46 protein-coding genes (2 of these 46 running past the window's edge) are annotated in these 57671 nt (G+C 61.6%); 20 read left to right on the top strand and 26 right to left on the bottom strand.

The features are described from left to right. Both DOM54_RS10445 and DOM54_RS10450 read left to right on the top strand, forming a co-directional pair. Nucleotides 1–951, top strand: the 3' portion of a protein-coding gene (locus DOM54_RS10445) for an acyl-CoA dehydrogenase (RefSeq protein WP_110716262.1). The gene continues 228 nt to the left of window position 1, outside the view; only the last 951 of its 1179 coding nucleotides appear in the window; its start codon lies beyond the left edge, outside the window; its stop codon occupies nucleotides 949–951. Nucleotides 952–956: 5 nt separating this feature from the next. Beyond that, the gene (locus DOM54_RS10450) at nucleotides 957–2216 is read left to right on the top strand and encodes a CaiB/BaiF CoA transferase family protein (RefSeq protein WP_110716653.1); all 1260 of its coding nucleotides are present in this window, start codon (nucleotides 957–959) and stop codon (nucleotides 2214–2216) included. Between the two features lie 185 nt (nucleotides 2217–2401). On the opposite strand, the gene csiR is transcribed toward DOM54_RS10450, so the two are convergent. Then, a complete protein-coding gene (gene csiR / locus DOM54_RS10455; protein ID WP_110716263.1) occupies nucleotides 2402–3091 on the bottom strand; it encodes a DNA-binding transcriptional regulator CsiR in 690 nt (229 codons plus the stop codon). Between the two features lie 230 nt (nucleotides 3092–3321). Between csiR and DOM54_RS10460 the strand changes: the two genes are divergently transcribed. Then, a complete protein-coding gene (locus tag DOM54_RS10460; protein WP_110716264.1) occupies nucleotides 3322–4530 on the top strand; it encodes an AGE family epimerase/isomerase in 1209 nt (402 codons plus the stop codon). On the opposite strand, the gene DOM54_RS10465 is transcribed toward DOM54_RS10460, so the two are convergent. The 4 genes from DOM54_RS10465 to DOM54_RS20610 all read right to left on the bottom strand — a co-directional run bounded on the left by DOM54_RS10465 (nucleotide 4525) and on the right by DOM54_RS20610 (nucleotide 8638). Then, nucleotides 4525–6399 carry a SulP family inorganic anion transporter gene (locus tag DOM54_RS10465; protein WP_110716265.1) on the bottom strand — a complete coding sequence of 625 codons (1875 nt, stop codon included), beginning with the start codon at nucleotides 6397–6399 and terminating at the stop codon, nucleotides 4525–4527. The two genes, DOM54_RS10460 and DOM54_RS10465, sit on opposite strands and share 6 nt — an antisense overlap. A 160-nt stretch (nucleotides 6400–6559) precedes the next feature. After that, entirely contained in the window at nucleotides 6560–7489 is a 930-nt protein-coding gene (locus DOM54_RS10470; protein WP_206019072.1) for an alpha/beta hydrolase, read from the bottom strand. Nucleotides 7490–7581: 92 nt separating this feature from the next. Next, nucleotides 7582–7956, bottom strand: a complete 375-nt coding sequence (locus tag DOM54_RS10475) for a flagellar protein FlaG (RefSeq protein WP_240613853.1) — start codon at nucleotides 7954–7956, stop codon at nucleotides 7582–7584. A gap of 55 nt (nucleotides 7957–8011) precedes the next feature. Next, nucleotides 8012–8638: a bactofilin family protein gene (locus DOM54_RS20610; RefSeq protein WP_110716267.1), complete on the bottom strand. Its 627-nt coding sequence runs from the start codon at nucleotides 8636–8638 to the stop codon at nucleotides 8012–8014. A gap of 200 nt (nucleotides 8639–8838) precedes the next feature. Between DOM54_RS20610 and DOM54_RS10485 the strand changes: the two genes are divergently transcribed. Further along, entirely contained in the window at nucleotides 8839–9405 is a 567-nt protein-coding gene (locus tag DOM54_RS10485) for a bactofilin family protein (RefSeq protein ID WP_110716268.1), read from the top strand. A gap of 211 nt (nucleotides 9406–9616) precedes the next feature. Here the strand turns inward: DOM54_RS10485 and DOM54_RS10490 are convergent, their stop codons facing one another. Continuing rightward, nucleotides 9617–14119, bottom strand: a complete 4503-nt coding sequence (locus DOM54_RS10490; protein WP_110716269.1) for an O-linked N-acetylglucosamine transferase family protein — start codon at nucleotides 14117–14119, stop codon at nucleotides 9617–9619. A gap of 163 nt (nucleotides 14120–14282) precedes the next feature. Then, nucleotides 14283–15179, bottom strand: a complete 897-nt coding sequence (locus DOM54_RS10495; RefSeq protein WP_110716270.1) for a flagellin N-terminal helical domain-containing protein — start codon at nucleotides 15177–15179, stop codon at nucleotides 14283–14285. Nucleotides 15180–15698: 519 nt separating this feature from the next. On the opposite strand from DOM54_RS10495, the gene DOM54_RS20265 reads away from it, so the two are divergent. The 12 genes from DOM54_RS20265 (at nucleotide 15699) to DOM54_RS10555 (ending at nucleotide 29901) form a co-directional block, all read left to right on the top strand. Continuing rightward, complete coding sequence (locus tag DOM54_RS20265; RefSeq protein WP_206019073.1) at nucleotides 15699–15962, top strand: hypothetical protein; 264 nt, start codon at nucleotides 15699–15701, stop codon at nucleotides 15960–15962. A 140-nt stretch (nucleotides 15963–16102) separates the two neighbouring features. Further along, nucleotides 16103–16342, top strand: coding sequence for a hypothetical protein (locus DOM54_RS10505; protein WP_338067021.1), 240 nt, complete (start codon nucleotides 16103–16105; stop codon nucleotides 16340–16342). Nucleotides 16343–16482: 140 nt separating this feature from the next. After that, nucleotides 16483–17853, top strand: a complete 1371-nt coding sequence (locus DOM54_RS10510) for an O-antigen ligase family protein (protein WP_110716271.1) — start codon at nucleotides 16483–16485, stop codon at nucleotides 17851–17853. Between the two features lie 25 nt (nucleotides 17854–17878). Continuing rightward, nucleotides 17879–18991, top strand: a complete 1113-nt coding sequence (locus DOM54_RS10515) for a glycosyltransferase (protein ID WP_162619830.1) — start codon at nucleotides 17879–17881, stop codon at nucleotides 18989–18991. Nucleotides 18992–19052: 61 nt separating this feature from the next. Further along, nucleotides 19053–20219 carry a glycosyltransferase family 4 protein gene (locus DOM54_RS10520; RefSeq protein WP_110716273.1) on the top strand — a complete coding sequence of 389 codons (1167 nt, stop codon included), beginning with the start codon at nucleotides 19053–19055 and terminating at the stop codon, nucleotides 20217–20219. A gap of 60 nt (nucleotides 20220–20279) precedes the next feature. Continuing rightward, nucleotides 20280–21764, top strand: a complete 1485-nt coding sequence (gene murJ / locus DOM54_RS10525; RefSeq protein ID WP_110716274.1) for a murein biosynthesis integral membrane protein MurJ — start codon at nucleotides 20280–20282, stop codon at nucleotides 21762–21764. Nucleotides 21765–21770: 6 nt separating this feature from the next. Next, nucleotides 21771–22961: a glycosyltransferase gene (locus tag DOM54_RS10530; RefSeq protein WP_110716275.1), complete on the top strand. Its 1191-nt coding sequence runs from the start codon at nucleotides 21771–21773 to the stop codon at nucleotides 22959–22961. Next, on the top strand, nucleotides 22958–24082 hold the full coding sequence (locus DOM54_RS10535; RefSeq protein ID WP_110716276.1) for a glycosyltransferase family 4 protein: 1125 nt from the start codon (nucleotides 22958–22960) through the stop codon (nucleotides 24080–24082). Before DOM54_RS10530 ends, DOM54_RS10535 begins: the two co-directional genes overlap by 4 nt. Before the next feature lie 143 nt (nucleotides 24083–24225). Next, nucleotides 24226–25575, top strand: coding sequence for an undecaprenyl-phosphate glucose phosphotransferase (locus DOM54_RS10540; RefSeq protein ID WP_110716277.1), 1350 nt, complete (start codon nucleotides 24226–24228; stop codon nucleotides 25573–25575). A 109-nt stretch (nucleotides 25576–25684) separates the two neighbouring features. Then, nucleotides 25685–26998, top strand: a complete 1314-nt coding sequence (locus tag DOM54_RS10545) for an O-antigen ligase family protein (RefSeq protein WP_240613855.1) — start codon at nucleotides 25685–25687, stop codon at nucleotides 26996–26998. 91 nt (nucleotides 26999–27089) lie between these two features. Beyond that, complete coding sequence (locus tag DOM54_RS10550; RefSeq protein WP_110716278.1) at nucleotides 27090–28445, top strand: UDP-glucose dehydrogenase family protein; 1356 nt, start codon at nucleotides 27090–27092, stop codon at nucleotides 28443–28445. 49 nt (nucleotides 28446–28494) lie between these two features. Further along, nucleotides 28495–29901, top strand: a complete 1407-nt coding sequence (locus tag DOM54_RS10555; protein ID WP_110716279.1) for a mannose-1-phosphate guanylyltransferase/mannose-6-phosphate isomerase — start codon at nucleotides 28495–28497, stop codon at nucleotides 29899–29901. Here DOM54_RS10555 and DOM54_RS10560 read toward each other — a convergent pair whose 3' ends face one another. The 3 genes from DOM54_RS10560 to DOM54_RS10570 all read right to left on the bottom strand — a co-directional run bounded on the left by DOM54_RS10560 (nucleotide 29902) and on the right by DOM54_RS10570 (nucleotide 33552). Beyond that, on the bottom strand, nucleotides 29902–31287 hold the full coding sequence (locus tag DOM54_RS10560) for a mechanosensitive ion channel family protein (RefSeq protein ID WP_240613856.1): 1386 nt from the start codon (nucleotides 31285–31287) through the stop codon (nucleotides 29902–29904). Between the two features lie 163 nt (nucleotides 31288–31450). After that, entirely contained in the window at nucleotides 31451–32437 is a 987-nt protein-coding gene (locus tag DOM54_RS10565) for a Bug family tripartite tricarboxylate transporter substrate binding protein (RefSeq protein ID WP_110716280.1), read from the bottom strand. Between the two features lie 167 nt (nucleotides 32438–32604). Continuing rightward, nucleotides 32605–33552, bottom strand: coding sequence for a LysR family transcriptional regulator (locus DOM54_RS10570; protein WP_110716281.1), 948 nt, complete (start codon nucleotides 33550–33552; stop codon nucleotides 32605–32607). A gap of 186 nt (nucleotides 33553–33738) precedes the next feature. Between DOM54_RS10570 and DOM54_RS10575 the strand changes: the two genes are divergently transcribed. Both DOM54_RS10575 and DOM54_RS10580 read left to right on the top strand, forming a co-directional pair. Further along, entirely contained in the window at nucleotides 33739–34956 is a 1218-nt protein-coding gene (locus DOM54_RS10575; RefSeq protein ID WP_110716658.1) for a CaiB/BaiF CoA transferase family protein, read from the top strand. Further along, the gene (locus DOM54_RS10580; RefSeq protein WP_110716282.1) at nucleotides 34956–35897 is read left to right on the top strand and encodes a hydroxymethylglutaryl-CoA lyase; all 942 of its coding nucleotides are present in this window, start codon (nucleotides 34956–34958) and stop codon (nucleotides 35895–35897) included. Before DOM54_RS10575 ends, DOM54_RS10580 begins: the two co-directional genes overlap by 1 nt. A 6-nt stretch (nucleotides 35898–35903) precedes the next feature. Here DOM54_RS10580 and guaD read toward each other — a convergent pair whose 3' ends face one another. The 4 genes from guaD to xdhA are packed head-to-tail and all read right to left on the bottom strand — an operon-like array spanning nucleotide 35904 to nucleotide 42115. After that, entirely contained in the window at nucleotides 35904–37229 is a 1326-nt protein-coding gene (gene guaD, locus DOM54_RS10585; protein WP_420852742.1) for a guanine deaminase, read from the bottom strand. A 2-nt stretch (nucleotides 37230–37231) separates the two neighbouring features. After that, on the bottom strand, nucleotides 37232–38188 hold the full coding sequence (gene xdhC, locus DOM54_RS10590) for a xanthine dehydrogenase accessory protein XdhC (RefSeq protein WP_110716284.1): 957 nt from the start codon (nucleotides 38186–38188) through the stop codon (nucleotides 37232–37234). After that, complete coding sequence (gene xdhB, locus DOM54_RS10595) at nucleotides 38185–40668, bottom strand: xanthine dehydrogenase molybdopterin binding subunit (protein WP_110716285.1); 2484 nt, start codon at nucleotides 40666–40668, stop codon at nucleotides 38185–38187. Before xdhB ends, xdhC begins: the two co-directional genes overlap by 4 nt. Further along, a complete protein-coding gene (gene xdhA / locus DOM54_RS10600; RefSeq protein ID WP_110716659.1) occupies nucleotides 40652–42115 on the bottom strand; it encodes a xanthine dehydrogenase small subunit in 1464 nt (487 codons plus the stop codon). Before xdhA ends, xdhB begins: the two co-directional genes overlap by 17 nt. 260 nt (nucleotides 42116–42375) lie before the next feature. Here xdhA and DOM54_RS10605 point away from each other — a divergent pair, with 260 nt between their 5' ends. Continuing rightward, complete coding sequence (locus DOM54_RS10605) at nucleotides 42376–43020, top strand: TetR family transcriptional regulator C-terminal domain-containing protein (protein ID WP_110716286.1); 645 nt, start codon at nucleotides 42376–42378, stop codon at nucleotides 43018–43020. A gap of 373 nt (nucleotides 43021–43393) precedes the next feature. Here DOM54_RS10605 and modC read toward each other — a convergent pair whose 3' ends face one another. The 7 genes from modC to DOM54_RS10640 form a co-directional block, all read right to left on the bottom strand. Next, the gene (modC, locus tag DOM54_RS10610; RefSeq protein ID WP_240613857.1) at nucleotides 43394–44527 is read right to left on the bottom strand and encodes a molybdenum ABC transporter ATP-binding protein; all 1134 of its coding nucleotides are present in this window, start codon (nucleotides 44525–44527) and stop codon (nucleotides 43394–43396) included. Beyond that, nucleotides 44524–45234: a molybdate ABC transporter permease subunit gene (gene modB, locus DOM54_RS10615; RefSeq protein ID WP_110599477.1), complete on the bottom strand. Its 711-nt coding sequence runs from the start codon at nucleotides 45232–45234 to the stop codon at nucleotides 44524–44526. The genes modC and modB overlap by 4 nt, the downstream gene beginning before the upstream one ends. Nucleotides 45235–45241: 7 nt before the next feature. Next, nucleotides 45242–46033: a molybdate ABC transporter substrate-binding protein gene (gene modA / locus DOM54_RS10620; RefSeq protein ID WP_240613858.1), complete on the bottom strand. Its 792-nt coding sequence runs from the start codon at nucleotides 46031–46033 to the stop codon at nucleotides 45242–45244. Between the two features lie 94 nt (nucleotides 46034–46127). Next, nucleotides 46128–46544: a winged helix-turn-helix domain-containing protein gene (locus DOM54_RS10625; RefSeq protein WP_110716288.1), complete on the bottom strand. Its 417-nt coding sequence runs from the start codon at nucleotides 46542–46544 to the stop codon at nucleotides 46128–46130. 61 nt (nucleotides 46545–46605) lie between these two features. Then, nucleotides 46606–47985 (bottom strand): PepSY-associated TM helix domain-containing protein, encoded by a 1380-nt coding sequence (locus tag DOM54_RS10630; protein ID WP_110716289.1) that lies wholly within the window; start codon nucleotides 47983–47985, stop codon nucleotides 46606–46608. 114 nt (nucleotides 47986–48099) lie between these two features. Further along, nucleotides 48100–48498 carry a DUF2946 domain-containing protein gene (locus tag DOM54_RS10635; RefSeq protein ID WP_110716290.1) on the bottom strand — a complete coding sequence of 133 codons (399 nt, stop codon included), beginning with the start codon at nucleotides 48496–48498 and terminating at the stop codon, nucleotides 48100–48102. A gap of 111 nt (nucleotides 48499–48609) precedes the next feature. After that, entirely contained in the window at nucleotides 48610–49302 is a 693-nt protein-coding gene (locus DOM54_RS10640; protein ID WP_110716291.1) for a response regulator transcription factor, read from the bottom strand. Nucleotides 49303–49629: 327 nt separating this feature from the next. On the opposite strand from DOM54_RS10640, the gene DOM54_RS10645 reads away from it, so the two are divergent. Then, a complete protein-coding gene (locus DOM54_RS10645) occupies nucleotides 49630–51900 on the top strand; it encodes an ATP-binding protein (RefSeq protein WP_162619831.1) in 2271 nt (756 codons plus the stop codon). Here the strand turns inward: DOM54_RS10645 and DOM54_RS10650 are convergent. The 5 genes from DOM54_RS10650 to DOM54_RS10670 form a co-directional block, all read right to left on the bottom strand. Continuing rightward, nucleotides 51895–53058: an EAL domain-containing response regulator gene (locus tag DOM54_RS10650; RefSeq protein ID WP_110716293.1), complete on the bottom strand. Its 1164-nt coding sequence runs from the start codon at nucleotides 53056–53058 to the stop codon at nucleotides 51895–51897. The two genes, DOM54_RS10645 and DOM54_RS10650, sit on opposite strands and share 6 nt — an antisense overlap. Before the next feature lie 72 nt (nucleotides 53059–53130). Further along, nucleotides 53131–54813, bottom strand: a complete 1683-nt coding sequence (locus DOM54_RS10655; protein ID WP_110716294.1) for a methyl-accepting chemotaxis protein — start codon at nucleotides 54811–54813, stop codon at nucleotides 53131–53133. Between the two features lie 215 nt (nucleotides 54814–55028). Continuing rightward, nucleotides 55029–55553: a methylated-DNA--[protein]-cysteine S-methyltransferase gene (locus tag DOM54_RS10660; RefSeq protein WP_110716295.1), complete on the bottom strand. Its 525-nt coding sequence runs from the start codon at nucleotides 55551–55553 to the stop codon at nucleotides 55029–55031. After that, nucleotides 55550–56914, bottom strand: coding sequence for a DNA-3-methyladenine glycosylase 2 family protein (locus DOM54_RS10665; protein WP_110716296.1), 1365 nt, complete (start codon nucleotides 56912–56914; stop codon nucleotides 55550–55552). Before DOM54_RS10665 ends, DOM54_RS10660 begins: the two co-directional genes overlap by 4 nt. Before the next feature lie 174 nt (nucleotides 56915–57088). Further along, nucleotides 57089–57671 carry the end of a YjbH domain-containing protein gene (locus DOM54_RS10670; protein ID WP_240613860.1) on the bottom strand. 1553 nt of this gene lie beyond the right edge of the window, so 583 of the gene's 2136 nt are visible here — the last part of the coding sequence; the start codon falls outside the window, past its right edge — the gene reads right to left on this strand; the stop codon is at nucleotides 57089–57091.

Below are 57671 nucleotides of genomic sequence, written 5' to 3' on the forward strand. Positions count from 1 at the left end.
CACGTGGCCTACGGCCTGATCGCGCGCGAGGTCGAGCGGGTCGATTCCGGCTATCGTTCCGCCATGAGCGTGCAGTCGTCGCTGGTGATGCACCCGATCGAGGCCTATGGCAGCGAAGCGCAGAAGCAGCGTTATCTGCCCGAACTCGCGAGCGGCGAGATGGTGGGCTGTTTCGGTCTGACCGAGCCCAATGCGGGCTCTGACCCCGGCAGCATGCAGACTCGGGCCAGGAAGGTCGATGGCGGCTATCGCCTCAGTGGCCAGAAGACCTGGATCACCAACAGCCCCATCGCCGACGTCGCCGTGGTATGGGCCAAGTCCGATGCTCACGAAGGCAAGATCAAGGGGTTTCTGGTCGACCGTGGCGCCGCTGGTTTCTCCACGCCCACCATTCAGGCCAAGGCGTCGTTGCGGGCCTCGGTCACCGGCGAGATCGTGCTCGATGATGTCTTCGTCGACGAGGAGGCGCTGCTGCCCGGCGCTGCCGGGCTGAGCGGTCCATTCGGCTGTCTCAACAAGGCCCGTTACGGGATCGGTTGGGGCACCATGGGGGCGGCGGAATTCTGCTGGCACGCCGCCCGCCAGTACACCCTGGATCGGGAGCAGTTCGGCCGGCCCCTTGCCGCCACTCAACTGGTCCAGGTCAAGCTGGCCAACATGCAGACGGAGATTGCGCTGGGCCTCCAGGCGTGTCTGCGGGTCGGGCGGCTGCTGGACGCCGGCCAGGCGACCCCGGAAATGATCTCGCTGATCAAGCGCAATCACTGCGGCAAGGCTCTCGACATTGCCCGCGTATCCCGAGACATGCATGGCGGCAACGGCATTTCGCTGGAATTCGGCGTGATCCGCCACATGATCAACCTGGAGACGGTCAACACCTACGAGGGGACGCACGACGTCCACGCGCTGATCCTGGGGCGCGCCCAGACCGGCATCCAGGCGTTCGGTTGAAGACGATGCGTGAGCTATCCAAACCGTTGGCCGGCCTCAAGGTGCTGGACCTCTCGAGGGTGCTCGCCGGTCCCTGGTGCACGCAGCAACTGGCGGATCTCGGCGCCGAGGTGATCAAGATCGAGAGACCGGGGCGGGGCGACGATACCCGGGCCTGGGGCCCGCCGTGGCTCGACGGCGTCGGCACGGCGTCGGGCACCAGCCCGGAATCGGGTGCCGGGATGAAAGAGTCCGCCTACTTCCTGAGTGCCAACCGCGGCAAGCGCTCGGTCGCCATCGACCTGTCGACTGCGAGGGGGCAGGAGCTGGTTCGGCGTATGGCGGCGAAGGCCGATGTCTTGATCGAGAACTTCAAGGTCGGCGGGCTGGCCGCCTATGGTCTCGACTACGCCAGCCTCCAGCGACTCAAACCGGACCTGATCTACTGCTCGATCACCGGGTTCGGCCAGGACGGGCCCTACGCCGGCCGCGCCGGCTACGACTTCCTGATCCAGGGCATGGGCGGGCTGATGAGCCTGACCGGTGCGCCCGACGCGCAGGGCGGCGAGCCGATGAAGGTCGGCGTCGCGATCACCGACATCTTCACCGGACTCTATGCCGCCAACGCGATCCTGGCGGCGCTGCGCCGCCGGGATGCCACCGGCGAGGGCGGCTACATCGACATGGCGCTGCTGGATGTCCAGGTCGGCGTACTTGCCAATCAGGCGCTCAACTACCTCACCAGCGGGCAGACGCCACAGCGCATGGGCAATGCGCATCCCAACATCGTGCCCTACCAGGCGTTTGCCGCTGCCGATGGGCATCTCATCGTCACCGTGGGCAACGACAGTCAGTTTCGCCATCTGTGCGAGGCGCTGGGCGAGCCAGCGTGGGCGGTAGACCCGCGTTTCGCCACCAATGCCCAGCGGGTGGCCCATCGCGAGGTGCTGGTCGCCCTGCTGGAGGCGCGGTTGATCGCCAGGCCGCGCGACGAATGGCTGGCGCTGCTGGAGGCCCATGGCGTGCCCTGCGGGCCCATCAACACGCTCGACCAGGTCTTCGACGATCCCCAGGTACGTCATCGTGGCATGTCCCACGAGAGCGCCATGGAGGATGGACGCCGTGCCAGATTGGTGGGCAACCCGATCACGCTGGATGGCTGTCGGATGACGTCGCCCCAGTCGCCGCCACGTCTGGGGGAGCATACGGCATGCGTACTGCGCGAGTGGTTGGCGCTGGACGCCGAGGCGCTGGCGGATCTGCGTCGCGACGGGGCGATTGCCTGATCGATGGCCCGGTTGCCGGTCCTCCAGCGTGATGGCCCGCGACTTACGTGAAGCCGCATCGGGGAGGCGATGGTGCCAGGCAAGCCGCGACGCGGGGTGATGCTGGACGACGTGGTGGGGTCTAGCGATGCGGTCCGGCGGCACCCGGCGGCGATATCACGCAATGGCCCCGGCGAGACACCCCACTAGACCCAGCCCCGTTCCTCGAGCCGCTCGCGGATGATCGGCACCGGCGTCATCAGGTGCTCGCGCATCATTCGGCTGGCGGCTGTGGCATCGCGTGACAGAATCGTGTCCACCAGCGTCTGATGCTCGTGGTGCTTGTCGGCCAACGCCTGATCGGAGAATACGGTTCGGCGTAGCCATAGATGGCGGTAGCGCTGGGCCTGATCGAACAGGGCCGCCCGCGACTGCAGCAGCGGCAGGCAGTCGCAGCCGGCGACCATGGCATCGTGAAGCGCCTGGTGTCGCCGGTCCCAGCGCTCGAGCATCTCCTCGCCGTCGTTGATACGGTCGACCTTGGCCAGGGTATGGACCCGGGCCAGGATCGAGGCCTCCCAGTCATCGTCGCCGCGCTCGATGGCCAGGCGGATCAGAAGGCCCTCGAGTTCGGCGCGGGCGTCGTAGATCGCGGCCAGTTCGGCCACCGACATCGGCGCCACGCGATAGCCACGCTGGCTGATACCGGTGACCAGACGTTCGCCGATCAGTCGGGTCAAGGCCTCCCGTAATGGGCCGACGCCGGTCGCGTAGCCCGCCTTCAGCCGGCTCATCAGCAGCTTTTCCTGCGGTGCATAGGCGCCGCGGATGATATCCGCTTTCAGGCGCCGGTAGACGTCGAGCGCGGTAGGGGATCGTTCGGAAGTTGCGGTCATCGCCAGGCCCTGTCGGGGTCGATCGGTGTCGGTTGGTCAATTTTGTCGATGTTGAGGAAAAATATCGACACCTGTGTTGCCCGACCGGTATCCGACGAGAGGCGCATTGTGGCCGTCGGCGATGCCGACCAGAATGAATTCGAAACCCTCGGCGCTATCCGGCATCCGTCCGGTGTCGCCATGTACCGGATCCTTCGTGCATCGGCATCCGTCATGAAGCGAGGTTCGCCATGCCGCTCACCACGCCGCACCAGATCGAACAGCACATCGCCCGGACCATGGCGTTCTATCACCCGCGCTGCATCGACCCCCAGGCGGGTTTCTACCACTATCTCACCGACGACGGGCATCGCTACAACCGCCATCATCGACATCTCGTCTCCAGCGCCGGCTACGTGATCATCTACGCCCGCTCCGCGATGCACACCGGCGCCCCCGAAGCCCTAAAATGGGCACGCCACGGCTTGAAGTTCATCGAGGAGAAACACTACCAGACCCGTACCCAGGGGTTCGCCTGGACGCTGGACCATGGCAAGGCGGAAGACGCCAACCATCACTGCTACGGGCTGGCTTGGGTCATGCTGGCCTATGCGACGGCGCTGAAGGCCGGGGTTGCCGAGGCGCGAATCGGGCTCGATCGGGTCCGTGCCTTGATGGACCGACGGTTCCTGGAGTCCCATTCGCAGCTCTACGCCGCCGAAGCGGACGCGAACTGGCACCTGACCGGCTATCGTGGCCAGAGCGTCAACCAGCGGAGCTGCGAAGCGCTGATCGCGGCGTTCGATGCCAGCGGCGAGAATGCCTTTCTCGACCGTGCGCTGGGTATCGCCCGGACGCTATGGCATCGGCTCGCCCCCATGGGCGATGGCTGGCTGTGGGAGAACTACGACCGCGACTGGCATATCGATTTCGATTATCACCGCGACCGTCCCGATGACCAGTTCCGACCCTGGGGGTTCCAGATCGGTCATCAGACCGGGTGGGTCAGGTTGCTGCTGCGGCTCCATCACCATCGTCCGGTTGAGGCCTGGCTGCTCCCGACGGCGCGCCGGCTGTTCATCGAGGCAGTGGAAAAGGGGTGGGACGACAAGTATGGCGGCTTGATCGGCGGGGTGGATTTCAACCGCCTGCCCCTCAATCGGGACAAGATCTACTGGGTTCAGGCCGAGAGCCTGGCGGCCGCCGCGATGCTCGGCGATCTGACCGGGGAGGCGCGCTACTGGCGCTGGTACGACAAGATCGCCAACTACTGCTGGCAGCACATGATCGATCACGAGCACGGCGGCTGGTATCGCATCCTGACCCCGGACAACCGACGCTATTCGCGGGAGAAAAGCCCGGCGCCCAAGACCGACTGCCACAATCTTTCCGCCTGCTACGACATCCTGCCGATCATGCGGCGCCAGCACGGCGAGCGCGGAGTGACGGCATCGCTATGACTTCCCGCCTGTTGACGGCGTTTCGGCCGGATCCGGATCGGGTTCTTCGGCAGGGTCGTCGCTCGCTGCCTCTTTTGCCGCCAGCAGCGCCGCACGTTCGTCGTCGAGGCGATGACGGATATCGGTCCAGGCCGCGAAGGTGCTGAGATAGGCCTCGCCGGTCAAGTGATCGAGGAAGTCGCTGTTGCCGAGCATGTCCATCACTGGCCCTTTTACCTCGGCCAGGTGCAGGGTGACCTGCGAATCCTTCAGGCGGGCGTTAATCGCCTCCAGGCTCTCCAGGGCCGAGGCGTCGATCAGGTTGACCGCGGAGCAGATCAGCACCAGGTGTCGCATGTTCTCACGGTCGGCGAGCAGCCCGTAGACGGTATCCTCCAGATAGCGCGCATTGGCGAAATAGAGGCTCTCGTCCACCCGCAGCAGGGCGATCTCGTCATCGACTTCCGCTTCATGACGCCGGATGTTGCGAAAGTGCTCGGTGCCCGGAAGGCGCCCGACTTCCGCGGTATGGGGACGGCTGGTGCGGTAGAGGTAGAGCGCCAGCGAGACGCCCACGCCGGCCATCACACCGGCCTCCACCCCTTCGACGAAGGTCAGCACGATGGTGATCAGCATCGCGGCGAAATCGCTTCGGGAGTAGTGCCAGGTTCGCTTGAGGCCGGGAAGGTCGACCAGCGTCATCGCCGAGACGATGATGCTGGCGGCCAGTGTGGCGATCGGCAGGTAGGCGATCAGCGACGTCAGGAACAGGATCACCAGGCCGACGCCCAGTGCGGCGAATGCCCCGGCAGCCGGGGTGCGGGCGCCGGCGTCGAAATTGATCACCGTGCGTGACAGGCTGCCGGTCACCGGCATGCCGGAAGTAAAGGCCGCCGCCAGGTTGGCGGTGCCGAGGCCGACCAGCTCCTGATCCGGGGAGATGCGCTCACGTCGCCGTGCGGCCAGCATCTGTGCCAGCGACACCGACTCGATGAACCCGACCACGCTGATCAGGAACGCCGGCAGCAGCAGGTCGCGCAGCAGGCCCGGCTCGAACGACGGCAGGCTCAATGGTGGCAGGTGTGCGGGGATGTCGCCGACCACGTTGACACCATGAGTGGGGAGCTGTAACGCCCATGAGACCAGCGTAGTGATGGCGACGGCCATGACCGGGCCCAGGCGTACGATGAAGGTTGCCTTCCCGGCGCTCAGCCCCATCTTCTGCAGCACCGGCCCGGCTCGACGCATCACCAGCAGAAAAGCCAGTGCCGACGCGCCCAGCGCCAGCGTCGGCCAGTGGAGGCTGCCGAGATGGCTCAGCAGATGGCCGATCTGGTCGATCAGCGTGAATCCCGAGCCGCCGATACCGATCAGGCTGGCGAACTGGCTGGCGGCGATCAGCACGCCAGAAGCGGTCAGCAGCCCGGAAACCACCGGATGACTGAGGAAATTGGCGAAGAACCCCAGCCGCAGCAGGCCCATGACGGCCAGAATCAGGCCCGAGAGCATGGCAAGCGTCATTGCAGCCTGGCTGTAGGCCGGGGTGCCACTGACGAACAGGGGCGAGAGGGCGGCGGCGGTCATCAGCGAGACGATCGCCATCGGGCCCACTGCCAGCGTGCGGCTGGTGCCGAAGATCGAATAGAGAATCAGCGGCAGCATGCTGGCATAGAGCCCGGTGATCGCCGGCAGCCCGGCGAGGATGGCGTAGGCCAGGGCCTGGGGGATCACCATCAGGGTGACGATGATGGACGCTACCAGGTCCTCGCTGAACAGGTGACGGTTGTAGTAGGGCGCCCAACTAATGATCGGGAAATAGCGTGCCAGACGGGCACGGAAGTGGATCTGTTCTCGCGTATCGGTTCCCGTCAATCGGCGCCAAAGGCTCATCGTCTCGTCAGGCTCCCGGTAATAAGCTTATCGTCAAAAAGGATAATCAGGGCGGTAAATGGTGCGCGCACTCCGGATCGTGTGCAAGCCGACGAGCGTTCCGACGTATCCCCGCGTGCGACGATGGGGCACGCGTGATGGCCTGGCTGTCGGTGTGCCTTCAGGCGTTCGGCGCCGGCATCTCCCGCGCCAGGAAATCCAGCGCTGCGGACTCGGCGCTGCCGCGAAACAGGAAGGTCGTGATGTGGCCGCGGCCATTCATCCAGAGCAGTTCCACGTGGTTGCCCTTCGCTTCCAACGCCTGCATGAAGGTTTCGGCCTGCTCGGGGGGCACGAGATCGTCCCAGCTGCCGTGAAACAGAAAGAAGGGCGGCGAATCGGGGTGAACGTGGAAGACCGGCGAGGCCTCGGCATAGGCCGTCGGACGCTCCGCCTCGGTCCCGTCCATCAACTGGATCAGCAGGCGACCGCTGTCCCAAAGCCGCAGGTCTGCCGGCGTGCCGCCGGAAACGACCGCCGCGAAGCCGGTGTCGCTTCCGCCGTAGGGGGCGTCCAGGCTGCTGCTCGTGCCAGCCACCAGCGCCAGCAGGCTGACGAGATGGGCCCCGGAGGAGTAGCCGAGACCGGCGATGCGCTGCGAATCGATACGCCATTCGCCGGCGTGGTCATCGATCCAGTGGCGGGCGACCTGCAGATCGTTCAATTGGGCCGGGAAACGATACTCCGGCGCGAAACGATAGCTTACGTTGACCACCACATAACCCCGACGCACGAACCGCTTGGCGATCGGGGTCATGTCATCCCGCGAACGGCCTTCCCAGCCGCCGCCGTGGACCATCATCACGGCAGGGCGCCGCGCCGCGCCGGCGGTTGCCGGCAGGTAGATATCCGCCTGCAGCGGCTGGGGCCAATCCGGTGGCGTATAGGTTCGATTCTTGACCACGCGATAATCGAGGTCGCGGGGCTGTTGCTGTGCCGGGGGAAGATCGCTCTCGGGGGCGTTGACGTAGGTGGTGCAGCCGGCAAAGAGAGCGCAGGAGAGGACCGCCGGCAGCCAGTGCCCCAGCGGTTTCATGACTCGGATTGGCATTCACGCGCATCCCTGATTCGTGTCTGGTGAGTTCAGCGTACGAGGTCACTGCCCATTGCGCGAATCGTGGCTGAAGGAGGCGCGATGGTGAATCAGACGGAAGCGTCGACCAGCCGCCCCTGATTTTCCGCGAACGCCTCGGCGATTCTTACCATCTCTTCGGCGGGAATCTGGCGGATAACTTCTCCCGTCGTCCGATCGACGACTTGCGTAATGACTCGACTATCGAATTCGCTCAACTCGAAACGCAGTCCGTACTGGGACATGACGCCGTTGAGCGAGTGAAGCCGATCGCTCAGATAACCGACTCCCGGGGTCGAATCGTCTGCTGTCGGTGAGGGAGGCGCCACGATGGGGGGCGGCGGAACCAACCCCGCCTGGCTCAGCAACATTTCCAGTCTTTGACGGGGGGAGCCGTCGGCGCTTGAGCTGAGAGAGAGCGAAGCCAGATCGATGGGGGTAGGCATGACCATCTTCCTCGAACAGTCAACACGGAGAGTAAACGTCCAGGTTTCGTCATCGCTATCTGGACTCGGAGTCAATACAGGGTGAAGCAAGGCAGGGAGAGGTGGGATGAGAAGGGACAGTTCGTCTGCCGCCGATATCGAAATTTCCCTGGAGCCATGCACCCTCGTGGCAGTGCAGGCTCGCCGTGGAGAGCTGACCTTCCAGCCGCGCCCCCATCTCGACGACGACATGCTCCGATACTTCCTGCCGGCCCAGAGAGGTTCCCGCCAGACGGAGTTCGCGAGCCGCGAGCCACGGCGCTACCCAGGCACCCGTGCCGACCATGACCCGTTGACCATAGGCCGCGACGTCTCCCTCTACCTTCCCTTCGATCCAAAGCGTCTCGCGCGCCTCGAGACGACCCCGCACGTTGACCGTTCGGCCGATCAGGCTGCCTTCAGTGAAAGTGGGCGTCTGCCCTGGTCGTGACTCACATGCGCATGGGGTGGGAGTCGCATGACCGAGCAATGACCCGTTATCTGGAAGGGCGGCGTCAACCGGCGTTCCTGCGGGCAGGCGTTGCCGCCTTGTTACCCGGCGATACCCATCCAGCAGCAGCAGGGCGCAGCAGATGAGTCCGCCGAGCAGAAGCCATTCTGCCGAGTCCATAGATTTCATTCCCAAAGCGGCTCCAACCCCCATGCCGAATAGATCGTTCGGCGATGGTTGGGCGATACATATCGATAGCTATCGGCGCTGCGGAAAATATCTGAAGGTGAGAATTGCCGGCGGTTATCGAGGGGAGATAAAGATGCCTCGTTCCTTGCCGATCTATCATCACACAGGGTGACCCAGCTTCAGGCTGAACCCGCCATCTTCCGACAGCGACAGAGAACTGCGATATGTTTCAAAAATCCAACCACAATAATCGGCAGCCGGTGGCTCCATCCCGTGACAGCGACAGCCCGGCGTCATCTGGCGGCAACCCCGTTCCCACTCACGGCCTCTCTCGAATCGGGGGCAAGACGACCCTACAAGGCGATATCAGTGGCGAAGAGGACCTCCTTATCGAGGGTCGGATCCTGGGCGACGTCCTGTTTCGGAAGCACGCCGTCACCGTCGGCGCCGAGGGCGTGGTGGAAGGCCGGATGGTAGCCAGGGAGCTTACGGTGAAAGGACGAGTGGATGGCACCCTGATCGCCGCCGAGAAGATCACGCTGAAAGCAGGGGCCGTCGTCAATGGCCAACTTCACTCTCCCGGCCTGGTACTGGAAGATGGCGCGGCATTTCACGGCAACATCGACATGGAGCCGGAACAGAATGAGCTCAGGGATGCCTTCGAGACCGGGACGGCACGCGCCGAATCAACGGCCCCGGAGTCGGCTCGCCTCGGCGCGGAGCCGTCTCCGGTTGCAGAAGCCGGTACCTCCCCGGCGGATGACCGGAGCGCGCCAGCCTCAGGGGCCTGAAGTGAAAAATAGTGGATGCGCCAAATATAAGCGAGCGGTATGAATCGTCATTCTTTGATATTTAGCTATAGCCTGAGATTTATTAAATTTAGCGGTTTATGAATAATAATGGACGCCGTTTTTATAAATAGAACCCGGCCGGCTGCACGGAGCCGGCTTTGGGTTATTGAACTGACATCAAATCAGCATGCTAGAAACGTCTTTATCGTTACTATGATCTTTCATGCGCAACTTTGTTGTAATTTTCCAATATCCATGCCAAATGTTTTCTCGGTAGCGAGTTAGGCTCCAGATCAAAGCGTGCCATTCTACCCACGGTCTCGGTTGGCTCTGCCAATCTTTCTATCTCATGGTAGTAGTGCCGATCTGTATAATCATCGAAAAGCACGATGGTGGGCTTCTCGATCATCAAGAAGGTCGTTATAAAGCACGCTCGCCGAAATCTACCATCTATCAGAACCACATCTGGGTGCACGAAGTCATCGCGATGCCATGCTTGAGTCGGATATCGATGGAAATTGCGCCACTTTGCGTCATTCTTGAGTTTTGCCCAAAGACCAGTCTCGCCGACATCGACATGCATAATTTTTGGGCGCGACAAGAGATCGGTGGATTCGATATAGCGGTCCATGTTACGGGCCCAAGCAGCATCATTTTCCACTGAAGTAATGTGCTTGTTGGACATTTTAGCAGCGATGATCGTAGAGCCCCCACTCCCGTATTCGAGAATGACAGAGCTTTTCTGATATAGGTCGGTAATGTAACTTTCTACCTCTGGAGGTAAGGTGACCTTAGGTTCTACCAGTGCATTCCGGCTGTCATTTTGCTGTTCTGGAATCTTTCTATCGATTTTCGGAGAAAAGCGACTATCTTCTCCGTATGATTCACGGGCAGCAGGGTCCCGACTGATGAGTCCCTGGTTCTTGGCCTCCTGGAGAAGAGAAAAATGCCTTGATATTTGGGAGTGAAAAGCGTTCAGCAACACCAATGAGTCGGCCTGCTTGCGAAACTTTTCTCTGGCGTGATCCTGGCCACGAATATATTCGTGGATCAACACCGGGCCAGGGTCGTAAGCCTGTTTGCGGGCAGAATATCCCGCTTGAATTAGTCTATGCGAGATATCCACACCGCCATGGCCGAACAGTATGTAGTCTCCCCATCCTCCTATTTCGAAGAATGGCTTTGCTGCAAATGAGGCATTACCCTCCAGCTCCGGAGGAGCCGGGAACGGCTTGTCGGAGGGATAATAGTGGCTGGGTCCAGTCGACCCTGACGGCTGACGATAAACGCCCCGCAGTGAAATAATATCCCATTTTTTATGGGCCACAATGTGGCTGCTAATGAAACCCGGTTCAGGAATACCATCATCATCTACGAATAAAAGGAGAGGAGCGTCGCTGTATAGCGCGCCAATATTGCGTGCCAGATATGCACCCGCGTTTCCAGAAGTTTTTAGCCAAGTGTCTACCCAAGGCTCTATGGCTTTGAATTCCTCGTTTGGGCAACCGTTGTTGACAAAAACGATCTGTAAGCTTTTTCCGCCCTCCTCGCGAAGTTTTGAGAGGTTTTTCACGATTTCTGGTTTGAATCGATTTGCTATAACAATAGCCGATATATCGAAATCATCCCGATGGTTTTTCACGATTTCTTGAGATAGCCAGTAATCGTAGAGCGGCCTTTTGTGCTCCCAGTTTACCCTTGCTAACCGACTTTTTAGATGTTCTGTTTTTTCACTGGTCGCTAAGCTCTCTTTTTGTTCTAGTAGCGCATGAGTGAGAATGAAAAATGCGGCGTTATTGCTCTGTTGCCACTCGAGTAGGTCTTTGCAGCTTTCAACCAAACCATCGATTGCGCTTTTATCGAATCGATTCAGGTTGTCTGTCAGGCCGACTATGACAGCACCATTTTCTTGATCCAGGGGGCTTTCTTTACTTATCAACGAAATAATATCGTTGTAAGTGAGAAGATCTCCTTTACTGTCCTTCAGCGCATCGAGGCTGGAGTTCTCATTGCTTTCTTCGTTAAGTGAAGCTGATAGCGCCTTGAAATCTTCAATGCCGTAAAGGCTGTATGCAAGAAACGCCAGCTTCTTTTTCTGAGTCTCGCTTAAGGTAGATAGGCGGGCGTCATTTGGTATTAATAGTGCGTCGGCACTGATCAGTTGAGACGCTCGAAAGTCGGCTTTCGAGGCTGTGTCCTGTGCACTGGCGGCATATGAGGCCGAATGAAAACGATAGAATTGAAATCCGTTTTCATCGGCCCACCGAATCAAATCGCCTAGTTCTGCTTGTTTTTTATAGATTGGGTTGAATCTTATCTTAATCTGTAGGACAAGCGTATTTGCCAACGCCTGAGAACCATGGTCAAGAATTTTTAGATTGTCGTGCCGGTCATCGAGCGCCAGCAAATCGATGCTCTCCAGCCCTTCGATACCGTTCAAGGAAACGCTGGCGATATCGAATGTCTCAAGGTTGATGGCATCAGGTCTTTTCAATGGCTCAAGGGTGACAGGTTCTTCTCCCGTATCACTGAGTATCACGGGGGTCGGACGTCCATCTCCAAGGGTGACCTGGGGTAGGTGCTGCAGTTCGCCATATTGAGAAAGCTCACTCGCATTATCGAGCCCACAGGCGGGATCGAAGACCAGCATTGCCACGTGGCCGGTACCGAGCAGGCTCTTGATGTCGCCACGGTTGACGATATTGCAGCCATTTTCCAGAATCGTGATTGGGCTCTCCAGACCCCAATCGAACTCCCTTAGAAGCGTCGCGGGTATTTTGACGGGCTTGACTTCATCTTCGAACCAAGCTTGGCCGCCTTTGTTGAAAGTCAGGGCTGCCGGTGCCTTGTCTTCACAGTGGCGTTGCCAGATAGCTCGTATCGCTTTGTGCAGATTCCGGGCAAAGCGTGGGGCATCGCAGATGGGTGACTGTTCCAGATAAGTTCGTAGCGCAGCTCGGATCACTGCCAGACTCGGTAGGTCCGAAGCGAGGTCGAGAACACGCTTGCGGTAGTCGTCCCAGTTATCCGTCACCAATTCCGGCATGCCGGCGTTACACAGGTGGGTCGCGCTATGGCGGCCGGCAAAAGTAGGGCCGGTGTGAGTGACAACGGGAACGCCCATTAGCAGGGCTTCACATGTCGTCAGGCCGCCGGAGTACGGCCAGGTATCCAGCGCGATATCGACACGGTTGTAGCTCTCCAGTAGCTCCTTGTGCTGCGATGGACCTTCCAGTAGGACTCTCGACCGCTCGACGCCGTGTTTTTCCAGCGTCGTGAGTACGCGCTCGCACACCTCATCACTGCTGTACTGACCGCCTTTCAGGAATAGGCGGCTACCCGGCAGCTGTTGCAGGAGAATTGCCCACTCGGCCAGCAGAGTGTCGTTGACCTTGGCGGGATTGTTGAAGCAGCCGAAGGTGATGTAGCCATTGCTAAGAGAGGGGAGAGCGGTAATGGCCGGTTTGTAGCTCGGTGGCTGATAACAGATATAGTCGTCCGGCAGGCGGATGAGCTTTTCGGTATAGAGGTGGTCGACGCCCGCCGGGGTTTCATAGCTGTCACTCAGGAAGTAGTCGAATGCATCAATACCCATGCTGCTGATCTGCATGCCGACCCATTTGACAACAACGGGGGCCGGTTTCGTATCGACGGTCGGCAATCGGTTGAGACCGCCATGTCCGGCAAGCTCGATCAGAATATCGATATCGTCCTCAAAGATCCTCTCGGCGAGTTGGCGATGATTCAAGTGATAGACGGGCTTCCACTCGCAGGCCTGCTTGATGCGTTTGGCAATAGGATCATTGTCTCCGGCGTCGGTATCGGAATAAGCATGAATTTCGATATCGTCCGGGAGCTGCTCGAGGGCGCTACTGATCATCCAGCCAACCGGATGGGCGCGCAGGTTCCCCGACAGCAGGCCCACCCTTAACCGGCGATTCGGGGACGTATCCTTCTCACCGTGATCGAAGACTTGGGGCGGCTTGAAACGCGCGCTCCATTTTTTCGACTTCTGAAGGATGCTCTCTGCCGAGGCTTCTGGATCATAGTGCTTGGTCAGAATCTCATTGGAGTAGGCACCCGAATAGTCGGGTCTCAAGCGCAGGGCTTCTCGATAATGCCACTCGGCCTTTTTAAAGTCCGCCATATCCTTGTGGTAGTTGCCGAGGGTGTTGTGCACGGTAGGGTCTTTAGGTCTCAACGTATAAAGACGATTCAGGGCCTCCAGCCCTTCCTTGAACTTGAAATGGAGCGAGAGGATCACGCTGCGCATGGCCAGGACTTCTGCAGGAGAGTGACCTAGCTCCTCGGCTTTCGACAGAAACTTTTCTGCCTCCGAATAGGAGCCCATCTGGTAAAGCATATGACCCATGTTGAAATGGGCTTGGGCGTTGCCGGAATCGAGTTCGATACTACGGGCCTGCAATGTCTGGGCCCGCTGCTTCTCTCCCGACATGAAACAGGCTCGTGCCAGTGCCGTCAGCGTCAAGGGATCATCGGGATCGAGCGAGTAAGCTCTTTCCAGTGTCTCTTTGGCCTCATCGGGGACAATCTGCAGCTGACAGTTGCCCAAGGCTTTCCAGCCGAAAGCATCCTCGGGATAGTTCTGGACCAGTTTCTCGGCTTCCGTCATGGCGAGTTTGTGCTTGCCCTGCCGATAGAGGTCCATGAATTGTTTCTGACGGGAGGCGGGGGCTTGAAGACTCTGGCTCATAAGAATCCGTATTCCGATGTGGTGCTGACGAGGATTGGATCAGCTTCCCACACTCGAAGAGATTCGAAGCGACGAAGTGATGTCACTCCAAGCCTTTTATCGTCGCGAACCGAAACGTAAAAAGGCCGGCATATTGCCGGCCTCCTTTACTGCCTTGGCGTGCTTACTGGAGCAGTGACAGAACGCTCTGCGGAGACTGGTTGGCCTGGGCCAGGACCGAGGTGCCGGCCTGCTGCAGGATGTTGGCGCGTGTCATGTTGGAGACTTCGACCGCATAGTCGGCGTCTTCGATGCGCGAACGTGCGGCGGACAGGTTGGTCGAGGTCGTGGTGATGTTGTCGATAGCAGTCTCGAAACGGTTCTGGACCGCACCGAGGTTGCTACGCTCGTTGTCGACGTTGTTGAGCTTGTTGTCCAGAATGGCGAGTGCACTGCTGGCGAGCACGTCGAAGCCGTTGGTGCTGACAGCGCGGCTTTCGCCGTTGACAGAGGCTGCGGCCGCAGTAGCGGTGCTGGTGTACATGTTCCAGCCGGAGGTGCCAGTGCTGGAGGTACCGGAAGCGCTGGCGCCGCCGATGGTGATGCTGATGGTCTCGCCGTCTTTGGAACCGACCTGGATGCTGAAGGAAGAATCGCTGGCGTTGGTCTTGAACACGTTGGTCCCGTTGAAGGACGTTTGAGTCGTAACGCGGTTGATCTCTTCCAGGCGCTGGTTGACTTCCTTCTGGATGGAGTCGATGTCCTGGGCACTGTTGGTACCGTTCTGGGCCTGTACGGTCAGTTCACGGATACGCTGAAGGTTGTCGTTGATCTGATCCAGCGAGCCTTCGGCAGTCTGGGCCAGAGAGATGCCGTCGTTGGCGTTACGGCTGGCTTGGGTCAGGCCGGTGACGGTAGAGGTCATGCGGTTGGCGATGGCCTGGCCGGCAGCATCGTCCTTGGCGCTGTTGATGCGCAGACCGGAGGAGAGACGCTCCATCGCAGTCTGAAGTTGGCCCTGAGACTTGTTCAGGTTGTTCTGACCGATCAGGGAGGTGATGTTGGTATTGATAACTGCCATTGTCGTATTCCTTTCTCACTTGAGAGGGCAATTTGGGCCTGATCCGCTGCGCTCATGGCAGGTGTTGCCGGATCTTGCTGCAACGGCTCCGTCGCCGTTGTTCCAGTTATCGGCGCTCCCCGATGTCGCTTTAGCCTCGTTTGAGAAATTTTTGACGTACGTGGTTCGGGACTGGCAAGAGCGCCACCATGTGAGGCCGCATGGTTGTGGGGAATATGGTGACTGTATGAGACCTGACGGCAAAAAGCCGAGAAACAAAAGTCTTCTATAAGTTACCTGTTGTTACCTTTTTGGGCTTCCTCATCGAGTTTGTTGGATTCGGGCAAGCGAGGTCGCAACGGGCTCCAGGCCGTGGAGTGAGTGCCGGTCCAATACGAGCGTGTGATATTTACCTACGCATCCTGAGCGAAACGGGCGAACCTGCTCGTCGCGCGCTGCGCGGGCCCCGGCGTCGTTACGCCATCGTTTCCTATCCATCGGGGAGCGCATTGACCTGGCATCTGGATTATGTGGCGATCGATGTTCGAGACGCCCTCGGTAGGGTCGAATCGGGTGCGGGTGCGGGTGCGGGTGCGGGTGCGGGTGCGGGTGCGGGTGCGGGTGCTGGTCGTGGTGGGACTGGCCACGACGATGCCGGAGCCATTCTTGGCGACGCTGGACACGATCATTCCAGGTCACTATCGAACACCACTATTGATTCGGTCGTTCCCACGCTCACCCGCTTTTCCGGTCCCTGGCCTGGTCAAGCGCGGGCATGGTGATTTTTCGGGTGTCTTTCGCTAGACTGAGCCAGTCCGTGTCAATGGCAAAATGCTGAATCTCCTGTCGGCAAACAGTGACTCTTTCCGTGCTGACCAGAAGGCAGCACCGCTGACGATGCGTGGATTTCTCTTTTTCTTGATAGGGTTCCTTGATAAATCACTATGTCACGCACCATGAATGAACGTGAGAAGCTTCGTAAGTTTCGTGAACTTGATGATGCCTTTGCCGAAGCCCTGCGCGAGCTGGATGGCAGGCCCCGGCGAGCCGAGAAAGTATCGGTAGGTCAAAAAGATTCCGATTTCAAGGATCGCTTGCAACATCTGATGCAAGAATATGCTTTGAGTCAGCGCTGCGTGCATAAAATGTTGAGCACGCTGATGGAATATAAAAAAATATCGTGAGAATGGACGTCTGAATGACGCTGTCGTAGTTTTTTTGTGTTTTTAAAATTACCTGTCTTTGTATGGCATGAGCGGTAGCTGGAAGTTAGGCCGGTTGCTTCTAACCTCAATTCAACCCCGTAGTGGAAAGGATTCCGCTCATGACGCCCTCGATTAGCCTCGAAAGCCGGCTGGGTTTTGTTTTACTGTTGTCATTACCTCAATTTTTCGTCATTAAAGTGATGGGGATGTGGCTTCCTCTGGCTCTCGTAGCCGTTGTTCTGCTATTTCCTGAGTTAATAATTCGATACAAGAAACTGGCCAGAGATAGAACAGTTCTACTATTGATAGCGCTGATGGCGACACAATGCCTTGCTCTTGCATGGTCAGTTGATAAAGCACTGGGGATAAAATTCATTGTTTATGAGGCGATCTTTATCGTCGTGTTCTCAGCGGCAAAGCATAGTGATTGGGAAAAGCTTAGAAGGCAACCAGCCACATGGGCTTTTGCCCTAGGGTGCTATCTGTTAGCGGGATTCATTGTCGTTTGTCGTATCTTCCCGGAATTGGAGAACGCCTTCCTGTTATCCGAGTGGAGTGGTATTTTCATCAACCCCAATGTTCAGCAGGGGTTGGCCGATGGCAGCATCCGTAACAATGTTTTCGACCCAGTGAAAGCTGGCGGCATATTCGTCAACGCCAACGTGGCAAGCTGCTACCTGGGTATGCTTTCACTCTGTGCGTTGGCTTGTATCAAGCGCCCTCGGCTGGCTTGGGGCATCAGCCTTCCACTGCTCGTCGCCGTTTTTTCGACGGGATCGAAGACGGCGACGGTTATCTTGATCGGCCTGACCATTGTTTATCTGGCAGCTGCTTTCGTTCTGAAAAACCTCCAGGCCGCCAGAATGGCCCTGGTACTGGGAGCGATCACGGCGTCGATGATGATATTGTTCTACAGCTCGATTCCACAACAGTTCTTTGAGACGATCGCGAGTCAAGATATCGGCCAGGTTTCCGCGCCAACCGCGATTTCTGACGAACGGAACCCGCGAGGTGCGGCACTGGATAATGCTGAAGATTCGCTGAGCAGTCGACTGCTGATATGGCAATACGGCCTAGAGGCATTCGAAGAAAAGCCTATTGTCGGGCAAGGGTACGGGGGATGGCAGGAAGGGTTTTCCGGTTATGTCAAGAGACTGGGCGAGGAGGGGGTCGAGTTGCGCGATGGCTTTCCTCCGCATAATACCTTTATCTATCTCTGGAGCCAGAGCGGGGCACTGTCGGTTGTTTTTGCGATCCTGTTGTTATGGCATTGGAGCGGGATCTCTCTTTCAGCGATCGGCAAAAATCGTGAAAAAGAACATGGCCTTAGGATGGCGATGGCGTTGACGGGGGCGTGGGTCTGGTTGACCGTGCATGGCATGGGGGATAATACCGGGCTCCTTGGCGATGCTCATCAGGTGACACTGCTGGCGCTCGTCATTGCCGGGATCGACAATCTATCAGAAAGGAAGCGCGCTAGTGCAGCTTAAGCGAGTGGGCATATTTCGGAATCAATTGTTTAAGTTTTCCGAACCTTTCATAACTCAGCAGGCACAGGCGTTAACCCATTTCGAACCGGTTTATATCGGCAGGAAGCTGCTGGGTAGAGCGCCGGAGGGCGCAAGGTATCTATCGCTGGATCGTTCGCAGGGAACCGTCGCGCGGGGGAATCAAACGGTCAATGCACTGACTCGCCACCCCGGTGAGTACGTTCGACTTCTGAGGGATGAGCCGGTCGACATCATTCATGCCCACTTCGGCGTGGATGCCGTCTACGCGCTACCACTGACTAGAAGACTTGGCGTCCCGCTAGTCACCACGTTTCATGGGTTTGATGCCACGACCAGCAGAAGAGGGCTCCTGACATCCGGCTCTCCCGCTTGGTACCACTATTTGCTGTTTCGAAAGCAGCTGGCCCGAGATGGCGACGTCTTTCTTTGTGTATCGAACTATATCCGAGAGCGCGTGCTGGAACTGGGCTTTCCCGAAGAGAAGACCTTCGTCCACTACACGGGGATCGACTCTGCCATGATACCGCCCAGGGCGCCCGCCGCCGGAAGCAAGAAGATAGTTCACGTTGCAAGACTGGTGGAAAAGAAGGGGACGCGTTATCTCATTCAGGCATTCAATGAGTTGCTCCGGAAAATGCCGGGTTGCGAACTGGAAATCATCGGAGAGGGCCCTTTGGAAAAGGACCTCAAGGATCTCGTCGACTCCTTGAAGCTAAACGGGAAGGTCAATTTCCTGGGGTCGCTTCCGCACGATGCCGTCCTCTCAAGATTAGTCAGTGCTTCGGTCCTTGCCCTGCCCAGTGTCCAGGCGGCATCCGGGGACATGGAAGGTCTCGGAATGGTGCTGCTCGAGGCGGCAGCAATGGGGATTCCGCTAGTTGGTACTCATCATGGTGGTATACCGGAGGTAATCGTTCATGGAAAGACGGGCTTTCTCGTCGAGGAAAAATCCGTCACGAACCTCAAGAAATACCTTCTAGAGCTAGTCGCGGACGATGACACCAATGTCCGCATGGGACTGAATGCGAAGGTCATGGTACAGGACAGGTTTGAAATAAAGTGCCAGTCTAAAGTTCTTGAACGGATTTATGAATCAGTTCTAAAAGGCGCTTGTTGATATTGTTTTTAATTGTGGGTTCATCTTCTGGAGCGGTACCGCTGCCTTTTATTGGTGATTTATGAATCTTTCTAAGCTGCCGTTGTCGATCGTTCAAGTTGTCAGGGATGTAGGGCCTGGTGGAGGAATCAATGGCGTTGCCTACAATCTTGGTATTCAATTTAAAAGAAAAGGAATAGAGGCTCAGAATCTTACTCTCGGAAAAGCAAAAAAAGAGTCGATGGGTAGGTCGATTTTTTTTAGCAAAATAAAGCTAATGAAGGAGGTTGTCCAGTTTACAGTTTTTGGTACGTTGCGGGCAAGAAGGCAGTTTTTGAAATCAAGTGACCAATCTGTTGTTTTGTGCCATGCCGATGTGCTTTATGGCGACGTCTACGTAAACCATGGTCTCCATTTGGCCATGTTGAGGCGCTCAGAGAATAGGTTTAGGATTATTGTTAGAAATCCTTTTCATTTATTTTTGCTGTTGAGGGAGTGGCTTCGATTTTATTTTAATATTCATTCTGTCATTGTGTGTTTTAGTGATCGCGAAAAACGAGAGCTTCTTGAGGTTTATCCAAAAATAAAGAGTGAGGTAGTGGTGATACCCAATGGTATCGACCTGGATGTTTACCGGCCTGGCCTGCCCCAGGATAATTGTGGCCTGAGGCTGAGTTTTGGGTTGGATTTGGAAGACCTATGTTTGATTTTTGTTGGACATGAGTTTGATAGGAAAGGGTTGAAACTGGTTGTCGAAGCTTTGGCGTTGTTGCCGAAGCACGTTAAGCTTGTCGTGGTGGGAGGCGGGTCTCAGTCTAAAATAGACCAATACAAGAAGATTGCGGAAAAATTGGCTGTCGAAAATCGGGTCAAGTTTTTGGGGCAGAGGTCGGATGTCGCTGCTTTGCTAAATATGTGTGATCTCTTTGTTCTGCCATCTTTCTATGAGACTTGGGCATTGGTTGGGGTTGAATCCATGGCTTGTGGCCTGCCGGTTTTGATGTGCCCGGTTGGTGGGATAACTGAATATTTGCACGATGGTCATAATGGTTTTGAAATAACTCGAGATCCAAAAGATATAGCTGACAAAGTGAAGTACTTTATTGATGTTCCCTCTGCTGTGAGTCGCATGGGTGAAAAGGCAATATCGACGGCAAGGCAGTACGCTTGGTCGAGTGTGGCTGATTCCTATATTGCTCTCTTTCATAAAATTATTTGCGACAACCGCAACAGAGCGAACCGGCAGTAAAATGAAATTCCTGTTAACCTATGACATACCGGTTTGCGTTTGGTGGAAGGGGGACTGGGCATGATGAGAGCCATTGTTCAAGTCTTCAGCGGCAACCTCCTTTCAAAACTGTTGGGCGCGGTTCGTGAAGTCCTGACGGCAGCCTGTTTCGGAACCGGCGCGACGGCTGGTGCTTACCGGGTGGCTCAGACCGGCACGCTGGTCCCTGTCAACTTCTTCACCAGTGACAGCCTGAATGCCGCGTTCATCCCGCTCTACAAGCGTTATCTTGTCGAGTCCCCCGACAAGGCGATCGTCCTGCTCTGGGAAATTCTCGGGTTGTTCACGCTGTTGTCCGTCGCCATCGGCTACGGGCTTGCGGTACTGGCCCCCCTTTGGGTGGAGACGCTGGCGCCGGGGCTCGGTTCCGTCGCCACGACCACTGCCGTCGAGTTGCTGCGTATCATGGCGTTGGGCGTGCCTTTCTATCTCTGGAGCATGATCTTCATCTTCCAGGCGATGGCCCATGATGACTTCGTGCCCATGGCGCTGCGACCCTCCGTCCAGAATCTCGGCATGATCGCGGGTGTGCTGCTGGCCTATTTCACTGGCCACGTCAGCTGGTTGGCCTGGGGGTTCACCGCGAGTTACATGGGGCTCTTTGGCTGGAGCCTGTATCGGGCGGTCGTCACCCGCAGCCTTCGATGGTCGGAGGCGTGGCAGCGGGGTGAGTTGCGTGAGGTCGCACGGGCGTTCTGGCTCACTCTGAGGCCGCTGTTGCTGCTGCCCGTCATGCTTCAGGGCAATATCGTGACGGAACGGGCCGTCGCCTCGATGATCAGCCTGACCGCCGTGGCGGCGATCGACTACTCGCGCTTCGTCACCGAGACGATCATCCTGCTCCTCGCTATGCCGATCGCCTACGTTGGCCTGTCGAGCTGGAGCGTGCTGGGTCGAGAGGCGCTGGATCGACAACTCCGGCGGGTCACGATGCTGCTGTTGCTGATCGCGGTGCCCGGCAGCCTGTTTCTTTACGACAATGCGGTTTCGATCGTGGATGTCGTCTACGCCCGGGGAGCGTTCGATGCGGTCTCGTCCACGACCACGGCGGCCATTCTGCAAGGCGCCGCGATCGGGCTTTGGGCCCAGGTGGTGGGCTACGTGCTGATCAAGGCGCTCAACGCCAAAATGCGCAATCGCCAGGTCCTTTGGATCATGGCGGCTGCGCTTTTCGGCAACGTGATGACCAATCTGCTGCTCTACCGATGGCTGGGCGCCTGGACCTTGGGGTTGGGAAACGCCGTCTACGGCCTGCTGCTGTTCCTCGGAACGGTCTGGGCCTGTGGTCTCGTGAAATCGATCGGGCGTTACTTGCCGATCCTGGCCATCGCCTGTTGCGGATATCTTCTGTGTGGCCAGTGGATTCCGGCTCCCGACCATGAGTTGTCGCACCTATTTAGCAACGTGGTGTTCGCGGCTATCTACTGGTCGATCGTCGTCTTAGTGATACCTGCCTTCCGTCAGTGCATCGTCGATCTGATCCGGCAACGTAAAGTCAGGAGTTGAGTGGTCATGGAGAAGTTCGACATTGTGATGTTGTCGACAGCAGACTGGGACAATCCGTTCTGGACCAACAAGCAGCATGTCGCTCGTGAACTGGCGAGGCGAGGGCATCGGGTGTTCTACATCAATTCGCTGGGATTGCGCCAACCCAGTTTCAATCGCTCCGACATGAAGCGTATCGCCGCCAGATTGAAGTCTTTCTTCTCGCGGCCCAGGCATGTCGAGGAGAACGTGATCGTCTGGTCGCCGATCGTCATACCATTGCAGAGGTTTTCTCTCGTGCGCCGCATCAATCGGCTCTCTCTGGGGCTGATGATTCGTCTTCTGACGCGATGTCATGGATTTCGGAACCCCGTGCTCTGGACATACAATCCGCTGACGCTGCGCCTGCTGGATATTTCCCGATACCGATTTCTCATCTATCACTGTGTCGACGAGATCAAGGCGCAGCCGGATATGCCGGTTCTCATCCTCGAAGAGTCCGAGAAGAGACTGGTGGAGGAATCCGACGTGGTGTTCGTCACCGCGCCCAGGCTCTTCGAGACCCGGCAGCGGTGGAACGACAAGACGTGGTTCTTCCCCAACGTGGCCGACTATCGTCACTTCTCCCGGGCGAGCGAGCCCTCGACGCCCGTTTCTCCCGTCGTGGCGCGCCTCGACAAGCCGGTGATAGGTTTCGTCGGGGCGATCAGTGGTTACAAGGTGGATTTCCCGTTGCTCGAGCATCTGGCGCTCTCCCGCCCGGACTACCAGATCGTCCTGGTGGGCAAGATCGGGGAGGGCGATCCCTACACGGATATCAGCCGCCTCGAAGCGCTTCCTAATGTCCACTTCCCGGGGCCGGCGGCCTATGCCGACCTGCCTGGCATCCTCAAGGGATTCGATGTGGCGATCCTGCCCAGCCTGCTGAACGATTACACCGCCAATATGTTCCCGATGAAGTTCTTCGAGTATCTGGCTGCAGGGAAACCGGTCGTCGCGACGAGGCTGGAAGCGCTATCCGAATTCCAGGAAATGGTCTTCATGGCGGAAGGAGAAGGGGATTTCGTACGCCAGGTCGACCGTGCCCTCGACGAGAACCGCGACGAGAGTATCGATGCTCGTCAGCGATTGGCCCGCGAATATACCTACGAATCCAGGACGTCGAGCATGCTGGATCTTGTCAGGCATGAGATGACTGAAAAAGAGAGTTCCCAATGAAAGTTGCGCTGATATCGGACTGGCTCGTCTCGTACGCCGGTTCCGAGAAGGTCGAGGAAGCCATTCTGGGGCTGTTTCCTCAAGCCGATGTCTTTACCTGTGTCTTCAATCGCGAAGCATTCAAGGGAACCGGCTTCGAAAAGGTCCGGGTGACGGAGTCGTTCATCGCCCGATTGCCTGGTGCGCTGAAGCATTATCAGAAATACCTGCCGCTGATGCCGCTGGCCGTGGAGCAGTTCGACCTGTCCGCCTACGATGTCGTGATATCGAGCTCGCATGCAGTGGCCAAGGGGGTTCTCACTGGGCCGGATCAGCTTCATATCTGCTACTGCCATACCCCCATTCGTTACGCGTGGGATTTTCAACACCAGTATCTGAACGAGTCGGGGATGGGGCGCGGCCCGAAAGGTTGGCTCGCGCGCTATCTGCTGCATCGGTTTCGAATCTGGGACGTACGCACGGCGCATGGCGTCGACCATTTCATCGCCAATTCCCGTTATATCGGCCGGCGCATCCGCAAGGTCTACGGCCGGGATGCCGATGTCATCTATCCGAATGTCGCCGTCAATGATTTTTCGCTGGTGCCCGAGAAGGAGTCGTTCTACCTGGCGGCGTCACGCCTGGTCCCCTACAAGCGGATCGACTTGGTGGTCGAGGCGTTTTCCCAGATGCCGGACCGTCAGCTTGTGGTGATCGGGGAGGGCGATCAGGAGGACAAGATTCGGCGAATGCTGACCCCCAATATCACATTCCTCGGCCATCAGCCTTTTGCGGAGCTCCGTGGTTACCTGCAGCGTGCCAAGGCTTTCGTGTTCGCCGCCGAGGAGGATTTCGGCATCATGCCGATCGAGGCGCAGGCCTGTGGCACGCCGGTGATTGCCTATGCGCGCGGTGGCGCGCTGGAGACCGTTCAGAACGGTAAGACGGGCATCCACTTCGATCGCCAGACACCGCAATCAATCCGTGAAGCGGTCGAAAATTTCGAGACAAAAGGGGTATCATTCGGCGCCTCCGAAATCCGGCAGCATGCCGAGAGCTTCTCGCGTGAACGATTCGATCGGGAAATGGAGGCGTTCGTTCTGGAGCGATGGGGTGCCTTGAAGATGAGGCGGGGATTTTAGGCGGGGCGGCCGAGTTTTGGCTGTCGGTCACCAGTGACGGCGACTGACAGATGAGCGCTGTTCTCATCGGAAGTTGTGAGGATGGGGAGAGGATAATGTCGCCTGCAGAGGAGAGGTCGCGGCCCCGAGGTCACGACTGGTTGATGGCCCTGCTGTCTCGCGGGGCGGATTTCTGTGCCGTGCTGTTGGCCGGGTGGATCGCCTACGCGTGGCGATTCGATAGCGTGGTCGTCCACTACGAACGATACCAGTGGGCGCTCCTGGTGGGTGGCCTGATCCAGCTTTGGCTGTTCCCGCTGTTCGGGCTCTACCGCTCCTGGCGGGGACGTCGCTGGCTGGCCATGGTCGCCAAGCTCCTGGCGGGCTATCTGGCCTGGGGCGTGGCACTTGCCGTGGTGATGTTCGCGTTCCAGCTGTTCGACTACTCGCGTATCTGGCTGCTGGGATGGATGTTGCTGGCCTTCGCGCTCTCCACGAGCGCCCGCGGGATCGCCTATCCGTTGATCACCCGGCTGCGCAAGCATGGCCGGAACCAGCGCAAGGTATTGCTGATCGGCGACGCTTCTTCGTGTCGCAACGCTTTCTATGCGCTGCGCAGGGACCCCGGGCAAGGGTTCGATGTCGCTCGCGTTCTGGTCCTGGACTACGGCCTCCGCCGGCGACTCAAGAAATACCAGGGCGTCGTCGATAACTACGAGTTCGGACGACGTATCACGGTCGAGGAGGAGGAAGTCTGGGTATGTCTGCCACTGTCACGTGGGAATGATGCGCATCGCATCATCGACGCGCTGGATACGGTCACTGCCAATATCCGGTTGATGCCGAACCTGTCGGATCTGCGCTTGATCAATCACAGCACATCGGTCATCGCCGGGCAGCATCTCATCGACGTGTGCTGTTCGCCGATGACAGGATGGCGGCGCATGAAGAAGCGCATATTGGATGTGGTGCTGTCCAGTCTGATCCTGGTGACGATCGCGCCCCTGCTCCTGATTCTGGCGCTGGGGGTGAGAGTCAGCTCCCGGGGGCCGATCTTTTATCGGCAGGAGCGTGTCAGTTGGAATGGGCGGCCGTTCTGGATGCTGAAGTTTCGCTCCATGCACGTCGATACCGAGCAATCCGGTGTGGATTGGGGCGGGGCGAGGAACAAGTCGACGACCCGCTTCGGGGCCTTATTGAGGCGGACCAGCCTTGATGAGCTGCCGCAGTTCATCAACGTGCTTCGCGGAGACATGTCCATCGTCGGTCCGCGGCCGGAGCGCACGATATTCGTCGAGCGATTCAAGCACGAGATACCGGGCTACATGCAGAAGCACATGGTCAAGGCCGGCATTACCGGATGGGCCCAGATCAACGGCTGGCGTGGCGACACGGATCTCAACAAGCGGATCGAGTACGATCTCTGGTATATCGAGAACTGGTCGCTGTGGCTCGACCTGAAAATCATTCTGCTGACGTTCTTCCGGGGGTTCACGAATCCCCACGCCTATTGAGGCCGGTCGATTGGCGAGATACCCGTGAAGGGTCGTTTCGAGATGGGTGAGTTTGTGACGCCGCCGCTGCGGCGTTTTCTTTTTCAAGTGAAAGGCATGAGGGAAAGGGATGGGTTGGTACTGCCCTAGGGGACTCTGGTGGTTGGGCTTTTCATTGGTACTGGTCTATGCCGCCCTGGGAATCGCTGCGCATTCGCTGAAGGATGTCATCGAGCCTTACATGGCGTTCCTGGGGCTGGCGTCGTTACTGGTGTTCGGAGGTTGGCGGCGCAAAAGCGGGGCGTTGGTCCTGCTGGTGGCGATCTGCCTGGTCCAGGTCGTCAGTTGGTGGCTCGCCATCGCCGATCATCCACAATGGGCCAGGCCCAACCCCGATACGGAAAGAATGGCAAAGCTGTTCATCTTCGTCGCCATCGCCTGGTGGTTGAAAGGAAACCTGCGTCATCTCTTCTGGGTGTGGGGCCTCGCGCTGGTGGCCTTTCTGCTGACGACGGTTGTTTACCCCGAGGGGCGTGAATCATGGGTCCTCGGCTTGCAGGGGGAGCGCGTTGGGTTCGGTATCCAGAACAATCAGCATGCCTCGATGCTGTTCGGTGTCGCGCTGCTGGGGCTCTGTATCTTTGCCCGGCGGTTCTGTTGGTCGGGTGGGTTTCGTCTGGGCCGCGCGGGCCTCTGGGCCGGGATGACCCTGATGGTGCTGGTGGGGATTCTGTTCGGCCAGACCCGGGCCGTCTGGTTGGCGCTTTTACTCTCCTTGGTCGTGGTCTTGTTTGTGCTCGGGGTTTACGCCAAGAAACGCTATCGGGTCCGGCTGCTGAACCGGCTGACCGTGGGCATCGGCGCCGGGCTGCTTCTGGCGGGTGCGATCGTCACGATGTTGTTCGGCCATGTGCTGACCGACCGGGCGCTGGCGGAAGACCAGATCATTGCGCAGTTGCTGTCGGGGCGGCTGGACACGTTGCCCTACAGCAGCATCGGCATTCGCATCCACTCCTGGGTCGCGGCCACCCAGTGGATCGGCGAACGGCCCTGGATCGGCTGGGGCAGCAACGGGCGCGAGCTGGTGATCGAGCACACGCCATGGCTGCCGGAGTACGTGAAAACCCACTTCGGTCATCTTCACAATTTCTTGTTGGAGACGTTGGTCAATTACGGCTTCCTGGGGCTCGCCTGCATGATCGGATTGATAGCCTGGGTCGGAACCATCACCTGGCGAGCCTGGTCACGGGGTGATATGCCCAGCGACGTGGCGCTGTTTGCGGTGGCGTTCTTCTGCTATTGGCTGATCGTCAATCAATTCGAGTCTTACCTCTCGTTCTGGACCGGCATTTATGTCCATAACCTGATCGTAGGGGGACTGGTCACGCTTTATTGGCGTTCACCAGCCGACCCGAGCCGCGTCGTCGAAAACCGATTACCATAGGCCACAATCGTATAGTGGCGAGTGCGATGCATAGGCAGGAAGGCGATGTGGCGGCTCGCGCTTTTTTCATCCGATGGTTGAAGGGACAGCAATGCGAATCACGATTTTCGGTACCGGATATGTTGGCTTGGTCACCGGAGCCTGTCTGGCCGATGCGGGCCATGACGTCATGTGCATGGATATCGATGAGCAGAAGGTCGCCCGGCTCAAGCAGGGCGAGATTCCGATCTACGAACCCGGGCTGGAGACGCTGGTCACCGAGAACGTTGGCCAGCAGCGGCTGCTGTTCACCACCGACGCCGCGGAAGCGGTGGCGTTCGGCACGCTGCAGTTCATTGCCGTGGGCACGCCGCCGGACGAGGATGGCAGTGCCGACCTGCAGTACGTGCTGGCGGTGGCCAAGACCATCGGCCAGCACATGGAGGAGTACAAGGTCGTGGTCGACAAGTCCACGGTGCCTGTCGGTACCGCGGATCGGGTTCACGAGGCCATCGCCGGGACCCTGGGCGAGCGCGGCGTCGCGCTCGACTTCGATGTCTGCTCGAATCCGGAATTTCTGAAGGAAGGGGCCGCTATCGAGGATTTCACCCATGGCGCCCGCATCGTCGTGGGTACCGACTCGGAGCGGGTCAAAACGCTGATGCGCGAGTGTTATGCGCCCTATAACCGGCGTGTCGAGAAACTGATGTTCATGGACGTGCGCAGCGCGGAGCTGACCAAGTACGCCGCCAATGCGATGCTGGCGACCAAGATCAGTTTCATGAACGAGATCGCGAACCTCGCCGAGCGGTTGGGGGCGGATATCGAACAGGTTCGCCGAGGGATCGGCAGCGACCCGCGGATCGGCTACCACTTTATCTATCCCGGTTGCGGTTATGGCGGCTCCTGCTTCCCGAAGGACGTCCAGGCGCTGGCGCGGACCGCCAGCCAGATCGGCTACGATCCGCAATTGCTCAATGCCGTCGAGGCGGTCAACGACCGCCAGAAGTCGACCCTGTTCGACAAGCTCGGCCAGGCGTTCGACGGGCAACTGGACGGCAAGACGGTGGCGGTCTGGGGGCTGGCGTTCAAGCCCAATACCGACGACATGCGCGAAGCCCCGAGTCGCCACCTGATGGAAGCGCTCTGGGCCGCTGGCGCCAAGGTTAGGGCGTACGACCCGGAAGCCATGGAGGAGTGTCGACGCATTTACGGCGAGCGCGACGATCTGACGCTGGTCGGGGGGCGCGACGAGGCGCTGCAGGAAGCGGATGCGCTGGTGATCTGCACCGAATGGAAATCCTTCCGGACGGTGGATTTTGCTCATCTTCAGCGCACGCTGCGGACCCCGGTCATCGTGGATGGCCGCAACCTGTTCGAGCCTGAGCAGGTGCGTGCCGCCGGCCTGCTCTATTTTGCGGTGGGCCGTGGTGATTCGCTACGCATCAGCGGCCGTCCGGCGCATTGAGCGCCTGACCATGCCCAGCCCCACAAGCGAGCGCGAAGGAGAGGCAAGGATGCTCATACCCGTGGTATTGGCCGGCGGTGCCGGCACGCGTCTGTGGCCGATGTCCCGCGCGAGTCACCCCAAACAGTTTCTGCCCATCACCGGGCGTCGCAGCATGCTGGTGGAGACACTGGCGCGGTTCGATTCGCTGTCACCGGCGGCGCCGATCGTCGTCTGCCAGGATGCGCACCGCTTCCTGGTGGCCGAGCAGCTGCGCGAGGCGGGTATGACCGGCGATATCCTGCTCGAGCCGGCGCTGCGCAATACCGCGCCGGCGATTGCCCTGGCGGCGTTACAGGCCATTGACCGGGACGCCAATGCGCTGATGCTGGTCTTGCCGGCCGATCACGCGGTGGCCGACCCGCAGGCGCTGATCGCGGCGATCGCGCCGGCGCGGACAGCGGCGGAGCAGGGCAGGTTGGTGACGTTCGGCGTGTCGCCGACGCGGGCGGAAACCGGTTACGGCTATATCGAGGCCGCGGAGACTCCAAGTGCCGATAGCGCGGTGCCGATTCGGCGTTTCGTCGAGAAGCCGGATGCCAAGACCGCGCAGTCCTACCTCGACAGTGGCCGCTATCTCTGGAACAGCGGCATGTTCCTGATGCGGGCGGATCGTTACCTGCAAGCCCTCGAGCGCCAGCGGCCGGCCATGCTATCGGCGGTGAAGTCGGCCTGGGAAGCACGTCAGGTCGATCTCGATTTCCTGAGGGTGGGGGTGGACGCCTTCAGCGCCTGCGAGGCCGAGTCGATCGATTATGCCGTGATGGAGGACGCCCCGGACGCCAGCGTGGTGGCGCTGGATGCCGGTTGGTCGGATGTCGGCTCCTGGCAGTCGCTGTGGGAAATCTCTGCCAGGGACGAGGATGACAACGCGCTGCGTGGGGATGTGATCGCCGACGGCGTGACCGGGAGTTTGATCCATAGCGAGAGCCGTCTGGTGGCGGCGATCGGCGTGAGGGACCTGATGATCGTCGAGACGCCGGACGCAGTGATGGTGGCGCATCGCGACGCGTCACAGGCGGTCAAGCGCGTTGCCGAGACGCTCAAGCGCCAGCATCGTACCGAGTGGGACCAGCATCGCCGGGTCCACCGTCCCTGGGGCAGCTACGATGGCGTGCATGCCGCCGAGCGGTACCAGGTCAAGCAGATCAGCGTGCGGCCGGGTGGCCGGCTGTCGCTCCAGAAGCATTTTCATCGCGCTGAGCACTGGATCGTGGTGCGTGGTACGGCGCGGGTGACGCGGGGCGAGGAGACCTTCCTGCTGGAGGAGAATCAGTCGACCTATATCCCGCTGGGGGTGGTCCATCGTCTCGAGAACCCCGGCAAGATCGAGCTGGAGCTGATCGAAGTCCAGAGTGGCAGCTACCTCGGCGAGGACGATATCGAGCGCTTCGACGACGTCTATCGCCGGGAGTGATCACTGGGCCGGCCCGGCCCTGCTGCCCTGGTCGTCGGCCCCCGCGGTTCTCGTTGTCGCCGGGTCCGATGGCTTGTTGCCGCCATCGCGCTGGGGGACGTCCAGACGCAGGGTCGGCAGATACTCGGGGTAGTTCCCGCAGATGAAGTCGATCAGGCCTTCCCGGATCTCGCAGCGCAGATCGAAGGTATTGGGGCCGCCGCTGCTGCTGATCAGTACACGTAGCTGCTTGTTGCGCTCGGTCATCTCCAGCATCTGTACCTTGCAGACGCGTCCGGTCCAGAATGGCGAGGCCTCGGCGATTCGCTGGCACTCGGCCCTTAGCGGCTCCATCGGCATGTGGTAGTCGACGTAGAGAATGACGACGCCGATCAGGTCCTTGTCGCGGCGGGTCCAGTTCTCGAAGGGGTGGTCGACGAAATAGGTGATCGGCAACACGACCCGGCGCCAATCCCAGGTCCTCACCACCGCGTAGGTGAGCGTCAACTCTTCTACCCAGCCCCACTCGCCCTCGACGATGACCGAATCGTTCAACTGGATCGGCTGGGTAAGGGCGATCTGTATGCCGGCGATCAGGTTGCCCAGTACCTTCTGCGCCGAGAAACCCAGCACCACACCCAGGATCCCGGCGGAAGCGAGGATGCTGGCGCCCAGTTGGCGGACTTTCTCGAACACCATCAGCATCGAGGCGAGTGCCAGAATGACGATGATGAAATTGATCAGTTTTCGCAGCACGGTGATCTGCGTGTGCACCTTGCGCGCGACCGCGTCCTCGTCATCGAACTTGTAGCGCTCGCTCAATGCCCGCTCGCTGATGTTGATCCCGTGAATCAGCACGCCGGCGATGCTGCCGATCAGTATCAGGCTGGTCAGGTCGTGCAGCGCCGCATCGAGGCTGGCCGAGGTGATGAAGACCGGGAACAGCGAAAACAGCACGAAGATCGGGATCAGTGCGGCCAGACAGCGCGCCATGAACGGCACCAGGAAACGTTCCAGTATCGAGGTCCGCGAATTCCCCCAGCGATCCATGGTGGCGACCAGTCGCCGGCACAGGCGAATCAACAGCCAGACGCCGAGCAGTGCGGCACAGAAGTGCGCCACCGTCATGATCAGCGCGTGGCCCTCGACGCCGTTCGGAACCAGAAAGCGGGCCGCGCCGAAGAGTCCGTAGACCCAGAGCACGCCCACCAGCGGCGGATGGACGGCCTTGGCGGTGGTGCCGAGTAGGGAGTAGCGGCTGTCACCGAGTCTTCGCAGCCGGAAGTGCACATACTTGAGCAAGGCATGGGCGGCGATGGTGACGGCGATGATGATCGCCGCCGTGAGCCAGAATGGCAGCGCATCGAGCCACGCCGCCATCGTCGTATCGATGACTGATGCCTTCATGGAGGAGCCTGTTGTTGCTGTTGTCGACTTCTTCCAGCTTAGGCGTTCTGGCTACAACTTTCGTCGGGTGATGCACTTTTCTCCGATAGGACCGTCGCTGAACTGGCGATACGGCGAACGGCGCTCGCGCGGCGGCTCCCGCGAGCGCCGGACGTCCGCCAGTTTACTGGGAGAGCCCGATCTGGCGCGAGATGTCGTCGATCTGGGCGATCTGGTCGTTGACGAATGTCGTGAAGGCTTCGCCATGCATTTCGAACGGCATCAGGCCGTTCTGTGTCATGACGCTTTTCCACTCATCACTGTTGTAAAGCGTGTCGATGGTGTCGACCCACCAGTCGTAGGCGTCGTCGGAAACCTCTGCTGGCATGTAGAAACCACGCCAGTTGGGGGCGATGGTATCGATTCCCTGCTCACGCGCCGTTGGCCACTCGTGCAGTTTGCCGGGCAGGCGCTCCTCGGAGAGGATCGCCAGGGGCCGCAGGTCACCGGATTCTATGAAGCTGATCACTTCCGAGATGTCGCCGGTGAAGGCATCGACGTGGCCTCCCAGGGTCTGGGTCACCGCCTCGCCGCCGCCGTTGTAACCGAGGTAGGGGATGCGCGCCAGATCGTCGACGCCCGCGGCATCGGCCGCCATCAGCAGCTTGAGGTGATCCCAGCCGCCGGTCGCGGTGCCACCGGTAAAGGTCAGTGCCCTGGGATTCTCCTTCAGCGCCTTCATGACGTCGGAGAGTGATTGGTACGGCGAATCGGCGGCGACGGCGATGACCCCGTAGTCCGCGCCCAGCGTTCCGATCCAGTTGACCATGCTGGCGTCCATCCCGGGAAACTGGCCGCGAGCCAGGCCGGTCGTGGTCACGGTGCTGGCGGCGACGATCAGGTTCTCCTGGCCGGCACGTTTCTGGACCACGTGGGAGAAACCGACACCGCCACTGGCACCGGGCATGTTGGTGGTCTGGACGTTGCCGTCCACCAGCTCGAGGTCGCTGAGCACTCGCCCCACGGAGCGGCAGGTAAAGTCCCAGCCGCCGCCGGGGTTGGCGGGCGCGATGCAGTCCACCTTTCCGCTTTGCTCGAAAGCCTGGGAGGCGCTGGCGGCGCTCCAGAGCAAGCCGCCCACGATGAGCGTCTTGAGTTGAGGTTTGATCATGGCGCGTTCCTCTTCATCTTGTTATCGATCGGCAGGGGGAAACCTGTCTGCTGTGCCTGGCCACCGGGCGGGCAGGAATGACAGCAGACGGTGAAGGACTGTAGCGAGGGGCGCCGATGGGAAAAATTGGTTTCTGGGCAAGCAAGGCTTCGTGCTTTTCGAAGGGTTTACACCTTCGTCGCAATGATCGTGCCGGCTCGGGTCTCGCTGGCTTCGAGTTCTCTGGTCCCTGCGCCGACCAGATGGTCGACCATCTGGCGGGCGATCAGCGGCAGAGCGTCCAGGTCGCGGACACCGATGACCAGCTCGCGCTCTGCCCACTCGTCGATCAGCGGGACCGTCGCCAGGGATAGGCTCTCTCGATAGGCGGCGACGGCCCGGGCGGGCAGAATGCCGATTCCCATGCCTCGGTCGATCATGCGGCAGATGCCCTCGAAGCTGCGTACCTGAATGCGCATTCGCAGTGGCCGGGACAGTCTCTGGGAATCCTGGTGTAGCAGGGCGTGGAGCGACGAGTCCTGCTCCAGCCCGATGAAGTCGTGATCCAGGGTCTCGGCGAACGCCAGCCGTTGTCGGCTCGCCAGCGGGTGGTCCCGTGCAGTGACCAGCACCAGCCGGTCCCGCCGGTAGGGCTGGATCGCAAGGCCGTCGGCGGGAATGTGCGCGGAGAAGATGCCGATGTCGGTGAGGCCGTCGCGAACGGCCGTGATGATCTCGTGGCTCAGGCGCTCCTGCATGTCGATGCGAATCTGCGGATAGCGCCAGGTGAAGTCGCTCAGGTCGTCGGGCAGGAACTCGATCACCGCAGAGGTGTTGGCGTGCAGCCGCACGTGCCCGCGGATTCCCACGCTGTACTCGCTGAGATCGGCGTTGAGGTGGTCTAGGCTATCCAGCATGTGACGGGCATGGTGGAGCAGCGCATGGCCGGCGGGTGTTAGCTCGACGCCGCGCGGGCGCCGATAGAGCAGGGTGGTCGAGAGCTGGGTCTCAAGGTCGCTGATACGCTTGCTCACCGCCGCCAGGGCCAGGTGCTCCCGTTCGGCGGCGCGGGTCAGGCTCCGCAGGTCGGCGATGGCGACGAACAGCTTGAGTGTAATGAAGTCGAGTCGCTTCATGATGAGGATGTCCGTTTGGCGACGGGGATGTGGCCACTCTAGCGTTCGCGATGGACGAAGCCTAGCTTGACGATCGCCTAATTGTGGCGGCCCGTGGGCTGGGTCACGCTGCCGCTATCGAGAAACGATCATGATGGCAGCGATTCCAGCGAGGCGGTGCCGATGCACGTGACGGAGGAGAGCGATATGGCTGCCAGCGACGACGCGCAGGCGCTAGCGGGACTCAAGGTGGTGGAACTGGGGCAACTGATTGCGGGGCCCTTCGCCAGCAAGCTGCTCGGCGAATTCGGTGCGGACGTGATCAAGATCGAACCGCCGGGCACGGGCGACCCGCTGCGCAAGTGGCGCGTGCTGAAGGACGGCACTTCGCTGTGGTGGCACGTGCAGACCCGCAACAAGCGATCGCTGGCGCTGGACCTGCGCTCGGAGGAGGGGCAGGAGATCGTGCGTCGGCTGGTCGACGAGGCGGATATCGTGATCGAGAACTTCCGTCCCGGCACACTAGAGAAGTGGGGGTTGGGCTGGGAAACGCTGAGCGAGCGCAATCCCGGCCTGATCATGGTGCGTATCTCCGGTTACGGACAGACCGGCCCCTATCGCGATCGACCGGGATTCGGCGTCATCGGCGAGGCGATGGGCGGGCTGCGCTATCTCTCAGGGCACCCCGACCAGCCCTCGGTGCGGGTCGGCATCAGCATCGGCGATTCGCTGTCGGCGCTCTACGGCATCATCGGAGCCCTGCTGGCCCTGCAGGAGCGCCACCGCAGTGGCCGGGGGCAGTATATCGATGTGGCGCTCTACGAATCGGTCTTCGCGATGATGGAAAGCCTGATTCCCGAGTACGACGGTGCCGAGGTGATCCGCGAACCCAGCGGCAGCGCCTTGCCGGGGATCACGCCTTCCAATGCCTATCCCTGTGCGTCGGGCGATGGTGATAGCGAGGAGTACGTGCTGATCGCCGGTAACGGCGACAGTATCTTCAAGCGCCTGATGACGGCGATCGGCCGCCAGGACCTGGCCGATGATCCGCGCTTCGCCCACAACGATGGCCGAAGTCGACACGCCGACCTGATCGATGGGGCCATTGCCGACTGGACCCGACGCCACCGTCGCGACTACGTGCTCGACGTGCTGGAGAGCGCTCACGTACCGGTGGGTTATCCTTACACCGCCAAGGATATCGTCAGCGACCCTCACTACCTGGCCCGGGAGATGATCGAGACCATTCGGCTGGGCGATGGCGAATCGCTCAAGGTGCCTGGCGTGTTGCCCAAGCTGAGCCGGACGCCGGGTCGTATCCAGGGCGGCGGCCCGGCACTGGGCCAGCACACCCGGGACGTGCTCGACGAGCTCGGCATCGACCGCGAGACCCAGGCGAAGATGCGCGAACGAGGAGTGATCTGATGACGACGACGCCTACACAGTCCGGCATTACCGTCAATGACGTGGCGCCGCGAGACGGTCTCCAGATCGAATCGCGGTTCGTTCCCACGGAGGAGAAGATTCGGCTGATCGACGCGCTTTCCCGTACCGGCCTGGCAAAGATCGAGGCCACCTCGTTCACCTCGCCAAAGGCGATTCCCAATCTGCGCGATGCCGAGGAGGTCATGCGCGGTATCGAGCGGGTGCCGGGAGTCGACTACGTGGTGCTGGTCCCCAACGAGAAGGGGGCCGAGCGCGCGCTCGCCTGCGGGGTCGACGAAATCAACCTGGTGCTGTCCGCCAGCGACAGCCACGGCCGTGCCAACCTTCGCATGACCGCGGAACAGTCGCTCGAGCGCTTTGCCAACATTCTGGAGATCACCAGGGGAAGCGACGTCTTCGTCAACGCCTCGATCTCGACGGCATTCGGCTGCCCGTTCGAAGGCGAGGTGCCGTTCAAGCGGGTGCTGTCGATCACCGAGAAGCTGCTGGCGCTGGGCGTCCAGGGGATCACTCTCTGCGACACCACCGGGATGGCCAATCCGCGCCAGGTCGCCGATCTGAGCCGCGAGACGTTGAGCCGCTGGCCGTGGCTGCCGGTGACGCTTCATGTCCACAACACCCGTGGGATGGGGTTGGCCAACGCCCTGGTCGCGTGGCAGAGCGGGATCACTCGCTTCGATGCCGCGCTGGGTGGCCTGGGCGGCTGTCCCTACGCGCCGGGGGCCACCGGCAACGTCTGCACCGAGGACCTGGTCCACATGTTCGAGCAGATGGGCGTGGAGACCGGCGTCGACCTCGATCGGCTGATCGCCGCCGCCGAGTTGCTGCCGGCGATGATCGGCCACGACGTGCCGGGTCAGGTGGTCAAGGCCGGCACCTCGGATCGCCGCTATCCGCTGCCGGAGACCGCCAACGGCTGAGCGCCGTCAGGCCGCTGCCGCGTCGCGCTGATGGGCTAGGCGGCCGTTGGCCCAGGTCGCCGCCACCGTACGGTCGTCGCCCAGCATCATCAGCGCGAACAGGCGCTCGGACAGGGTCGTGGCCTGGGATAGCCGGCGCGCCATCAACGGGGTGGATTCGGGGTCGAGAACGGCGATATCCGCCTCGAATCCCTGCTGCAGGCAGCCGATCTTGTCATCGAGGTGCAGCGCCCGGGCATTGCCCAGAGTGAGCCGGTAGAACCCCTGCCAACCGGTCAGTGGCTGGCCCAGCAGCGCTCCCACCTGATACGCCCCCTGCAGCGTGCCGAGGCCGGACAGCGAGGTACCGCCGCCGACATCGCTGGCCAGCGAGGTGGCCAGCCCGGCATCGCGGCAGGCCAGGCGATCCATCAGCCCGCTGCCGAGGAACAGGTTCGAGGTCGGGCAGAAGGCGATATTGGCGCCACCCTGCGCCAGCCGTCGGCGCTGCCCCTCGTCGAGATGAATGCCATGGGCGAAGGTGCTGCGCGGGCCGACGAGTCCATGGCGCTCGTAGACATCGAGATAGTCACGAGTTTCCGGAAACAGCTCGGCCACCCAGGCGATCTCGCCGCGATTCTCCGACAGGTGGGTCTGCAGATAGAGATCGGGGGCATTGCGCAGCACGCCGCCCACGGCGTCGAGCTGCTCGCGGGTCGAGGTCGGGGCGAACCGTGGGGTCAGGGTGTAGGCGAGACGGTCGCGTCCATGCCAGTCGGCAATCAGCCGCTCGCTGTCGCGAACGCCGCCCAGGGTGTCGTCGGTCAAGGCGTCCGGCGCATGGCGATCCATCAGTACCTTGCCGGCGATCATGCGCAACTGGCGACGTTGGGCCGCCGCGAAGAAGCTGTCCACCGAGACCGGATGCGAGGAACAGAATACCTGCGCGGTGGTGGTGCCGACCCGCAGCATCTCGTCGAGGAAACGCTCGGCCCCGGCCTGGGCGTGTCCGGCGTCGGCGAACCGGCATTCGGCAGGAAAGGTGTAGTCGTTGAGCCAGTCGAGCAACTCGCGGCCATAGGACGCCATGATGTCGAGCTGAACGTAATGGACGTGGCTATCGATGAAGCCAGGCATCATCAGCTTGTCGCGGTAGTCGACGATCTCGACCCCGGCCGGTAACCGATCGGCGAGCACATCGAAGGGTTCGACGGCGTGAATGTGGCCGTCGACGATCCAGATCGCGCCGTCCTCGAGATAGCGGGTGGTGCCGGTCAACGGCACGGCATCCTCGCCGGGGTCGTCGAGGCAGGTGAATAGCGGACCGCGAAGCAGACGTTGATGATTTTTCATGGTCATTCTCTGGCGGAATCTCTCGAATGGACGGTGTCGATCGGCTCGGCGCTTGAAAAGGCGGACCGAAGTCGGTCCGGCGCCGCGCCCCGTTGTACCGGTACGCTTTCCGGCGGGCGTTGGTCGGCCAGCAGTTCGGCGGCAACGCTGATCGCGATCTCGCGAGGGCGCTTGCTGGCGGTGGAGACCAGGCCGATGGGGCAGCGAATCCGCGCCAGCGTGGCGTCATCGAATCCGGCGGCGGTCAAGCGCGAGCGAAAGCTGGCCCATTTGCTGTTCGAGCCGATCATGCCGATCGAGCGCAATGCCCCGCCGCCCGAGTTCGTTCGGGATAACAGTGCCGCGACAAGATCCCGGTCCTGGGCGTGGTCGTGGGTCATCACCAGCACGTGAGCATTCGGGGGGATAGCCGCCACGGCCCGTGCCACGCCCTCGGCATCCGCCGCCAGCGTCAGGGGGCGGACCCGGTCAGGGTAGCGGTCGTGAGGGTGCCGGGGCGGAAACGCCTCCGCGCGACTGTCGTACCAGTCGATTCGCCAGGGCAGTGGCGCGAGCAGTTCGACCAGGGCCTGGCCGACATGGCCGGCACCGAACAGCGTCAGGTGGCTTTCGGCGCCGGCGAAGACCTCGATCAAGACATGCACGAACCCGCCACAGCACTGCCCGGAGCGGCCGCCCAGCGGAAACGCCTCGAGATGGGTGCCTGTCGCCACGGGGGTGGCCGCCAGATGCCGCCGGGCGGTCTCGATCACTTGCTGCTCGAAATGGCCGCCACCCAGCGTATCGATGACCGCCGTCGAGGTAACCACCAGCTTGGCGCCGGGTTCCCGCGGGGTCGAGCCGGCAGCGCCGACGACGCTGGCGAGCACGTGAGAGACGCCGCACTCCTGCAGGCGGTGCAGCGCGGCGTGCCAGCTTTCGTGGTGGTCTCGGGCGTCGTGAGCCTGGTCGGTGCTCATCGTGGAATCCCGGCGTTCACCTGCGCGGCGCGTAGCGCCTCGGCCGCCATCAGTACCCGCTCCGGCGTGGCAGGAGTATCCAGCGACGGACTGGCGCGATAGCCGGTCAGGCTCGAGAGTGCATCGCGCAGCGCCGACCAGACCGAGATGCCGAGCATGAATGGCGGCTCGCCCACGGCCTTGGAGCGATAGATGCTGGCCTGGGAGTTGGGATGGCCCTCGAGCAGTTCGACATTGAAGATGGGTGGCAGGTCGCCGAAGGTCGGGATCTTGTAGGTGGCGGGGCCGTCGGTCAGCAGCCTGCCGTCGTCGTTCCACTTCAGCTCCTCGCTGGTCAGCCAGCCCATGCCCTGAACGAAACCGCCCTCGACCTGACCCAGATCGATGGCCGGATTGAGCGAGTCGCCGACATCGTGAAGGATATCGACGCGCTCGACCCGATACTCCCCGCTCAGGGTATCGACGCGGACCTCGCTGACCCCGGCGCCGTAGGCAAAATAGTAGAAAGGCCGGCCCTGGCCGGTGTCGCGGTCGTAGTGGATCAGGGGCGTGGCGTAGAACCCGGTTGCCGATAGCGAGATGCGTCCGAGATAAGCCGCCTGCACCAGGTCCCCCCACGCTACCCGCTGATGCACGTCGCCGACGCCGGAGACCAGTTCGCCATCGACGAGACGCAGCCCCTCGCGATCCAGGCGATAGTGGTCGGCGGCGAAGTCGAGCAGACGCTGGCGGATCTGCGCGGCGGCGTCGCGGGCGGCCATGCCGTTGAGGTCGGCACCGCTGGAGGCCGCGGTGGGCGAAGTGTTGGGTACCTTGTCGGTACGGGTGGCGCTGATGCGTACCGAGTCGAAATCGAGCCCCAGCTCGCGGGCAACCACCTGGCAGATCTTGGTGTGCAGGCCCTGGCCCATCTCGGTGCCGCCATGGTTGATCATCACGCTGCCGTCGGTGTAGACGTGAAGCAGGGCACCCGCCTGGTTGAGGTGCTTGGCGGTGAAGGAGATGCCGAACTTGACCGGCGTCAGCGCCAGGCCGCGCTTGATCACGGCGCTTTCGCGATTGAACGCGGTGATCTCGTCGCGGCGCCGCCAGTAGTCGCTGCTGCGCTCCAGACGCTCGATGATCTCCAGCATCAACGGATGCTGGTCGACCTGCTGGCCGTAGTGGGTGGTGTCGCGACCGCTGCGATAGAGATTGCGCTTGCGCACGGTCAACGGGTCCTGGCCGACATGGCGGGCGATGTCGTCCATCGCGAGTTCGGCGACCATCATCCCCTGGGGGCCGCCGAAACCGCGAAACGCCGTGTTCGAGGCGGTATGGGTACGCGCCCGATGGCCGGTCACGCGTGCGGCCCCCAGCGAGTAAGCGTTATCGGCGTGGAACATGGCGCGGTCGACCACCGCTTCGGAGAGATCCGGCGAGTGGCCGCAGTCGCCGATCAGGGTGATGTCGCCGCCGAGGATCACGCCGTCGTCGTCGAAACCCAGGCGATAGCGATTGTGAAACGGATGGCGCTTGCCGGTAGCGCGGGTATCGTCGGCACGCGGCAGGCGCAGGCGAACGGCGCGGCCGGTTCGCCTCGCCAGCAGTGCCGCGACGCAAGCCCAGGGCGCGGCCTGGGTCTCCTTGCCGCCGAAGCCGCCGCCCATGCGGCGATTTTCCACCGTCACTGCGTGGAAGGGGATATCCAGCACCTCGGCGACCAGCTTCTGGGTCTCGCTGGGGTGCTGGTTGGAGGTATGGACGACGACGCCCTCATCCTCGCTGGGCACGACCAGGCAGGCCTGGCCCTCGAGGTAGAAGTGTTCCTGGCCGCCGACGAACTGTTCGGCCTCGAGCACATGGGGCGCGCGCTCCAGCGCCTGCTGCCAATCCCCGCTGATCTGCCGGTGCGTGGGGCGCACGAACTCGCTGGCCTCGGCGGCGGCCACGGGATCGAAGCGGGGCGGCAGCGGCTCGATCTCGACCACTGCCGCCTTTACCGCGCGGCGTGCCTCGAGGTAACTGGTGGCGGCCACGGCGAACAGCGGCTGGCCGACATAGCTGACTTCCTCGTCGGCAAACATGGGGTCGCCGGGAAATACCGGACCGATATCGCGATGCCCGGGAATATGCTGCGTCGTGATCACGTCGACGACGCCGGGCATTTCTCGCACCGCGTCGAGGTCGAGACGGATCACCCGGCCATGGGCCACCTCGCTCAGTCCCACCATGGCGTGCAGCGTATCGCCGGGCGCCGGCAGGTCGTCGATATAGCGGGCGCGTCCGGTGACATGCTTGATGGCGCTCTCGTGAGCCTGGGAGTGACGGGCAGTCTCTCGTGTCGGCTGTGGGCTGACAGTGTCGCGGGCAACCGGTTCGTCGCCTTCGAGCCGGCCGATCTCCGCGCCTTTCGCCCGGTCGGAATCGGCCAGGGCATCCGGCACGGCATCGGAGGCGGCGCGCGCCGATCGATATCGCTTTTCAGTGAGCGTACGCATCGAGTGTCACCTCCTGCGTCGGTTCGTCCAGGTCGACTCGGGCGAGTGTCAGTCGCCAACGTTCGAGCAGGTTGGCCGCGGCGGTGGAGCGGTAGTCGCGGGAGCCACGGGCGTCGCTCATTGGCGTGAGTGATTGGTGGAGTGCCCGCCTGGCGGCGTCGAAGCTCTCTTTGTCGGGCGCCTTGCCCTCCAGTGCGGCCTCCACGGCAGTGACTCTCAGCGGGATCGCCGCCATGCCACCGTAGGCGACGCGGACGTCCCGCAGCACGCCGTCCTGCAACCGCCAACGAAAGGCGCCCAGTAGTGTCGAGATGTCGTCCTCGCGCCGCTTGGAGAGCTTCCAGACGCGCTGTTCGTAGCCGTCGCCGGGTTTTGGGAAAAAGATGGCGGCGATACACTCGCCGGGAGCGAGAGCGGTCTGCTTGTAGTCGAGGAAGAACGACGCCAGCGGGATCTCCCGAATTCCATTCGGTCCGGCGAGACGCAGGGTCGCGTCCAGTGTCAGCAGCACGGGCGGCGTATCGCCAATGGGGGATGCGTTGGCGATATTGCCGCCGACGGTGGCCCGGTTGCGGATCTGGGCCGAGCCCAGTCGGGTCAGGAGATGCGCGAAAGCGGGATAATGGGCTTCCAGCAGCGGCTCCCACTCGCGATAGGTGACTGCCGCACCCACCCACCAGCCGTCCGCGACTTCCTCGATCTGGCGCAGCTCGTCGACCTGGCGCAGATCGATCACGGCGTCGAACCGCGCGAGCCGCTGGGTGATTTCGAGCCAGAGATCGGTGGCGCCGGCGACCAGCCTGGCCTCGGGATGGCGCTGCATGGCGGTGATGAGTTCGGCGAGCGTCGTCGGCGTGAAATAGCCGCTCTGGTCCCCGTCGGTCACTGTCGGGGAGAGATCGTGAATTACCCGCTCGAAGGCGGGATCCTCCGCCCAGGGTGGGCGAGTGTCGGTGCGTTCACCCATGCTATGGGCGGCGTCGCGTATCGGCCGGTAGCCTGTACAGCGACACAGATTGCCGCCAAGTGCCGCTTCCAGCCGGTGATCGTCCAGCTCTTGCCGGGGGAGCACCCGCTGCTGTTCGTGCAGCGCGAACAGCGACATCACGATGCCGGGGGTGCAGAACCCGCATTGACTGCCATGGCACGCTACCATCGACGCTTGGGCCGGATGCAGCGCATCGCCCCGAGCCAGGCCCTCCACGGTCACCAGATGAGCGCCCTGCAACTGATGGGCCGGGGTGATGCAGGCATTCAAGGTGTGATAGGCCATCGCGCCCTCGTCGTCGGGCCGGGCGATGGCGACGGTGCACGCGCCGCAATCTCCGGAAGCGCAACCCTCCTTGGTGCCATGCTGCGCGAGAGGACCCCGCAACAGCTCGAGTATGCTGGTGCCGGGCGCGGCGGCCAGCCGCCGATGCTGGCCGTTGAGGAAGAATTCGATCATGGGGAGCCTGCCGTTGTCATTGTGCGGGGTGCCGTCTGCCGGCAACCTTGCAGGATAAATCCTGACCGATCGGTCAGCTTTGTATAGCCTCTTCGATTCCGGCCGTGATGGCAAGTGCTCTCTACCGGGGCCGAAACGGGTCCACCGGCAGACAACCCTCATGATTCAGCATAGCATCGGCATCGGGAGCCACTGAGTAGGCGCGCCGGGGGCGTGGCAGCGGGCGCTTCCAGTCTGATTGATGGGTAAAAGGAGTTCAGGTGGATAATCACGATCTTCCCGAAGCCACGGCCCGGGAACGTAACGAGCAGCGGATTTTCGAGGCGGCGGAAAGCGTCTTCGCACGACACGGCTATCGGGGGGCAAGCATCCAGGCGATCGCCGCGGCTGCCGGGATCCCCAAGTCCAACGTCCTCTACTATGTCGGCAGCAAGCGCCGCCTCTATATCACCCTGCTCGAGCGTACGATGTGGCGTTGGAACGCGATGCTGAGCGATATCAGCGTCGATGACGATCCGGCGGAGGTGCTGGAGGCGTTCATTCGCAGCAAGATGCGGCTGAGCCAGACCCATCCCAGAAGTTCGCGGCTCTTCGCCAACGAGATACTGCAGGGCGCTCCGTTCCTGAAGGAGTCGCTGTTCGGTGAGATGAGGGAGTGGGTGGAAGCCCGCGCCGAGGTCTTCCGCCACTGGGCGGAGCGCGGATTGATGGATCCGGTGGATCCCGTCTGGCTGATCTTTCTGATCTGGTCGGCGACCCAGCACTATGCCGATTTCGAGACCCAGATCGTGGGCATCACGCATCGTGAGAAGCTCGACGAACGAGACTTCCAGTCGGCTGGCGATTTCCTGTGCCAAGTGATCATCAAGGGGTGTGGTGTCCGAAGGCGTGATGGCGCGGTCTAGGTCGGTGATGAATCACAGCGGCATGTCGTCGAAGCGGGAGGGGCTGGGGGAGGTCGGCTGACCGTTTCGGTGTGCGACCCGATGACGGAAGCGAGTCCTTTCGCGCTCAACTTCCTGTCGAGTCTCAACCTTGAGGGCCGGCAACGTCCTGTTGCTCTGCTGTCGATCCCTGGATGCTGTCCCTATCGCGTTCCGTGCGTCGTCGCATCGTCCTTGAAGGGGCTTCCTTGCGGCAGCGGCATCCTGCCACGGGCAGTGTATATGAGACTCGATCGCCAAGGCGAAGGGAAAATCGCTAAAAAGCGTTAAGTTACAAAGCGATACGTTTGGGCTCGGACTCGCCGTGGCGTGAGCTCAAGTGATTGTTTCCCAGCTAGAATCGGGAGTCGAACGCTACGCTTCGAATCAGCGCGACCATCGGCTTGCCGACACTCAGTTGCATTTCGTCACAGGCCTGGCGGGTGAGTCGGGCGCGCAGCTGTTGGTGCCCAATCGTCAGGCGTACTTCATTGGCGCTGGATTCCTGGGTCGAAGGCTCGATCGCGTCGATCACCACCGCGAGCCCGTTGCGATAGCTGGTGCCCTCGGGCATGGCATGGGCGAGGGCAACGTCGCGCACGCCCACGCGCAGACGTACCGGCGTCCCGGGTGGGTGATCGAGCGCCGGGATGCGAAGCGTCTGTCCATCGTCGAGGACGACCCGGGTCAAGGCGTAGGCGGGGTCGTGGTCGACAACCCGGGCACTCAGTCGCGTGGCGGCATCGAATCCACCCAGTCGCTCGATAAGGTCGAGCCGCATCATCAGTGCGTCCAACTGGCCGTGCGCCGTCAACCGGCCCTGCTCGATCAGGGCGAGATGGTCGGCGATCGCGGCGATCTCCGCCGTGTCGTGGCTGACGTAAAGCACCGGCAGGTCGATCTCCCGGGTCAGACGGACAAGATAGTGCAACAGTTCCCGCTTGCGTTCTCCATCGAGCCCGGTCAGCGGCTCGTCCAGCAGCAGCAGGCGAGGTTGGGTCAGCAGCGCACGGCCGATGGCGACCCGGCGCGCCTCTCCACCCGAGAGGGTACCGGGCAGGCGCTCGAGAAGATGGCCGATCCCCAGCAATGCCACCAGGTCGTCGAATTGAGCACGCGCTGCCCTTGGCATGCCGTAGGTGAGGTTGCCGCGAACCCGATAGTGGGGGAACAACCGCGCTTCCTGAAAAACGATGCCCAGGTGGCGCTGGTGAGGCGGCACATGGGTACGGCTGACGACTTCGGTCAACAGTCGCTCGCCGAGCCGGATATAGCCGGCATCGGGACGATCGAGCCCGGCAACGAGTCGCAGCAGGCTGGTCTTGCCGCTGCCGGACTCGCCGAACAGCGCGGTCACGCCCCGGCCGGGCACCGTCAGCGCGATATCCAGGTCGAAGCCGCCCAGGCGTTTGCGCAGCCGACACTCCAGCGCATTGTCCTCGGCGGCGGGAGGTACGCCGGGGGGCAAGTGGTACATGTCTCTGCTCATCGGTCGCGCTCCTCCAGGCGCTTTCTGGCTCGCCGCGCCAGCCACTCGGAAGCCATCAGCGACAGCATGGCGATGACGATCGACAGCACGCAGAGCCTGGCGGCGGCCGCCTCCCTGCCGGGCGTCTGGATCAGGGTATAGAGCGCCAGGGGTAGGGTGCGGGTCTCGCCCGGAATGTTGGACGCAAAGGTGATGGTAGCGCCGAATTCCGACAGCGCGCGGGCGAAGGCCAGGACCGTGCCGGTCAGCAGGCCCGGCACAGCCAGGGGCAGGGTGATCGTGAACATGACCCGCCAGCGGTTGGCGCCGAGGGTGCCCGCGGCCGCCTCCAGCTTGGGATCGACGGCCTCCAGCGAGAGCCTGACGGCGCGGACCAGCAGCGGGAATGCCATCACGCCGCCGGCGATGGCCGCGCCTTGCCAGGTGAACGGCAGCGACAGGCCGAAGCCTTGATAGAGCCACTGCCCCAGCCAGCCATGGCGTCCCAGCGACAGCAGCAGCAGGTAGCCCACCACCACGGGAGGGAGCACCAGTGGCAGGTGGAGCAGGCCGTCGAGCAGGGATTTGCCGCGAAAGTCGTGTCGGGCTAGCAGCCACGCCACGGCGACGCCGGGAACCAGAATCCAGCCCACGGCACTGCCGGCGATCTTCAGGCTGAGAGTGATCGCCTGCCACTCGGCGTCGGAGAGCGCTATCGCCTCGAACATCCGCGACTCAGTCGGATTCGACCGGCGTGAAGCCGTAGCGAGCGAAAATCGCCAAGGCGTCGTCACCCGTCAACCATCGCCGGAACGCCTCGGTGGCATCGCTCGGCGTCGGGTTGACCACGGCGAGCGGGTAGGTGATCGGGTCGTGGCTGTCGTCGGGGAACACACCGATCTGCTTGACCCGTTCGCTGGCCTCGGCGTCGGTCTGGTAGACGATGCCGAGCGGCGTCTCGTTGCGCTCCACCAGCGCCATGGCGGCGCGGACGTTATCACCACTGGCCAGCCGCGACTGCAGCGCGTCCCACTCGCCGATCGACTGCAGCGCCTGCCTGGCGTAGATGCCGGCCGGCACGTGGCTGGTCTCGCCGACCGACAGGCGCTGGTCGTCGCCCAGCCGGGAGACGATCGTGGTCCCGTCGCCCGGGGTGAAACCGTCAATATCGCTGGTCGTCGGCGCGATCAACACCAGCCGGTTCCTGAGCAGGTCTACACGCTGGCTGATCGGTACCTTCTGTTCAGCCAGCCAGTCCATCCACTGTTCATTGGCGGAGATGTAGACGTCCGCCGGCGCACCGCTGGCAATCTGGCGCGCCAGCGTCGATGAAGAGGCGTAGACCGGAACGATATCGACATCGTGGTCGGCTTCATACGATTGAATCGCCGCGTCCATGGCGTCAGTCATCGAGGCGGCGGCGTAGAGCTGGACCTTTGTGTGAGTGTCGGCGGCCTGGGCGCAAAGCGGAACGGAAACGGCCAGGACCAGCAAGCAGAGTGAGGTGTTGCGTATCGATGGAAGCAAGATTTTCTCGCTATGTATGAATGGAAATAACGGAGAATCACTATAGCCACCGGTCATGCGGTGGTCGAGGGGGAATTCGGACGGAGCAACAGGGTCAGTCGGAGTCGACGCCGGACTTCGGTGCTCCGGCAATGCGGCCGTCGATATCGACGGAGTCTCGCGGGGAGAGACGGTCCAGCAGGGCCTGACCATGAGGGTTGCAGTCGAGATCGGCCAGCAGCCGGCGATAGTCGTCGACCAGGGCGCGGCCCGCTGCTGTCAGGGTGGCGCCACCACGCCGGGTACCACCGGTGACGGTGTCGATCACCGGCGCGGCGAGGTGCCGGTTCATGGTGTCGAGAAGTTGCCATGCCTTCTTGTAGCTCAGGTCCATTTCGCGACATGCCGCGGCGATCGATCCATGCCGCTCGATCGCTTCCAGCAGCTCGATCTTGCCCGGTCCGACGACGATCTCCCGGTCGGCGACCAGGCGAAGCTGAAAGCGTGGCGAGGGGTGGTGGGTTCGGGTCATGGCGGCATCGTGGCGGTGGCGAGCCCCTGTTGTAACACAGGCGCTCGCCACGGGCCCAGGATCAGGCCGCCTGTGCCACTCGCTGGCGAACGCCAGCCCGCCAGCGCAGGTAATCCACGGCGACGAACAGCAGCAGGCTGGCGCCCATTACCGGGAGGGCGTAGCCGAAGGCGGCCGTGACGAAGAGGACGACCAGCCGCGATCGCCGGTCCATGAGCCGGAAGATGGCGGTCAAGGTCTGCGGCTCGCGGGAAGCGGCGGGCCGCCGACGCCACCACATCGCGTAGCCCCAGCAGATCAGGGTGACGAGGCAAGAGGCGAACGCGATCAGCGCCAACTGGTTGGGCAGTCCGAACAGTACGCCCATGTGCAGGTCGATGCCCCAGCGGGTGAGCTTGGCCGCCAACGGGAAGGTGGCGAAATCGGTACGGTCGAGTGCCGCGAAGCTGCGCGGGTCGAGCGCCACCTGATCGACCTCGGTGGGCCACTCGCGGCCGATCTCGCGTACCTGCCAGGCGCGATCCGTTGCCACCGGCGGCAGCAGCTCTATCTTGCCCGCGTGCAGGCCGGCATGGCGGGCCGCCGCCAGTGCGCGGTCGAAGTCGGTGTCGCTGACCTGTGCCGCGCCCATGTCCATGCTTCCTGCAGCGTGATGATGCTCGGCATGGGGATCGGCGGCCGCGGCGTCTTGTCCCTGGAGCACCGTGGAGACACCTGGTGTGCCCCAGCCCCAGGCATGGCGCAGTTCGGCGATATTGCCGCCGGCCCACTTCGACCAGGTGAGACCGGTCGCCGAGAAGAACACCAGCCCGATCAGCGCTACCGCACCAAGGGTAGCGTGACGCTGGCGCAGGCGTTGCGGTCCGGCCGCCTGCCGGCGGATCCGACGGCGGCGCCACCACAGGAAGCCGCCGCCCAGTGCCGCGATCCATAGCCAGGAGGCGGCCAGTTCACTGTAGAGGCGCCCGGGTTCTCCCAGCAGCAGGCTGCGATGGAACTGGTCGATGGTGGTGCGCAGCGGCAGCACGCCACTGGTGCCGTAGACCGGCAGATCGCCGCGTACCACCAGCGTCACCGGGTCGATAAACAGTGCGCGGTGTTGGAACTCAGCCACGCTGGGGTCATTGAACATTACTCGCGTGGTCTGGCCCGCGGCCGGCGCCGGGCGCACCGCGGCGGGAGCTGCGCTGATTCCTGCGGCGACCTGGGCGGCGGCGATCTGGCGTGCCAGTGGCTGTGCCTCGCCCTCGCTCTGGGTGGTCAAGGCGTCATGGTAGAGCCAGCTCTCGAGTTGGGGCGTCAGCGCGTAGGCAATCCCCGATAGCGCGGCGATGAGCAGGAAAGGCCCGACGAACAGGCCAACGTAGAAGTGAAGACGAGTGATCAGTGCAACCCACAAGGGTTGCTGGCGGCGATCGGCCGCCGATGAAACGGTGTCCATGGGTGAACTCCAGTCCTGAACCGGATGGCAGTGCCCGACGACGGTCGTCGGACGAGCATGACGTGTCCCCAGTACGCATCGGGTCGCGGTGGGCATGCGGAGCGGGGAACTGATTCAGGCCAGGGGCGGTGCGCGGGACGCGTAGCGGGGGTAGATCGGCGTCGGCGACGGCGGGGCGACGACCTCCAGCGGATGTACGGCCGACGGTGGCGGCGTTACCGGTGGTGTGACACGCGGCGGCGCGATGCCGGGCGTGTGGAGAAACAGCTCGCAGTAACCGCAGGCGGCCATATGCCAATGGTCGTCTGCGGTCATGGGCCGAGCGGACGACGGCATTCGATGGTCGTCGACGGCTGCCGCGTGATGGGACGTGGCCATCATCATGCCGCCGTGGGCCGGCATCTCCATCAGGCGCTGCATCTGGCTGATCAACGGGCCCGTGAACGCCATCAGCATGGCGAACAGCGCGAGCGCGGTCAGCGGGCGGTAGCAGCGATGCCAGAAATGCGTCATATCTCATCCAGGACGCCGTCGTCAGAGGGGAACTCTACGCGCTGGCGGTTTGGCCGCCAATCATGACCGCCCGGGTGTGTAATTATGCCGCACCTGCCGCACCTGCCGCAGTCAGGGAGGCGTGAGCTGGACGTCGAGGCGGTACCCATGCTGGTAAATGCTCTGCAACTTGATGCCGTGGCGGCCATCCAGTTCCAGCTTACGCCGCAGTCGGCTGACATGGGTGTCAACCGTGCGGGTGGCGATGTCGCCTTTATGGCCCCATACGATTTCCAACAGATGGGCTCGGGAGAGCAGTTCGCCAGCGTGAGCGAACAACAGGCTGACCAAGCGGTATTCTCTTTCCGTCAGCGGGATCGATTCCCCGGCCAGCGAGACCTGGCGCTGGCTGGCGTGGAGCTCGTAATCGCCGAGTCGATGGCGTTCACGGGGTTGGGGGGAGCTGATACGTCGCGCCAATGCGTTGACCCTGGCGACCAGCTCCCGTGGGCGTAACGGCTTGCCGAGAAAGTCATCCGCGCCCAGCGCCAGCGCCTTGACCACGGTCTCTTCCTCCTGGTTGGCCGTCACGAACAGGATCGGGCCCTGCCAGCCATCGTGCTGTCGAAGCTGCGCCAGTACGTCCATGCCGCTGGCATCCGGCAGATACCAGTCGAGAATCATCATATCGAAATGATGCTGCTGCAGTCCTCGGCGGAACTCGCTGGCGCGGGAAAACATCCGCGGCCGGTGGCCCGCGCCGTCAAGGCAGATTTCGATGAAAGCCTGCTGATCCGGATCGTCCTCCAGCACGCCGATGTGCATGGATGTGGTCATGAGGTCCCCTGGCCGTCGAATGGTGATTCGCCGCTTGGACCAGTCTGCCTCAGCGACATGCAAGTTCCCAGCCGGAATTGGATAGCGCCCCAGCGCTACTGTTTAAATTTTCGTCGGCAAGATGCCGATAACAGTATTGGGTAGCCAAAGCGCGACGCGATGCGCGTATCGGCACGCTGCCTGAGAGGCAAAAAAATGGACGCGAAGAGAGTTGGCTGGGCGTCGACACGGGTTGACGCCTCTTCAGCCCGGGTGGGAGCGCCTGTTCCGCCATGGCCCCGGGCGTTGTTCACCGGGTGCCGAAGGTCGCTCGTTTTGCTGCAGGACTCGGTGATGCCAAGCTTGAAAGACGTTCTACCTCTGACCCGGCGGTTCTCCGCTGTGATCGTGGTCACAGTGCTCTTCCTCATCAGCACGGTCACCACGGGTGGCATTATTCTGGTGCGACAGCATGCCGCTGGAGAACAGTCTTTCGATGAGCTGACATGGGCCGTTCATCGGTTGAATAGAGAGAGCCATCGGATTGCGTTGCAGATCGCAACCCTTACCTCTGAAGCCGACTGGCGTTCTTTGCGGCGAGACGTCGAGGGGCTGTCAAACCAGGTCGCTAGCCTGTCTCGGCCGGTTCAAGAGAAAGCGGGCGATGTGCTGGTCGCTGATCAGGCAGGCGCGGCGCTCGGCCAGGCGGTGGAGCGGCTGCGTACAGAGCTCTCCTCGCTCTCGTCACTGCCGCAGGCCCGCCGTATGGCGGCGATACCCGAACTACTCCGTACGGCTACCCCCATCCTGGGGGCTTCAGAGGATCAGGTGAGGCGCGTGCACGCTCGGGTCGAGTCGCTGCACCGTTCCGACCACCGTCAGTTGTCTCAGCTCTATGCGTTCGTGATGCTCCAATTGGTCATGACCGTCCTCTCCGCTGTCGTCCTGATCAAAGCGCTGTGCCGCGAGGCGAGCGACAGCCGGAAACAGCTGCGTGAACTCGAGATCCAGCGCGCGGCCTTGAACGAGGCGCTCGAGCGAGTGGAGTCCGCCAGTCTAGTCAAGTCTGAATTCATGGCCATGATGAGCCATGAAATACGCACGCCCCTCAACGGCATCGTCGGCATGGCGGATTTGCTGGATCGCGAAGTGGGCTCGTCTCAGGGAGAGCGTTATCTGGCCGCCTTGAAGCAGAGCGCTGCTGGCCTGCAGGTCATCATCAACGACATTCTCGATTACTCGAAGCTGGAAGCGGGCACGCTGGTCCTGGACCGTAGTGCCCTCGATCTCGAAGCGTTCGTGTCCCAGATCTGTGACACCTATCGTCTCGGTGACACCCGCGTGGCATTCGCGGCAACACTCTCCCCCGAATTGCCCGGGCAGGTGGTGGGTGATGTGACACGCCTGCGGCAGGTCTTGACGAACCTGCTCAACAACGCTTTCAAGTTCACGGCGTCAGGCCGGATTACACTCAACGTGAGTAGAGAGGACTCAAGCTGGCTGCGATTCGAGGTGAGTGACACCGGCTGTGGCATTCCTGCTGAGAATCGGGATCGACTTTTCGCGCCTTTTTCGCAAGTCGATAGTTCGATCACCCGGCGTCATGAAGGTACCGGGCTGGGACTGGCGATATGCAAACGCTTGGTAAAGGCGATGGAGGGGGAGATCGCTTTCGAGAGCCGAGAAGGCGAGGGGAGTCGTTTCTGGTTCCGTCTGCCGCTGATCGAGGCGAGTGGCGAGCGTGCCGAGAAGGTCGACTTCATACCGATGGAACTGCAGTTCTGCCATGTTCTACTGGTCGAGGACAATCCGATCAATCAGCAGGTGGCCAAGGGGCTAATGGAGTCGCTGGGCCTGAGGGTGACACTGGCCAACAATGGCAGTGAGGCACTATTGTTGTTGACCAACCAGCATGAGCCGTTCGATCTGGTCTTGATGGACATGCAGATGCCCGTGCTCGACGGCGTGGAGACCACGCGCCGCTGGCGTGCCTGCGAGCAGGGTCGGCGTTTGCCGATCGTGGCGATGACTGCCAACGTCATGCCCGAAGACCATCAGCGCTGTTTCGACAGCGGTATGGAGGGTGTCATCACCAAGCCGTTCACTCGTGCGAGCCTGCTGCAAGACCTCTCCAAATATCTCGCTAACCGTCATGCGCGCACGGCAGACGATAGCGCACCGGCACTCGGTGACCGGACGATGCACCTGGCATCGGTGCCAGATGCCAGCGTTCGGCCGGTGCCGCTCTTGAACACGTCGGTCCTGAAAGAGCTGCAGGCCTCACTGTCACTGAACGCGATCGAGCGGCTATATCTTCAGTTCTTCCAGCGCCTACCGGCACGTTTCTCAGAGCTGAACCGCGCCATCGAGGCACAGAATTTTGCCACGGTTCAGCATGAAGCCCATGCCCTGAAGGGGGCGGCGGCAGCGCTCGGGTGTCAGGCACTCTCCATGCTCGCTGCCCACTGCGAAAGTCTGGCAAAGCGGCGTTATGATACAAAATTGCCCGAGGCCATCCTGGCGTTGATCGCCAGTGGAGAGCCTTCACAGGCTGCGGTTATCTCCCGCCTGGATATTTCGCTCCCAATCTCGAGACCGCTACTATAGAGCGGGTGTGATCAGCTTGACGAGCTGCTGGTACCAGTGGCTGAAGTCCTTTGCGGAGAGCGGACGGGCCAGCCAGAAACCCTGTCCCAGATCATAGCCGGCGGCCCTGAGCAGCGCGTGCTGCTCTGGGGTTTCGATCCCTTCCGCCACCACGGCCATGTCGAGCCGATGTCCCAGGTCGAGGATGGAGAGCGCGATCGCTTCGGCCCGTTTGTCCTGTTCGATACGAGAGATGAAACTACGGTCGACCTTCAACTCATCGAACGTGAGCCGATGGAGTTGCATCAAAGAAGAGTAGCCGGTGCCGAAGTCGTCGAGTGACAAGCGGCAGCCCCGCTGACGCAGCCCGGCGAGAATATGTCTGGCATAGCCCAGACACCCCAGCGTGGTGGACTCCGTGACCTCCAGGATGAGATCGCGGGGCGCGATGTCGTATTGATCGATCAAGCTATCGAAATCCTCGAACAAATCGGCAGACTTGATCCACGCTGCTGGCACATTGACCGAGAGACTGAGATCCCAGCCCGCTCGCCGCCAGCGTTGCAACTGACGGCAGGCGAGACCGAGCACTTGCCAGGTCAGTTCGACGATCATCTCGTGGCGTTCTGCTAGAGGGATGATGACATCGGGCGATAGGACGCCACGACTCGGCTCCTGCCAGCGCACGAGGGCTTCAGCGCCGACCACGCGGTTGAGACCCAGATCGAACTTCGGTTGTAAGACCAGAAACAGTTCTCTTTGAGCCAATCCACGTGCCAGATCCTCCGCGGTGGGGGCATGGGGTTTGCCGGTGGCCGGTATCAACCAGCGATCCAGCTCCGCAACGAGTTTCGACTTATGCAGAAAACCGAGCATGTCGAGACTGTGCTGATTGCCGTAGCGAATGATGCGATCGGCGACGTCATGGCTGCACCCGCTGATAACGAGAATACTGGCATCGATCTTCAGGTCGAAGAGATACTCCAGAATATCGAGCCCGGTAAATTCGCCCAGGGAGAAGTCCAACAGTATCAAATCGACATTCAGTCTATGAGGGCATCTTGCCAGCTCTTCGAGGCCCTCGGCGGTGTCTACGCGATAGCCCCGCTGACTCAGCAGGTGTTCACAAAGATAGCGAATGTCTGCGTCGTCATCGACGACCAAGGCAAGTTTGCTCATGATGGAGGTCTCTTGGCCGAGCTGTGGCAGGCATCAAGAGATAAGGATGCCTGCCGGTTGCGATATCAGATATCAGAAGGCGGCCCATTCGTCGTTTGCCCTGGCGGGGCTTTTTGTCACCCGCGCTGTGACCCGCTCCGGGGCGATGGCCGTCGCCGGTGGGTGCCGAGACTCCGGTGTGGCGGCTTCATCTGTTGTGTCACTCAATTTGAAACTCGACAGCAGTTCGTCCAGCCGCAGTACCTGATCGCGCATCTCTGCCGCCGCCGCGCGCGACTGCTCGACCATCGAGGCGTTGTGCTGGGTCATGCTGTCGAGGTCGGATACGGCCGTGTTGACCTGGCCAATGCCGATACTCTGCTCCTTGGTGCCAGCACTGATCTCGTTGATCACATCATTGACATGCTGGACGCTCTTGACGATGTCCTGCATCGCGCTTCCCGCCTGATCCACCAGCTCCGCACCGCTGCGCGCGTGGGCGACGGAGGTGTCGATCAGCGTGCGGATTTCGTTGGAGGCTTCGCTGGAGCGACTTGCCAGAACCCTGACTTCCTGAGCGACGACGGCAAAGCCACGACCGTGCTCACCTGCGCGTGCGGCTTCCACTGACGCGTTTAGCGCGAGGATGTTGGTCTGGAAGGCGATGCTGTCGATCATCGCGATGATCTCGCTGATCCGGTTCGATGAATCCCGTATGTCGCCCATGGTGGCGATCACCGCTTGCATCGTGTTCTGACCGGCCCTGGCGTTGTCGACGGTGTCCTGGGTCAATCGAGAGGCTTGCTGGGCCGAATCCGCGGTGTTCTTGACCGTGGCGGAGATCTGCTCCATCGAGGCTGATGTCTGCTGCAGATTGGACGCTGCCTGCTCGGTCTTGGCAGCCAGGTTGGTGCTGCCATTGGCAATTTCATCGGCGGCGACATTGACCGACTCGGTGCTGCTTCTGACCTCCTGGAGGACACCATCGATACGGGCGATGAAGTCATCGACGCAGTTGGCGAGATCGCCGATTTCATCCTTTCTTTCACTGGCAATACGCGCGGTGAGGTCGCCATCGCCTTCGGAAATTTCGCGAACCCGCGCTGTGATCTTGCGCAACGCCTTGGACATCAGTACCGGCCCCGCAAAGGCCAGCGAGACGGCGCCTGCCAGAATGACAAGACTGAATATCATCACGAAGATGCCTTGGGCGTCAGCCCAACCCAGCACTTCATCTTCGACGGCGTGGACCTTCTTGAGTGTGGCGCCCTCCGCCACGTCGAGAATCTCTCTCATGGCATCCAGTGCCACGATAGAAGCGTTGTCCGCCTGACCTCTTGCAGCCTCTACGTCATTTCCCCCGTGCAGCTTGAACGTTTCCGCGGATGCCGTTTTCCAGGTCTGATAGCGCTCACTGAAATCCTGTGTCAACTGGACGACGTCCGGATAGTTATGCATCAGCTTCTGGAAAGCGAGCATTCTGTCCTCGACCTGTTGGGCGTTCTCTCGATAAGAAGCCTCAAGTTCTTCCGCGCGAGGCGAGCTGGGTGACACCAAGAGATAGGCCAGTTCCGCTGCCCTTGCCTGATAGATGTCCCTGTCGGCATTGAGTATGGTATTCGTCGCCCCGTTGAAGGTATCGCTGAACTCCATGAGGCGGGATTTCAGCGCTTCGATGAGACGATAATCCGCGGCACCGAGGATGATCAGTGCGATAGGCACCATCAAGAAAGCCAGCGTATATTTCACTCGGATCTGGTGTAGTTTTTCCAACATGGCGTAGGCCCCCTGCGTGGATAATAAGCAGGAAGGTAAGGCCCGTTTCCATCGTTAGTCGACTAGCTTTCTCCAATGTTTACACTTGTTAACAAAGTGTTCGTTGGATCTTCTCTCAGGCGTGAGAACAGGCGATCGTTGTCGGAAATTCTGCACGGGGCAATTGGTCTGCCAGGGGGCCGATGGGGCGAGCGCAGTCCGCTGATATCTAGTGTCTAGCGCACAACGGCGTGCCCCTCATGGCCCAGCAGCCAGCACTTGCGCTCGAGCCCGCCAGCGTAACCGGTGAGGCGGCCGTTGGCGCCGATCACCCGATGACAAGGCACCACGATCGCCAAGGGATTGCGGCCATTGGCCGCCCCCACCGCGCGGGTGGCGGTAGGGCGGCCGATGGCTTCAGCTTGTTCGGCATAGGAGCGGGTCTCGCCGAAGGCGATCGTGGTCAGCGCCAGCCATACCCGGCGCTGGAACTCGGTGCCGGCGGGCGCCAGTGGTAGTTCGAAGTGGGTGAGCTCGCCTGCGAAATAGGCACCAAGCTGCTGCGCACAGCGGCGGGTCAGGGCGCTCGGCCGGGCATCGCTGCTGGCGCTGGTGACGAAGCCGATCCAGGTTAGACCGGCCTCGCTGGCGCGGATCTCGATCTCGCCCAGCGGCACGCCGGCGGGCGGGGTGTAGCGCTGGCACGCCTCGGTGCGGCCGGCGAGCGGGCAGGGCGCGAAGAAAGAAAGCGGAGCGTTCATATCACCGTGTCCCATAGTTGCAGGGTGAGGTAGCTGCGCCAGGGCGCGGCACGGGCGGGGTCGAGTGGTTGCGGCTGACGCGCCAGCGCACGGCGCAGGCCGACATCGCCGTCCAGCCAGATGTCGGGGTCGCCGTTCCCACGCATGGCGACGACGTTGGCCGTCCATGGGCCGATGCCCTTGAGCGAGAGCCACTGCCGTGGGTCGTCGCCGATGTCCCCCCGGTCATGGGCGTTCGCCAGCCGCCGGACGGTTTCCCGGCGGCTGGCGGGCAGCTTCAGGAAAGCCAGATCGCTGACGGCGATGGCGTTGGCGGTGGGGAAGCGCCGGCGTCCGCCGGTATCGGCCTCCCCGAGGTGGTCGACCAGGCTCTGGATCAGGCGATTGGCGGCGGCGATCGAGATCTGCTGGCCGAGCACGGCACGGATGCCGGCTTCGAAGACGCTCCAGGATCCCGGCAGGCGCAGCCCTTCGGTCAGCGGTAGATCCGGTAGATGCCGCTGCAGGTGGGCTTCGATGGTGGCGGTGTCGGCATCCAGGTCCAGCATCCGCCGGATCTGACCCACGATGGCACTGAGGTCGCCGAGCTCGCTCAGGACCAGCGTGACCACGAACTGGTGTCGCTCGGGGTCGTGCCTGGCCTCGAAGTAGCCGGTGGTCTCCCCCTGTCTCAGGGTCCGCCCCAATGAATGTTCGTCGACCCACTCCAGGCCGTCGATGACGTGAAGCGCATAGAAATGGCGCAGGCGTTCCCACTGGTAGGGCGGGCGATAGGCGAGCTTGACGGTCAGGGCAGCGTTGTTGCGTTTGCGCCGTCGGATATCGCTGGGTGCCAGCGCCATCTGTCGTTTGAAGGCATCGTTGAAACGCCGAAGACTGGAGAAACCGCTGGCGTGGGCGACGTCGATCACCGGCAGTGTCGTCTCATGCAGCAGTTTCTTGGCGAACAGGCACTGGCGGTAGATTGCGTACGCCTTGGGCGATACCCCGAACCTGCGCTGGAACAGTTGGCGCAGATAGCGCTCGCCGATACCCAACCTGTCGCAAAGCGCCGTGATATTGCCCTGTTGCAGCGCGCCGGCATCGATCAGGCGAATGGCCCGCGCCAGCGTGGTCTGGGGACCCTGCCAGGCGGGAGAGTCCGGTGCGCTGTCCGGACGGCAGCGCAGGCAGGGGCGAAAACCGGCGCGGGTAGCGGCGACCGCCGACTCGAAATAGCGAACATGGCGCTCCTGCGGGAGCGTCGCCGGGCAGATCGGGCGGCAGAAGATCCCGGTGGTTTCCACGGCAATGAAGAAGCGACCGTCGAAGCGGGCGTCCCGGGCCAGTCGGGCACTGCGGCATTGCTGAGGGTCGAGCATGGGGGCGTGTCCTGATCATCGTCTCGGCCTCATTGTAGCGGGACGAGTCGGCGGGGCCGGCCGGATCCGGCACTCAATGATTGCCACGGCGAGGATATCGGATCGTCGAGTCGAGGCAAGAACGGCGCCTGCGAGGCGCCGTTCGAGAGCGAGGCTGGCAGATCGCGCGCGTCGCTATTCCCAGAGCCTGTCGTAGTCATTCCAGTAGTGACCCATGTCGCGATCCTGGGTCAGGCCATACAGCGTGTAGCGGCGGGAGAGACGAGCGCCGCCATCGCGGGTCAGCGGCTGCCAGGCGATGGTCGTGCTGCTGCGGCTCGATTCCGAGAAGAAGACATCGAGCGGGATCGAGACGTAGAGCCCCTTGTCGAAACTGCCCTCGCCGTAGTCGTCGCCGGCGTCTGTCAGTGTCGCCCAGGCGCCGATCCGCACCCCGGAATCGAACTGGCGGGAGAGATCGAACGTCGCACCGAGGTCCTTGGCCAGATAGCGACCCACGCTGACCTGAGCGAGAACGTCCTCGATTCCGGTCTCGATATAGGCGGTCGCGTGGCCGGTCCAGGTGTCGTAGTCGCGCATGTCGAAGCGCTGGTCGAAATCCCGCTGCTTGACCCAGTTGAGGTCGACGCCGAACGCTACCGGACTGTTGAACGGGCGATAGAGCACTTCGCCACCGGCGCCGGCATACATCATCTCGAGCAGACCGCCGTAGGCCATGCCGTACCAGTCCTGGCCGAATCGCAGGGTGCGGGTGTAC

Source organism: Salinicola acroporae (assembly GCF_003206615.1).
GTDB lineage: Bacteria > Pseudomonadota > Gammaproteobacteria > Pseudomonadales > Halomonadaceae > Salinicola > Salinicola acroporae.

Coding starts and splice junctions, on each gene's coding strand:
- DOM54_RS10485 (WP_110716268.1), top strand. CDS start 8,839: ATGTTTCAAAAATCCAACCACAATAATCGGCAGCCGGTGGCTCCATCC.
- DOM54_RS10660 (WP_110716295.1), bottom strand. CDS start 55,553: ATGAACGCTCCGCTTTCTTTCTTCGCGCCCTGCCCGCTCGCCGGCCGC.
- xdhC (WP_110716284.1), bottom strand. CDS start 38,188: ATGAGCACCGACCAGGCTCACGACGCCCGAGACCACCACGAAAGCTGG.
- DOM54_RS10550 (WP_110716278.1), top strand. CDS start 27,090: ATGCGAATCACGATTTTCGGTACCGGATATGTTGGCTTGGTCACCGGA.
- DOM54_RS10555 (WP_110716279.1), top strand. CDS start 28,495: ATGCTCATACCCGTGGTATTGGCCGGCGGTGCCGGCACGCGTCTGTGG.
- DOM54_RS10510 (WP_110716271.1), top strand. CDS start 16,483: ATGACGCCCTCGATTAGCCTCGAAAGCCGGCTGGGTTTTGTTTTACTG.
- DOM54_RS10650 (WP_110716293.1), bottom strand. CDS start 53,058: ATGAGCAAACTTGCCTTGGTCGTCGATGACGACGCAGACATTCGCTAT.
- DOM54_RS10460 (WP_110716264.1), top strand. CDS start 3,322: ATGCCGCTCACCACGCCGCACCAGATCGAACAGCACATCGCCCGGACC.
- DOM54_RS20610 (WP_110716267.1), bottom strand. CDS start 8,638: ATGGGGGTTGGAGCCGCTTTGGGAATGAAATCTATGGACTCGGCAGAA.
- DOM54_RS10655 (WP_110716294.1), bottom strand. CDS start 54,813: ATGTTGGAAAAACTACACCAGATCCGAGTGAAATATACGCTGGCTTTC.
- DOM54_RS10565 (WP_110716280.1), bottom strand. CDS start 32,437: ATGATCAAACCTCAACTCAAGACGCTCATCGTGGGCGGCTTGCTCTGG.
- guaD (WP_420852742.1), bottom strand. CDS start 37,229: ATGAAAAATCATCAACGTCTGCTTCGCGGTCCGCTATTCACCTGCCTC.
- xdhA (WP_110716659.1), bottom strand. CDS start 42,115: ATGATCGAATTCTTCCTCAACGGCCAGCATCGGCGGCTGGCCGCCGCG.
- csiR (WP_110716263.1), bottom strand. CDS start 3,091: ATGACCGCAACTTCCGAACGATCCCCTACCGCGCTCGACGTCTACCGG.
- DOM54_RS10545 (WP_240613855.1), top strand. CDS start 25,685: ATGGGTTGGTACTGCCCTAGGGGACTCTGGTGGTTGGGCTTTTCATTG.
- DOM54_RS10625 (WP_110716288.1), bottom strand. CDS start 46,544: ATGACCCGAACCCACCACCCCTCGCCACGCTTTCAGCTTCGCCTGGTC.
- DOM54_RS10530 (WP_110716275.1), top strand. CDS start 21,771: ATGGAGAAGTTCGACATTGTGATGTTGTCGACAGCAGACTGGGACAAT.
- DOM54_RS10520 (WP_110716273.1), top strand. CDS start 19,053: ATGAATCTTTCTAAGCTGCCGTTGTCGATCGTTCAAGTTGTCAGGGAT.
- modC (WP_240613857.1), bottom strand. CDS start 44,527: ATGAGCAGAGACATGTACCACTTGCCCCCCGGCGTACCTCCCGCCGCC.
- DOM54_RS10665 (WP_110716296.1), bottom strand. CDS start 56,914: ATGCTCGACCCTCAGCAATGCCGCAGTGCCCGACTGGCCCGGGACGCC.
- DOM54_RS10470 (WP_206019072.1), bottom strand. CDS start 7,489: ATGCCAATCCGAGTCATGAAACCGCTGGGGCACTGGCTGCCGGCGGTC.
- DOM54_RS10535 (WP_110716276.1), top strand. CDS start 22,958: ATGAAAGTTGCGCTGATATCGGACTGGCTCGTCTCGTACGCCGGTTCC.
- DOM54_RS10630 (WP_110716289.1), bottom strand. CDS start 47,985: ATGGACACCGTTTCATCGGCGGCCGATCGCCGCCAGCAACCCTTGTGG.
- murJ (WP_110716274.1), top strand. CDS start 20,280: ATGATGAGAGCCATTGTTCAAGTCTTCAGCGGCAACCTCCTTTCAAAA.
- DOM54_RS10560 (WP_240613856.1), bottom strand. CDS start 31,287: ATGAAGGCATCAGTCATCGATACGACGATGGCGGCGTGGCTCGATGCG.
- DOM54_RS10465 (WP_110716265.1), bottom strand. CDS start 6,399: ATGAGCCTTTGGCGCCGATTGACGGGAACCGATACGCGAGAACAGATC.
- DOM54_RS10640 (WP_110716291.1), bottom strand. CDS start 49,302: ATGCACATCGGCGTGCTGGAGGACGATCCGGATCAGCAGGCTTTCATC.
- DOM54_RS10450 (WP_110716653.1), top strand. CDS start 957: ATGCGTGAGCTATCCAAACCGTTGGCCGGCCTCAAGGTGCTGGACCTC.
- DOM54_RS10540 (WP_110716277.1), top strand. CDS start 24,226: ATGGCCCTGCTGTCTCGCGGGGCGGATTTCTGTGCCGTGCTGTTGGCC.
- DOM54_RS10505 (WP_338067021.1), top strand. CDS start 16,103: ATGTCACGCACCATGAATGAACGTGAGAAGCTTCGTAAGTTTCGTGAA.
- DOM54_RS10475 (WP_240613853.1), bottom strand. CDS start 7,956: ATGCCTACCCCCATCGATCTGGCTTCGCTCTCTCTCAGCTCAAGCGCC.
- xdhB (WP_110716285.1), bottom strand. CDS start 40,668: ATGCGTACGCTCACTGAAAAGCGATATCGATCGGCGCGCGCCGCCTCC.
- DOM54_RS10495 (WP_110716270.1), bottom strand. CDS start 15,179: ATGGCAGTTATCAATACCAACATCACCTCCCTGATCGGTCAGAACAAC.
- DOM54_RS10635 (WP_110716290.1), bottom strand. CDS start 48,498: ATGACGCATTTCTGGCATCGCTGCTACCGCCCGCTGACCGCGCTCGCG.
- modB (WP_110599477.1), bottom strand. CDS start 45,234: ATGTTCGAGGCGATAGCGCTCTCCGACGCCGAGTGGCAGGCGATCACT.
- DOM54_RS10575 (WP_110716658.1), top strand. CDS start 33,739: ATGGCTGCCAGCGACGACGCGCAGGCGCTAGCGGGACTCAAGGTGGTG.
- DOM54_RS10580 (WP_110716282.1), top strand. CDS start 34,956: ATGACGACGACGCCTACACAGTCCGGCATTACCGTCAATGACGTGGCG.
- DOM54_RS20265 (WP_206019073.1), top strand. CDS start 15,699: ATGTTCGAGACGCCCTCGGTAGGGTCGAATCGGGTGCGGGTGCGGGTG.
- DOM54_RS10490 (WP_110716269.1), bottom strand. CDS start 14,119: ATGAGCCAGAGTCTTCAAGCCCCCGCCTCCCGTCAGAAACAATTCATG.
- DOM54_RS10570 (WP_110716281.1), bottom strand. CDS start 33,552: ATGAAGCGACTCGACTTCATTACACTCAAGCTGTTCGTCGCCATCGCC.